Origin of the sequence: Curtobacterium sp. MCBA15_016, assembly GCF_001865105.1 — a bacterium.
Taxonomy (GTDB): domain Bacteria; phylum Actinomycetota; class Actinomycetes; order Actinomycetales; family Microbacteriaceae; genus Curtobacterium.
On sequence record NZ_MJGR01000025.1, the window covers coordinates 1 to 57,671 of the forward strand.

A 57,671-nucleotide genomic window follows, 5' to 3' on the forward strand; every position below is an offset into this window, starting at 1 on the left:
GAGACGGGAGGCGCCCCACCGGCTGGTGGGGCGCCTCCCGTCTCGCATCGTGGTCCGTCGGACCGTGAGCGCACTACTTCACCGTGATCGTCCGGCACAGCGTGGTGTTCGCTCCCGCGCCGGTGTTCATCGCGTAGACGCAGACCTGCGTGCTGCCCGCCCTGTAGCCGGACACGGTCGTCGAGAACGAGTGGTTCGCGCCGTACCCGCCGTAGGTGGTGGCGAGCGACGCCTTCGCCTCGTTCGCGGTGAGCGACTTCGCGCCGGCGCCGTTCACGTACACGTGCACCTGGATCGGGGACGCGGTGTCCGGGTCGATCGTCCAGCCGCGCACCTTGACCTGGCCGGCCGCGGGCGAGGAGACCTCGTCGAGCAGCAGGACCGGGTTGCCGGAGGTCATCGCGACCGTGCTGCAGGCGCTGGCGTCCTTCCCGCCCCCGACGTTCGTCCCGACGACGCACACGGTGTGCTTGCCCGGGCCGATGCCGGTGAGCGTGGCCTGGAAGCCGTGCTTCGAGTAGTACCCGGGGTACGCCTTCGCCGCCGTGGCGCTGGCCTGGTCGGCCGTGCCGGTGGTGATCTTCTTGCCGTCGACCGTGTACGTCACACCGATCGGCTGCACCGTGTCGGGGTCGACCGCGTAGCCGCTGACCTGCAGCGAGCCGAGCGTCGGCGACGAACCGGACTCGATCTTCACCTTCGGCGGGCCGGTCGGCGTCTGGAACGTCGTGCAGACGTTGCTGTTGCCGCCGGGGCCCACGTTGATCGCGATGATGCAGAGCTGGTGCTTCCCGGCCGGGACGCTGCTGCGGGTGAACAGGATCGCGTGGTCGTCACCGTAGCCGGGCAGTGCCTTGTCGAGGCCCGCCTTGGTCTGGTCGGCCGTGAACGAGGTCAGGGCCTTGCCGTCCAGGTACAGGTGGACGCGCAGCGGCGCGATCGTGTCCGGGTCGGCCGTCCAGCCGCGGATCTTGAGCTTGCCCGGAGCGGTCGACGATGCCTCGTCGATGACGATCCACGGCGAACCGCTCGCCTTCGTCACGGTCTTCGCCCCGAGCTGCGTCCACTTGCCCGTGGAGGTGTCCTTCGCCCACGTGCTGATCGTGTGCTTCCCGGCACCGATGCCGCTGATCGTCGCCGAGTAGCCGTGCGCGTCGCCCCAGCCCGAGTAGATCTTCCCGACGTCGGTGCGCGAGGCGCTGGCGGTCCAGGCCTTCTTCGCCACGCCGTCCACGCGGAGCTGCACGGGGATCGAGGACTTCGTGTCCGGGTCGATCGCCCAGCCGCGGACGCTGAGCTTGTCCGCCGCGAGGGTGGCCTGGTCGAGCTTGCCGAACGGCGCCCCGGTCCGGACGGTCACCTGCTGGCAGCCGAGCAGTGCGTTGGCACCGGCGCCCTGGTTGATGCCGAACACGCAGACGTTGTGGCTGCCGCCGGAGATCCCGGTCAGGGTCGTCGAGAACCCGTGGCTGGTGTTGCCGGCGCCGAGCTGGCTGCCCAGGTCGGAACGCGCCCCGTCGGCCGTGATGGTCTTCTTGCCGACGCCGTCCACGTAGAACGCCACCCGGATCGGGCTCGTCGCGACGTCGGGGTCGTACGCCCAGCCGCCCACCGTGACCTGGCGGAACCCGGCGGTCGCGGAGTCGACGTGCCCGGCGGGCGAGCTGCCACCGGTGGGCGAGCCGAACCAGTCGGTGTACATGCGCCAGAAGTTCCGGTTGCCGTACGCCGAGCAGCCGTCACCCGTGCCGTAGAGGTTCGACATCGCGGCGGCGTTCGGGGTGTACGGCGTGTAGATGTACAGCCCGGCGGTCGCCTGGTTCTTGATGTAGACCGTCTTCCGACCGCACGCGGCGTTCGGGTTGTAGAGGATCGAGTTGTTGCGGCCGGCCTGGTACGCCCAGGACGTCGGCGAGGCCTGGTAGCGCTTGAACTGCAGCGCGGCGGCGTACACCTGCTGGCCGAAGCCGTAGTACTTCGGGTCGCACGGCGCGGTGTCCGGGCACGCGAAGCCGGTGGCGTGCAGGTACATGTAGCTCGTCGGGCTGTTCGTCGTGACGATGCCCTGCTCCTTCTGCAGCAGGACGAGCAGGACCTTCTGGCTGATGCCGCACGCGGCGCCGACCTGCGCGATGACCGTGGCCGCCGACTTCACGCCGCCGTTGATCGCGGAGCACCGACCGGACACGGCGGCGATGCCGCTCATGTTCTGCGAGAAGTTCTTGAGGCACGCCGGGCCGCCCGATGCCTGCTTGCAGTTCGGCGCGACGCTGTTGAGGAACGACTGCACGGACGACGAGCTCATCGCCGACCCGTTGTAGAAGTTCACGTCGCTGATGATGTTGCCCGGGTCGAACGACGCGGCGGTCGCGGCCGAGGCGGACTCCGTCGTCGTCTGCTCGGACAGCACCGTGCCGAAGGTCAGGCCGCTCACGGCGACCGCGAGGGCGGCCACGAGGGCGAGGGACGACCGCAGCGGGCGTCGTCGCCCGTCGGTTCGGATGGATCGCATCACGGCACCTCCGCCGTCATCGGGTCGGACGTGGTCGACTGCGCGCCGACCCGGTAGTCGAGGGTGATGGACCAGGTGCCGCTGGACACCTGGGCCGCCGGGAAGGACACCTGCGCGCAGTTCACGGAGGACGCGCTCGCCTCCGCCGTGCTGGTCAGGGTCCGGGTGACACCGCTCTTCGTCGCGGTGAACGTGCAGGTGCCCGACGTGTTCGTCGTGCCGGAGACGAGTCCACCGGCCTGGAGCGTCCGGCTGCCCGTGTCCCACCCGGCGTAGGTGACGACGGCGGTGGCCGGGAAGTCCGACGGGTCGTCGTCGGGCTCGGTCGTCTGGCCGGAGCCCGGGAACGCCGAGGGGCTGTCGTCCGCGTCGTCGGAGCTGCTCGGCGACGGGGTCGACGAGGGGCCGGACGTCGCGGTCGCCGATGCGGTCGGAGTCGGTGAGGCGGACCGCGTGGGCGACGCGGTGGGGTCGTCGTCACTCGTGGCGGAACAACCCGCCGCGAGGAGACTGAGAACACCGACCACCGCGAACGCAGCGATCGGCCGTGACGCGAAGTGCATGCTGACGGGCCGTCCTGTGGATGTTGACAAGGGTCCGGGTTGCGTCAACGGTAACCCCAAAGTGAAGGTTGAGGGTTCAATCCGCGCACATTCACCCCCGCACGGGGGCGGACGACAGGTGTCGCCCGGTCCGCAGCGCGCACCGGCGTCCTGGGTGATGCGATGAGTATGCTGTTCCGGTCCTGCCCCCACGAACGAAGAGACACATGGTCGATCAAGCCCGCATGGCCGCGCTCGCGAAGGAGCCCCTGGTCGTGGTCGGCGCTCCGACGAGTGCCATCCGAGGAACCTGGCGAGAACTGCGCGACGTCTTCCGGCAGCGCGAGATGCTCGGCATGCTCGTGCGCCGCGACCTCAAGGCGCGGTACAAGGACTCGGCGCTCGGGTTCGTGTGGACGCTGGTGCGCCCGCTGACCCAGCTCCTCATCTACTACTTCGTCATCGGCAAGGTGCTCGGCGCCGCGCACGGCATCGACAACTTCGCGATCTACGTCTTCACCGGACTCGGCGCGTACACGCTCTTCAGCGAGATCGTCGCGGGGTCGACCGGCTCGATCGTCGGCAACAGCGGCCTCATCAAGAAGGTCTACGTCCCGCGCGAGGTCTTCCCGCTCGCGAGCGTCGGGGCCGCCCTGGTCAACTACGCCATCCAGTTCGTCATCCTGATCGTGGCGACGCTGGTGCTCGGTGCGTTCCCGTTGCACGAGGGCCTGGTGTACCTGGTGCCGTCCCTCGCCGTGATCGTCGTCTACGGCGCGGCCATCGGGCTCGTCCTCTCCGCGCTCAACGTGTACCTGCGGGACGTGCAGTTCGTCATCGACGTCGGCCTGATGGTGCTGCTGTGGGGATCGCCGATCGTGTACTCGTACTCGATGGTCCTCAAGGAGCTGCACGTCCAGTGGATCCTGACCGTCTACACGAACAACCCCCTCACGCTGTCCGTCCTCGGCATGCAGAACGCCATCTGGCTGCACGACCCGGCGAAGGTCGTCTACCCCGACCACCTCATGCTCCGACTCGGCATCGCGTTCGTCATCGGCCTGTTCTGCCTCATCGGCGCGCAGCGCGTGTTCTCGCGCCTGCAGGGCAACTTCGCGCAGGAGCTCTAGACCCATGGCCATCAGCACCCCCGTCGCACCCACCGCCCAGCAGCGCGGCGACGAGCGCCCCGACGTCATCGTCATCGACCACGTCCGCAAGCGCTTCACCGTCCGCAAGGACAACACCATCCGCGAGCGGATCGTCACGCTCGGCCGCGCCGGTCGCAAGCACCGCCAGGACTTCTGGGCGCTCGACGACGTCACCGTGTCGATCCAGGCCGGGACCACCGTCGGCCTCATCGGCCAGAACGGCTCCGGCAAGTCGACGCTGCTCAAGGCCATCGGCGGCATCATCCAGCCGACGTCCGGCACCGTCTCGCGCCGGGGGCGGCTGGCCGCGCTGCTCGAGCTCGGCGCCGGCTTCCACCCGGACCTGTCCGGCCGCGAGAACGTCTACCTCAACGCGGCGCTGCTCGGTCTGAGCCGCAAGGAGACCGAGGCGCGGTTCGATGACATCCTCGCGTTCTCCGGCATCGGCGACTTCATCGACACCCAGGTGAAGTTCTACAGCTCCGGCATGTACGTGCGACTCGCGTTCGCCGTGGCCGTGCACACCGACCCCGACGTGCTGCTCGTCGACGAGGTCCTCGCCGTCGGCGACGAGGCGTTCCAGCGCAAGTGCCTCGACCGCATCCGCTCGTTCCAGGAGCAGGGCAAGACGATCATCATCGTCACGCACTCGCTCAGCCAGGTGCAGGAGATGTGCGACCGGGTCGTGCTGCTCAACAAGGGCAAGGTCCTGCACGACGGGGACGCCGTCCAGGCGGTCAGCAAGTTCCGTGACGTGCTCGAGGAGCGCCGGTCCGGCGAGCTCAGCGCCGACGTCGCCGTGGGCCGCGGCACGGTCCTCGGGGCGACCGTGCACGCCGACGGCAAGGAGCACCGCGCACCCGTCACGCCCGGTGACGACCTCGTCGTGGACATGGAGTTCGAGCACCTCGACGGCGTCGCCGACTGGGAGGCCGCCGTCCAGATCAACAACACCGCCGGTCAGGTCGTCTACGGCACCACCACCGGCATCATGGGCGTCACGCTCCAGCCGCTGCACGGGCGCCGGAAGCTCCGCCTCCGGATCACGGACACGAACTTCGGCACCGGCAAGTACTTCATCAACGTGTCGATGATGGACTCCGCCGGGCGGCACCTGCACGACCTGCCGGAGTGTGACTCGTTCGAGGTCCCGTCGTTCGGCGACGCCGTCGGCAGCGTCTACGCGAAGCCCTCCATCGAGGAGCTCGGCTGACGCCCACCGACGGCGCCTCCCGCACCGCGGTCGTCGTCGTCAACTGGAACCGTGCGGACCTCACGACCCGGGCCGCCCGCGCCGTGCTCGACGACGGCGCGGCCGACCAGGTCATCGTGGTCGACAACGGGTCGTCGGACGACTCCGTCGCCGTGCTCCGCCGCGAGCTGCCCGAGGCGACGGTGCTGGTCCGCGACACCAACGGCGGGTTCGCCGCGGGCGCGAACACGGGCATCCGGCACGCGGACGCCGACGTCGTCGTCCTCCTCAACAACGACGCCGAGCCGGCTCCGGGCTTCGTCGCGGCCCTCCGCGACCACCTCGACGCCGCCCCTGCGGCCGTGGCGGCCGTGACGGGCCGCATCGTGCTCGCCGGGCGCTGGTCGCGCCTCCAGGCCGGTGCCCCGGCCCCCGCCGGACGGGCGTTGCGCGACCACACCGGCCACCTGTGGGTGCCCGACGCCGACGGCGAGGTCCGGCTCAACTCGACCGGCGTGCGGGTCGACCGCGACGGCAACGGCATGGACCGCGACTGGTTCGGCGCGGCCGACCAGGCGGCGGACCGCGACGTGTTCGGGTTCTCGGGCGGCGCCTCCGCGCTCCGGAAGGCCGCGCTCGACGACGTCGGACTCCTCGACGAGTCGCTGTTCATGTACTACGAGGACACCGAGCTCGCCTGGCGGCTCCGCCGCCGCGGATGGCGCGTCGAGTACGCGGCCGAGGCGGTCGTCGAGCACGACCACTCGGCGTCGTCCGGCGTGCAGAGCGACCTGTTCGTCTTCCGCAACGCCCGCAACCGGCTGGTCGTCGCCCTGTGGCACGCGCCGTGGCCGACGGTCGTGCGGGCTGCGGTCCGGACGACCGCGCGCGGCCTGGTCGGGCTGCGTTCCGGTCGCACCCGACGGGAGGCGCGGCTCGTCCTGGCAGCACTGGCCGACGTGACGGGGCACCTCCCCGCGCACCTCGCGCGGCGGCTCCGTGAGACGCGGGTCGCGTCCGTCCCGCGGAGCGCCGTGGACCCGGACGCATGAGCGGAGCGGGCTATCCTGGGGACTCCCCCGTCGACGGTCCCGGCCGCGGCGTCCCCGGCCGGAAGGAACCTCGCGTGCCGCAGCTCACCGTCCTCATCGACGGGACCGCGGTACCGCGCAACCTCGGCGGTGTCGGACGCTACATCGAGGGGGTCGCGTCGCACCTCACCGACCCGTCGCTCGACGTGCACCTCGTCGTCCGGCCCGTGCACGCCGCGCACTTCCGCGACGTGGCACCGCACGTGACGCTGCACACGGCACCGGCGTGGACCGACTCCGTGCCGCTGCGCTTCCTCTGGGAGCAGACCGGGCTGCCGGCACTCGGTCGGCGGATCGGCGCGGCGGTGCTGCACTCCCCGCACTACACGTTCCCGTTCTCGTGGCGCCGCGGCTCCGTGGTGACGCTGCACGACGCCACGTTCTTCTCGAACCCCGAGTGGCACTCCCGCCTGAAGCGCACGTTCTTCACCTGGTGGAGCCGCCGATCGCTCCGGACCCGTCCGGTCGTCATCGTGCCGAGCGCCGCCACCGCGACCGAGGCTGCCCGCGTGGTGTCCGGCATCCGTGCGGACGTCCGGGTCGCGCCGCTCGGGGTCGACCGGAGCGTCTTCCACGAGCCGTCCACCGCCGAGGTCGAGGACGCCCGCATCGCCGCGACGCTCCCCGACGACGCGTCCTGGATCGCGTTCCTCGGCACGATCGAACCGCGCAAGAACGTCACCGCACTGCTCGACGCCTATGCCGCGGTCCGCGACGCCCATGCGGTCACGGGGTCGGACACGCCCTGGCTGGTGCTCTCCGGTGCCCGCGGCTGGGACGAGGCCGCGATCGCACGGCTCGACGCGCTGCAGGACGCCGACCACGTCATCGAGGCCGGGTACCTCCCGCTCGAGGACCTCTCCGGCTTCCTCGGCGGCGCGGAGTTCGTCGTGTACCCGTCCCTCGGCGAGGGCTTCGGCCTGCCGGTGGTCGAGGCGATGGCGACCGGCGCGTGCGTGCTCACCACCAGGCGCCTGTCGCTGCCCGAGGTGGGGGGCGACGCCGCCGTCTACACCGAGCCCGACACGTCGGCGCTGGGGGCGGCGATGGCCTCGCTGCTCGACGACCCCGCGCTCGTCGCGTCACACCGGGCGGCCGCACTCCGCCGGGCCTCCTCGTTCACGTGGGAGGCCACGGCCGCCGTGCACGTCGATGCGTACGCGGCCGTCGCTCGTGGCGCCTCCGGGGGTGTCCGATGACCCGGGTCGCGGTGCTCACCGTCACGTACAACACCGGTGAGACGATCCGACCGTTCCTCGCGAGCATCGAGGCGGCGTCCAGTGACCCCGTGGCCGTGGTGATCGCGGACAACGGCTCGGCCGACCTCGACGCACTGCGGGCGATCGGCGAGTCGTACGGCGCCGTCGTGGTGTCCTCCGGGGGCAACCGTGGCTACGGCGGCGGGATCGACGCGGCCCTCAGCGCGCTCGACGACGTGCTCCCCGACGTCCGGCCGGAGTTCCTGCTCGTCACGAACCCCGACGTGGTCCTCGCGCCGGGCTCGATCGACGAGCTCGTCGCGGCTGCGGACCGTCTGCCGTCCGGCGGGTCGTTCGGTCCGCGGATCCTCGACGAGCAGGGCGACACCTACCCCTCGGCGCGCCAACTCCCGTCGCTCCGGACCGGCCTCGGCCACGCGGCGTTCTCGCGCTTCTGGCCGGCGAACCCGTGGAGCCAGCGGTACTGGTCCACCACCCAGGTCGTCGAGCGCGAGGCCGGCTGGCTGTCCGGGGCGTGCTTCCTCATCCGGACGTCGCTGTTCCGCGAGCTCGGGGGCTTCGACGAGTCGTACTTCATGTACTTCGAGGACGTCGACCTCGGGCAGCGCGTGGGGCTCGCCGGGCGGGCGAACGTGTACGTGCCGACCGCCGTGGTCACGCACACCGGGGCGCACTCGACCTCGTCGAACCGGCGCCGCATGGAGATCGAGCACCACCGGAGCGCCTACCGGTTCCTGTCGCGGAAGTACCGGGCGTGGTGGCTGTGGCCGCTGCGGGCGATGCTGCGTGTGGGGCTCGCCGTCCGGGCGCGCTGGGTGACGCGCAAGTAGCGCGCGGCGCCGCTGCGCAGCGCAAAACCAAAACCACTGCGCGCCGCGCCTTCCCGCGGTTCGGAGCGGCTTTGGTTGTGCGGCGGCGCAGCCGCGCCCGCGTCGAACCACGAATCCGACGTCGAACCAGGAGCGCGGCCTGGTTCGACGTCGCGAACGTGGTTCGACGCCGCGGCGGCGGCAGCCGCGGCGCGGCGCCGCAGGCGGCCGCGGCCCGCGGCGCGCTCAGCGCCGCAGGCGCGCGCGCTCGGCGCGCGCGGCGTCGAGCAGCACGCGGGCACGGGCATCGAAGGAGTGCTCGGCGGCGATGCGCGCGGCCACCTCGGCCCGCGAGGCCTCGGCGGGCCACGGGTACGCCGGGTCGAGCAGCGCCGCGAGGTCCTCCCGCGACCCCGCCACCGCCAGCGTCGGCACGTCGAGCACCTCGCCGAGCCCGACGACGGGGTCGGTCACGACGACTCCCCCGGCGGCCAGGACGTCGAGCACCCGGTTCGACACGAACCCCCCGGCGGCCATGTCCGGCCAGTGGTCGTTCAGCACGACACGGGCCGACGCGTAGGCACGGGCCACCTCGGCGCGGGACAACGACGGCGCCCCGAGGGACGACTCCGGCACGACGTCCTCCCACCCGGGCCCGTGCACGCGCAGGTCGGCACCGAGTGCGACCGCGTCCGCGACGACGGGGCGAGCGGCGCCGCGGGTGGAGCCGACGAAGACGACGCGGCCGGCGTCCGGCCCCGACGACACGCCCGGGTGGAACACCGCCGGGTCGGTCGCCTGCAGCAGCATCCCGACCGGCACGCCCGACCGCGCACTCGCCGCTGCGGCCCACGCCGGACCCGCGGCGAACGCCCGGTCGAACGACCGCAGTTCGGTGTCCGCGACGTCGTCCGGGTGGCTGATCACCCAGAGCAGGTTCACGGACGCCGGGTTCGGCGGCACCCGGTCGAGCCCCCGCACGACGAGCGTCACGTCGTCCGCGCCGTCGTCGTCCCGCACGTGGGCGTCCCGGCGGTCGACGCGGACCCGCTGTCCGAGCCGCTCGAGCGCGGCGGCCAGCTCGGCGGCGAAGTGCACGTCGCCCCACCCGTCACCCTCGGGTCCGGCGGGCGCGGCGATCTTCAGCGACCACGCGAGCTGCTCGGTGGCCGGCACCGTCGAGGCCACGGGCGTCACGGGCCGAGCACCCCACGGCGGCACCGGTGGCCCGGCCACGACCGAGCCGTTCCCGTCGACGGCGCGGTCACGCCACCCCGAGACGGCGTCGACGGTCGCCGCGTCGACGGTGCGCCCCGCCTCGTCCGAGCGCTCGAGCGCCCAGACGAGCGCGACGTCACGATCGGTGCGGTCCGCGACCGCGCGGCTCCAGGCCGACAGCGTGGTGCGTTCGTCCGGGAGGCACGGTGCCGGTACCAGCGCACGTCCGGGCATCGCCAGTGCGGGTTGGTCCGCGGCGAAGACGGTCGCAGCGGCTGCGGTGTCGCGTGCGGTGAGGATCGTCGACCGGAGTCCGTCGGCGCCGGGCACGACCGACGCGGTGTCGTCGCTCCAGGGCAGCGCCCCGGGCCGGAGGAGCCTGGCCCCGTGGCGTGCGGAACCGTCGGCGAGCCAGACCCGGGCCTGCGCCACACCGCGCGCACCGGCCTCGGCGAGCACCTGGAGGTCCTGGTCGGTGACGCCCACCGTCGAGTCCACCACGACGAGCACGCCGCGCACCCCACCGGCGACCCCGGCGTTCACGGCCGATCCGATGCCGTCGACGGGGTCCGGCCGCACCCACGGCACACCCCGGGGTGACGGCAGGACCGGGGAGGCGTCCGCGACGTAGGCCACGGCGCGGACGTCCACCTCGGGACCGAAGGCGGTCCGGGCAGCGGTGACCATCGCGGGCAACCGCTCGTGCCGGTCGGACCGGCTGACGAGGAGCACGGTGACGCCGGTCTGCCGGACCTGCGCCGGGCCGTCGAACCCGGCCACCCGCTCGGGCGGCGCCGCCGTCGCGGACGGGTGTCGCGCCTCCTGGACCGCATCGGGGCCGGAGGGCGTCGCGTCACGACGGCGGCGTCGACCGAACCAACCAGAGCCGGGCGCCACGGGGATGACTAGGCGGAGAGGAGGCGCTGGAGGTAGACGCCGTAGCCGCCCTTGACGAGCGGGGCGGCGAGGTCGGCGAGCTGTGCGTCGTCGATCCAGCCGTTGCGCCAGGCGATCTCCTCGATGCAGCCGATCTTGAAGCCCTGACGGTCCTCGATCACCTTGACGTACTCGGACGCCTGCATCATCGACTCGAACGTGCCGGTGTCGAGCCAGGCCGTGCCGCGGTCGAGGACCTGCACGCCGAGCTCGCCGGCGTCGAGGTAGCGCTCGTTCACGGTCGAGATCTCGAGCTCCCCGCGGGCGCTCGGCTCGATCGTCTTCGCGATCTCGATGACCTTGTTGTCGTAGAAGTACAGGCCGGGGACGGCGTAGTTCGACTTCGGCTCGGTCGGCTTCTCCTCGATGGAGACCGCGGTGAAGCTGTCGTCGAACTCGACGACGCCGTACGCCTTCGGGTCGGCCACGTGGTACGCGAAGATCGTCGCGCCCTCGACCTCGGTGTTCTTGCGGAGGTTCGTGCCGAGGCCCGTGCCGTGGAAGATGTTGTCGCCGAGGACCAGCGCGACGCTGTCGTCGCCGATGAAGTCCTCGCCGATGACGAAGGCCTGCGCGAGGCCGTCCGGGCTCGGCTGCACGGCGTACTGGATGTCCATGCCGAGGGCCGAGCCGTCGCCGAGGAGCGCGCGGAACTGGTCGTTGTACTCCGGCGTCGTGATGACCAGCACCTCGCGGATGCCGGCCATCATCAGCGTCGACAGCGGGTAGTAGACCATCGGCTTGTCGTAGATCGGCATGAGCTGCTTGCTGATGCCCTTGGTGATCGGCCAGAGACGGGTGCCGGAACCCCCGGCGAGGATGATGCCCTTCACGGGTGCGTCCTTTGCTTCGTTACTTCGTCGTACGGAGGGACTCGGTGTAGGCCAAGCACTCCTCGTAGGTGGGGAGCAGCCCTGCGGCGGCAGCCTGCTCGAGGGTCGGTGCGCTGGTGTCCTTCTCGGAGAGGACCGGCTCGCCGAGCCCGTCCGGCAGGGTGAGCCCCACGGTCGGGTCGAGGATCGTGATCCCCTTCTCGCGCTCCGGGTTGTAGTGCGCGCTGACCAGGTAGTTCACCGTCGACTGGTCCTCGAGCGCGACGATCGCGTGGCCGAGCCCCTCGGACAGGTACACCGCCTTGCGGTCGACGTCGTCGATGCGGACCGAGTCCCACTGCCCGAACGTCGGGGAGCCGACGCGGATGTCGACGATGTAGTCGATGAACGCCCCGCGGACGGCGGTGACGTACTTCGCCTGGCTCGGTGCGACGAGGGCGTAGTGGATGCCCCGTGCGACGCCGGCCGCCGAGATCGACATGTTCACCTGCCGCAGGTCGAGCGGGTGGCCGACCGTCTCCTCGAGGACGTCGGCCCGGTACGCCTCGAGGAATGCTCCTCGTGCGTCGCCGTGCTGGACGGGCGTGAACTCCCACGCGCCGGGGATCTTCAGTTCGCGGATCTGCACCGGGGAAGCCTAGCAAGGCGCGAGTTCGCATAGGCTGTCATGGTTCTGCGCACTGCCGACTCCCGAAACGAGACCAAGCGAGCCCGTGAAGCTATTCGTCCAGATCCCCTGCCTCAACGAGGAGAACACCCTCGCCAGCGTCATCGACTCGATCCCGAAGCAGATCGACGGCATCGACGAGATCGAGATCCTGGTCATCAACGACGGCAGCACCGACCGCACGGTCGAGGTCGCCAAGGAGCACGGTGTCCGGCACTTCGTGCACCACACCACGAACATGGGCCTCGCCCGGTCGTTCCGGGACGGCGTCGACTACGCGCTGCTCCACGGTGCCGACATCGTCGTGAACACCGACGGTGACAACCAGTACCCGCAGGCGCACATCGCCGAGCTGGTCCAGCCGATCCTCCGCAAGGAAGCCGAGATCGTGATCGGCGACCGCCAGACCCGGACGATCGAGCACTTCTCCGGGTTCAAGAAGCTCATGCAGCGCTTCGGCTCGTGGGTCGCCTCGCGCGCGGCGGGTCTCGACCTGCCGGACGCCGCGAGCGGGTTCCGCGCGTACTCGAAGTACTCGCTCATCCGCCTGAACATCGTGACGCGCTTCAGCTACTGCATGGAGACGATCGTGCAGGCCGGGTACAAGCGCCTGGCGATCGCGTCGATCCCGATCACGACGAACCCGAAGACGCGCGAGTCCCGCCTGTTCAAGAACATCTGGCAGCACATGTTCCAGTCCGGGTCGGCGATCGCCCGCGTGTACCTGATGTACCGCCCGATGGCGCTCTTCCTCTGGGTCGCGGCGATCCTCGGCGCGCTCGGGGCGTGGCCGCTCGTCCGGTACCTGGTGCTCCTCGCGATGCACACCGGCGGCAACCACCTGCAGTCGATCATCCTCGGGGTGGTCCTGCTCATCACCGCGGTGCTCAGCATCGTGATCGGCGTCGTCGCCGACCTCACCCGGCTCAACCGCACGCTGGCCGAGGAACAGCTCGACCTGCAGAAACTCCAGCGCTATGGCGACTGAGGTCACCGCCGCACTGCCGGTGACCCGGGGGGAACGACGCGCCGTCATCGCACTGACGGCTGCGTTCGCGCTGCTGCTCACGCTGTGGGCCTTCCTGACGCCGATGTTCGCGGCCCCGGACGAGGCAGCGCACTTCGACGCCGCCGAACAGCTCGCGCTCGACAAGGGGTGGCCGGCGCCGGGCGACATGGACCTCCTCAAGACGACGTACGTCGAGCAGGGGCAGTCCACGAACGTCGCCGCGGCGGACCGTGCGACCGTCGCGCAGCTCACGGCGGAGAACCCGGGCAACCACGACTTCGTCAACCAGATGTCGCAGCACCCGCCGACCTACTACGGCGTGGGTGCGGTCGTGCTCAAGGCGATCGGGTTCTTCCACCTGCGCTGGGACCTCGGCGTCATGGCCCTGCGCCTGATGGACGTCGTGATGCTGCTCCCGCTGCCGTTCCTGACGTGGGCGACCGTCCGGCGGGTCACCCGCTCCCCGCGCACCGCGATCGTGGGCGTCCTCGCCCTGTTCGCCGTGCCGCAGCTGGCGCAGATCGGCTCGTCCGTCACGAACGACGCGCCCGTCATCGTGCTCGGTGCCGTGATCTCGTGGCTCGCCGCCCGGGCCCTCACCGGCGACCACCGGTGGCGCATCGCCGTGTGGCTCGGGGTGGCCGTCGCCGCGGTCTGCTCGGTGAAGGGCACCGGGCTGCCGACGGTGCCGTTCGTCGCGATCGCCCTGCTCGTCGCCGGCCACGGGACCCTGTCGTGGGGCGCCCGCATCGGCCGGACCGCCGTCGCCGGCGCGATCGTCGCCGCGGCCGGCTCGTGGTGGTGGATCCGCAACCTGGTCCTCTTCGGCACGCTCCAGCCCGACGGCGTGAGCGCCGTCCGCCAGGACAAGCCGTGGGGCCGCGAGACGAGCGCCAACTTCGGCGAGTTCATGAACGTCGAGTGGGACCGCCTCACCTCGTCGTTCTGGGGGCAGTTCGGTGCGCTCCGCTACCCGATGACGCAGATCCTCACGGACTCCCTGACCGTCATCGCCCTTGCCGTGATCGTCGGGTGGGCGTTCCGTCGCACGGCGCAGCGCAGCACGGCGATCGTGCTGCTCGTCCTGCCGGCGCTGACGCTCGTGATCCAGCTGCAGAACAACTTCTCCTCGTACGACGACACGCAGCTCATCGCCGGCGCACAGGGCCGATACCTGTTCATCGGGCTCGTCCCGCTCATCGCCGTCAGCGCGATCGCGTGGCGGAACCTCGTGACGAGCGCACCGGAGCGCGGCCGTGTCGGTTCCTTCGCGCTCTGGGGTTTCCCCGTGATCGGGCTCTACGGCCTGACGGTCGCCTACCGCGGCTTCTACGAGAACACCCACCTGCAGGTCACGGTCGCCGGTCTCGGTCGACTCGTGAACCTGACGCCCGCCGGCCGGTACGGCTTCGTCGTGGTGCTGCTCCTCGCCGCCGTCGCGGTGGTCTGGGCGCTCGTCGAGGCCCGCCGGAACCTGCTGCTCCGGGACGCCCCGCTACACTCGTCCATCGATCCAACGTCACCGACTCCGAAAAGGAACCTGACCTCGTGAAGATCCTCGTCACCGGCGGAGCCGGCTTCATCGGCTCGAACTTCGTCCGTCGCACCCTGCAGGACGCGTACCCCGGACTCGAGGGCGCCGAGGTCGTCGTCTACGACGCCCTGACCTACTCGGGCAACCTCGAGAACCTCGCCCCCGTCGCGGACTCGCCGCGCTACACCTTCGTGCAGGGCGACATCCGCGACGCGGCGAAGCTCGACGAGGTCATCCCCGGCATCGACGCCATCGTGCACTTCGCCGCCGAGTCCCACGTCGACCGCTCGGTCCGCGACTCCGGCATCTTCGTCGAGACGAACGTCGTCGGCACCCAGCGGCTGCTCGACGCCGCGCTCCGGCACGGCACCGAGCGCTTCGTGCACGTCTCCACCGACGAGGTCTACGGCTCCATCAGCGAGGGCTCGTGGGACGAGGAGCGTCCGCTCGAGCCGAACTCGCCGTACTCGGCGTCGAAGGCCGGCAGCGACCTGCTCGCCCGCAGCTACCACCGCACGCACGGGCTGAACCTCTCGATCACGCGCTGCTCGAACAACTACGGGCCGTACCACTTCCCCGAGAAGGTCATCCCGCTGTTCGTCACGAACCTCATCGACGACAAGCACGTCCCGCTCTACGGCGAGGGCAACAACATCCGCGACTGGCTGCACGTCGACGACCACACCCGTGGCATCGCGCTGGTGCTCACCAAGGGCCGCGCGGGCGAGATCTACAACATCGGCGGCGGCACCGAGCTCACCAACAAGGAGCTCACCCAGCTGCTGCTCGACGCGACCGGCAAGGACTGGTCGTACGTCGACCGCGTCGCCGACCGCCTCGGCCACGACCTCCGCTACTCGGTCGACATCTCGAAGATCCAGGCGGAGCTCGGCTACGAGCCGCAGGTGCCGTTCGAGCAGGGTCTCGCCGACGTCGTCCAGTGGTACCGCGACAACCGCGCGTGGTGGGAGCCCCTCAAGGAGCGCGCGGCGCTCGCCTGAGCCCGGACGCCACGATGACCCGCACCCTGATCACCGGCGCCGCCGGCATGCTCGGTCGCGACCTGCAGCTCGCGCTGCACGGTCGTGACGTCACCGCGCTCGGTCGCGCCGACCTCGACATCACGGACCCCGACGCGGTCGACGCCGCCGTCGCCGGCCACGACGTCGTGATCAACTCGGCCGCGTACACCAAGGTCGACGACGCCGAGAGGCACGAGTCCGACGCCGCAGCGGTCAACGCGACGGGCCCGAGGCTCCTCGCCGAGGCGGCCGTCCGGCACGGCGCGAAGCTCGTGACGATCTCGACGGACTACGTGTTCGACGGCAACGGCACCGCGCCCTACGCCGAGGACGCCCCGACGGACCCGCTGAACGCCTACGGCCGGACCAAGGCCGAGGGCGAGGCACACGTCCGCCGGATCGCTCCGGACTCGTCGTACATCGTGCGGACCGCGTGGATCTACGGCGCGCACGGGCCGAACTTCGCGGCGACGATGCTCCGGCTCGCGCAGACGCACGACACGGTGTCCGTCGTGACCGACCAGGTCGGGCAGCCGACGTGGACGGGTGACCTCGCGGCGCGCATCGTCGAGCTCGTCGACGCGGACGCCCCGGCTGGCATCTACCACGGCACGAACTCCGGCCAGGGGTCCTGGTACGACTTCACCAAGGCGATCTTCGCCGAGAACGGGCTCGACCCGGACCGCGTCCTCCCGACCGACAGCGCCGCCTTCGTGCGTCCCGCTCCGCGTCCGGCGTACAGCGTGCTCGGGCACGACGGCTGGTCCCGCGCGGGCCTGGCGCCGATGCGCGACTGGCGCGAGGCGCTGCACGCGGCGACGGCCGCCGGGGTCTTCGCAGCGTGACGGCCTCGTCGACCTCGGCGACGCTCGTCGTCGGCTCCGGAGGCTTCCTCGGGCGCGCGGTCCGTCGTGCGGCGGCCGAGGCGGCACCGGGGACCGACGTCCGCGCGGCCTCGGTGCCCTGGGACGACCAGGACGCCGCGGTCGAGGCGCTCGTGACGGCGATCCGGGGCGTCCGCACGCCGGACTCCCCCTGGCGGGTCGTCTGGTGCGCCGGGACGGGGGTCGTCGCGACCGGTGCGGAGGTGTTCGAGGCCGAGCAGCAGCTCATCGGGCGGGTGCTCGAGACCCTCGCGGGCGACGAGGCCGCTCCGGGCACGCTCTTCTTCGCCTCCTCGGCGGGTGCCGTCTACGCGGGTTCCTCGCCGGCCCCCTTCGACGAGGACTCCGAGCCGGCTCCGCTCGCGCCGTACGGCCGGTCGAAGCTCGCGTCCGAAGCGCGGTTCCGCACCTGGGCCGAGTCGACCGGTGCGCGCCTGCTCGTCGGACGGTTCTCGAACCTGTACGGGCCCGGGGCGAACCTCGGCAAGGCGCAGGGGCTCGTGTCGCAGCTGGCGCTCGCGCACCTCGAGGGTCGTCCGTCGTCGATCTACGTCCCGACGGAGACCACGCGGGACTACCTCTACATCGACGACGCGGCGGCGATGGTGCTGGACGCGGTGGACACGACCGAACGGTCGACCGACGCCGGCACGGCCGTCACCAAGATCTTCGCCTCCGGCCGCAGCGCCACCATCACCGAGGTCGTCGCCGCGGTCGAGGACGCCTTCGGGGAACCCCTCGACGTCCGCCACGGTGCCGACCCCTCGGCGACCTACCAGGGCCTCGACCTCCGGTTCGGCTCCCGGGTGCTGCCGACCGTGGACGCCCGCGACTTCACCGACTTCGGCCAGGGCGTCCGCAACACCGTCGACGCCCTGCGTGCCGCCCGGATCTGAACGTCCCCGAAGCCGCGTCCGTTTCCGAGGATCGCACGACAACTCGTAGGATTCCGTCAGTGAGCACTGCAACCGAGGACCCCCGCGGACCCGCACACCGCGCCCGGGACACCACCCGCTGGGACATCCAGGGGCTCCGGGCGTTCGCAGTCCTCGCCGTCGTCGTCTACCACCTGTGGCCGAACCGGCTGCACGGCGGGTTCGTCGGCGTCGACGTCTTCTTCGTCATCTCGGGCTACCTCATCACCGGCCACCTGCTGCGCGAGCAGCTCTCCACCGGGCGGATCCGACTCGGGCAGTTCTGGTCCCGGCGGGCGAAGCGGCTGCTGCCCGGCGCGTTCCTGACGATCCTCGCGACGGGCGCCGCGGTGCTCCTCGTCGTCCCGAGCGCCCTCTGGTCGCAGTACGGCCGCGAGCTGATCGCCTCGACGGTCTACGCGCAGAACTGGGAGCTGGCGGCCAGTTCGGTCGACTACCTCGACGCCGACAACCAGGCCTCGCCGTTCCAGCACTTCTGGTCGCTCTCCGTCGAGGAGCAGTTCTACATCGCGCTGCCCCTCCTGCTGCTCCTGCTCACGCTCGTCGTGCGGAAGCGGGTCTCCCCCGTCACCACGGCTCGGATCCTGCTCGGCACGGTCGTCGTGGTCTCGCTCGTCTGGTGCATCGTGCAGACGAACACGAACCCCGGCGTCGCCTACTTCTCGACGGCCACCCGCGCGTGGGAGTTCGCGCTCGGCGGGCTCGCCGCGACCGTCGCGCTCCCCGCACCGCGCACGGTCGTGGCCCGGTCCGTCCGCTCGGGTGCCGCGATCGTCGGCGCGCTCGCGCTCCTCGCCTCGCTCGTCGTGATCACCCCGGCGACGCCGTTCCCCGGCATCGCCGCCGCGCTCCCGGTCGTCGGCGCGACCCTGATGGTGACGTTCGGTGCCGGCACGCTGTTCGAGCTCCTCGGCGCGGTCCGCCCCATCGCGTTCGTCGGGCGCATCTCGTACTCGCTGTACCTGTGGCACTGGCCGCTCGTCGTCATCGTGCCGATCTGGCTCGACCACCCGCTCGGCTGGAAGAGCAAGCTCGCGGTCCTGGTGGTCTCGCTCGTCCTCGCGGCGGTCACGACGGTGTGGTTCGAGGAGCCGCTCCGGTTCTCGGGTTGGGTGCGCACCCTGCGCCCGCGTCGCGTCGCCGTCCTCGGCGTCGTCTGCACCGTGGTCGTCGCGGCACTCGGCGTCTCGACGCTGACCGCCGTGCACGTCCAGGAGGTCCAGGCCGCGACCTTCACGAAGCGCCTGCAGGACGGCGAGGTCTCGTGCTTCGGGGCTGCGGCGCAGATCAGCGCAGCGAAGCCGTGCGTGGACCCGAAACTCGCCGACGTCCGTGTCCCGGCGCCGTCCGCCGCCAAGGAGGACGACCCGAACCCGTCACCCGACGAGCCGGACCCGAACATCAAGAAGTGCTGGAGCGGCCGCTTCGAGACCTGCGTGCTCGGCAAGACCACCGGCTACTCGAAGCACCTGCTCGTCATCGGCGACTCGCACAGCAACACCCTGCTCGGCGTCTACCGCGACCTGGCCGCGAAGAACGGCTGGCGGATCGACCTCGCCGGCATCGGTGGGTGCTACCTGACGACCGCGCACCAGCAGTCCCTGAGCCCGGCCTCGGGTCGCGGCTGCGACCGCTGGAAGCAGCAGGCGATCGCGTTCGTCGAGCAGCACCGGGACGCCGACGCCCTGATCGTCGCGCACTCGACGACCCAGATGCCGGTGGACGCCCCCGAGGGCCAGCAGCGCGACGACGCCACCCGCGCGGGTCTCCTCGACGCCTGGCAGCAGGCTGCGGGCGACGACCTCCCCGTGATCGCGGTCCGCGACAACCCGGTCCCCCGACGCGACGTCGTCGCGTGCGTGAGCCGGATGACCGGCCCGACCGACTCCTCCTGCGACAACCCGCGGTCCGTGGCCCTCGCCCAGACCGACTCGTCGGCCGAGGCGATGGCGGCGTTCACCGCCGCCGGAGGCACGGGCAGCGTGCTCGACCTGACGAAGTACTACTGCACGGACACCACCTGCCCGGCCGTGATCGGTGGCGTGCTCGTCTACCGCGACACGAGCCACATCACGGGTACCTGGGCGAAGTCGCTGGAGCCGTACATCGACCAGCAGCTCAAGCAGAAGCTCGCGTCGTTCTCACGGTGACCTGATGCGGTCCAGGAGGCGCGGTGCGGGCCCGGACCGTCCCTCCAGACACGGCCGTCACCCCGCTGGCGCGGTGCGCCGGTACCGGCTGGTGGGGCCCCCTCCTGACCCGCAGGGACGCGCGTCAGCGGCGCGCGGCCGCCAGCAGTCCGCGGTACCGGTCGCCGACGGCGTCCACGGTGTGCGCGGCCGCGGTCTCGGCCGCGGCACGGCCGAGCCGCTCGGCGAGCTCGGGGTCGGCGAGCAGGCGGTCCACGGCAGCAGCGAGCGCCACGGCGTCGCCGGGCTCGACGAGCAGGCCGTTCACGCCGCCCTCGATGACGTCGACGATGCCGGGCACGGCCGACGCGACGATCGCGCACCCGGCGGACATCGCCTCGAGCAGGGCGACGGGCAGGCCGTCGCGGTCGCCGTTCGCGGCGGGGACGGACGGGTAGAGCGCGATGCGGGCCTTGGCGTACTCCGACGCGAGGTCCTCCTTGCCGCGGGCGCCGAGGAACGTGACGGCGGACCCGGCCCGGGCCTCGAGCTGCGCGCGGAGCGGACCGTCGCCCACGACGGCGACCTCGGCCGGCTGCTCGGCCATCCGGTCGAGGGCGTCGAGCAGGACGATCGCGCCCTTCTTCTCGACGAGGCGGCCGACGAAGAGCACCCGGCCCGGGACGCGGGTCTCGCGCGCGACCGCGCGGGTGATCGGCTCGAGGTCGACGCCCATCGGCACGACGTGCACCTGGTCGTCGCGGGCGCCGAGCTTGCCGAGTTCGCGCGCCATGTCCGTGCTCATGCAGGTGACCGACGCGGCGCTGCGGATCACGGAGCGCTTGACCCGCTGGAGGACCGGGTTGCGCAGGGCGTACAGGTCGCCGCCCAGCGTGGTCACCACGCGCGGCAGGTCACCGAGCACGAGCTGGCCGACGGCACCCTGCGGGATGATCCAGTGCAGCAGGGCGACGTCGGGCTGCGAGCGCCGGCGTTCCCGGCGGAGCGCGGCGGCCATCGAGCCGAAGAAGAACGGGACCTGGAGCCAGCGGGACTTCTTCGCCTTGAGGTTGTCGACGATCGCGCCGTCCGCCAGGTCGCGCCACCGGGCCGGGAAGTACCCGTACCGACGGACCTCGACGTCACCGATCCGCTGGTGCGCGCGGGCGCCCTTCGTCATCGGGGCCACGACGACGACGCGGTACTCGTCCGAGAGGGCGGTCGCGAGGTCGAGGACGAAGCCGGGCGTGCCGTCGCCGGCCTCGGCCGGGAAGGTCGACGCGGCGACGAGGAGGGTCGGACGGGGATCCGGATCGGGTCGCATCCAGCGCGCTCCCTTAGAGTTGTCGGTCGATGGACGCACAACAGCCTACGGGGTCGGCCGCAGGGTCACCGGACCCGCTCGACACCTCCTCCGACGTCGCCACGGGCGCGGTGCCGACGACCGGTCGGCGCGCTCGCGTGCTGACCGTCGTGAAGTGGGCTGCAGCGGTCGTGGCCGTCGTGTTCCTGGTGTGGAGCATCGCGAAGCAGTGGGACGACATCGCCCGTGACTTCGTGCGGCTCGACGCCCTCACGGTGGTCGTCGGCATCGTCTTCACCATCGTCGCCCTCGTCGCGAACATGCTGTCCTGGCGCGCGATGATGGCCGCCAGCGGGTACCGGGTGCGCCTGGCCGCGGCGTCCTCGATCTTCTTCGTCGGGCAGCTCGGCAAGTACATCCCCGGCGGTGTGTGGTCGATCGCCGCCCAGGCCGAGCTCGGGCGTGCGCACGGCCTGCAGCGCACCGGCAGCGCGGTCGCGGCCCTCGCCTCGATGCTCGTCAGCATGGTCACGGCCGCGGTCGTCGGGATCGTCGCCGTCCTGCTCGCCTCGTCGACCGGGTTCGCGACCTTCTGGTGGCTCATCCCGGTGATCGTCGTCGGCCTGGTGTGCCTCACCCCGCCCGTGCTCGGTCGGCTCATCGCGATCGCCTTCCGGGTGCTCCGCCGCCCGCCGCAGGACACCACCCTGACCTGGTCCGGCACGGTCATGTCGCTCGTCTGGTCGCTCGTCATGTGGATCGCGTACGGCGTGCAGGCCACGGTCGTGCTCCGGGTCTTCGGCGCCGACTCCCCGACCCTGTTCCCGGTGGCCGTGGGCGCGTACGCCGTCGCCTGGCTCGTCGGCTTCATCGTGGTCATCGCCCCCGCCGGCATCGGCCCCCGCGAGGGCATCCTCGTGCTCCTGCTCGGCAGCGTCGCCGGGGGTTCCGCCCCGCTCGCGCTGGCCGTCATCAGCCGGGTGTTCATGACGATCGGCGACGTCGTGCTCGCCGGTGTCGGGGCCGCCCTCGCCGCCCGGCACCGCCGCGTGACCGCCGCCGCCACGCCCCGATCCGGCGCCCCGGTCCCTCCCCGCGCGGACTGATATGGTCGGCTTCCGGCCGCGCAGTGCGCACCACAGCACCACGAGGAGGCGCACCGCATGACAACACTCCACGTCGTCGTGGACCAGATCGTCGCCCCCGTCCCCGGCGGCATCGGTCGGTACGCCGAAGAACTGACACGGCACCTCATCGCGGGTGCCCCGGAGGGTACCGACGTCGCCGGGATCGTCTCGGCGGTCGGCAAGGACGAACTCGCGCACATCCGCACGCTGCTCCCCGGTCTCGGCGACCTCGACCGCCTGGCGCTCCCCCGCCGTGAGCTCTCGCTCGCGTGGCAGGGCGGCTTCGTCGGCGGCGTCGGACGCGGCATGGTGCACTCGCCGAGCGTGCTCGCGCCCCTCGTCAAGCACGACCGGTTCAGCGACCCGGGCCGGCAGACGGTGGTCACCGTGCACGACACCGTGCCGTGGACCCACCCCGAGACCCTCACGCCCCGCGGCGTCCACTTCCACCGGGCGATGGTGAAGCGTGCGTGGAAGCACGCCGACGCCGTCGTCGTGCCGACCCACGCGGTCGCGGCGACGCTGAACGGCATCCACCGCTTCGACGAACGGCTCCGGGTCATCGGCGGCGCGCCGAGCGGGCGGCTGCGGACCCCCGTCGACGCCGACCTCCGTGCCGAGCGCCTCGGCCTGCCGGGGCGCTACGTGCTCGCGGTCGGCACGCTCGAGCCCCGGAAGGGCCTGCAGTACCTGATCGAGGCGATGGCACACCCGGACGCCCCCGCCGACGTCCCGCTCGTGATCGCCGGCCCGGACGGCTGGGGCGACGTCGACGTGTACGGCACCGCGGAGCGCGCTGGACTGTCCCGCGACCGCGTGAAGGTGCTCGGCCGGATCGACGACCAGGACCTCGCCGTGGCGTACGACCGAGCGACGGTGTTCGTGTTCCCGAGCCTCGCCGAGGGGTTCGGGCTCCCCGTGATCGAGGCGATGAGCTTCGGCACGCCCGTCGTGCACTCGGACGACGACGCCGTGCGCGAGGTCGCCTCGGACGCCGGTGTGACGGTCGCCCGCGATCCCCGCGACTCCTACCCCGAACGACTGGCGCAGGCGGTCTACCAGGTCGTCAACGACCCGCTGCTCGCCGGGCAGCTGGCCGTCGCGGGTCCGGACCGGGCGCGCATGTACGACTGGAAGGACTCGGCCGCCGAGACCTGGCAGCTGCACGCCGACCTCTAGCGGTCGGTCCCCGCGCCCGGGGTACCGCCGGCTAGAGCGAGTCGCGCAGGCGCTGCGCCTTCTCCTCGACGAGCTGCTCGAGCCCCTCGGCGTACTCGCCGAGGCGCGCCGCGATCGCGGGGTCGGCCGAGCCGATGATGCGCGCGGCGAGGAGCCCGGCGTTCGCCGCTCCGTTGATCGCCATCGTCGCCACCGGGATGCCGGCGGGCATCTGCACGATCGACAGCAGCGAGTCGAGTCCGTCGAGGCGCGCGAGCTGCACGGGCACGCCGATCACCGGGAGCGTCGTCATCGAGGCCACCATGCCCGGCAGGTGCGCCGCCCCACCGGCGCCGGCGATGACCACGCGGATCCCCCGGGCAGCGGCGCCGCGGGCGAACCGCGTCATCTTGTCGGGGGTGCGGTGGGCGGACACGACGTCGGCCTCGAACGGGATGCCGAGCTCGGTCAGCATGTCCGCCGCGGCGCGCATCGTCGGCCAGTCGGAGTCCGACCCCATGATGATCGAGACGAGCGGCTGGACGGGGGCTGCGGTGTCGGTCACGCGACGAGCCTAGTCGAGCAGGGCGGACCGCCAGGCGTCCCCGTCGTCGCCGATCGTCCGTTCGTCGCGGACCCAGCGGGCGGCCACGGCGTCGGCGGACCCGGAGGCGACGGCGCTCCGGACCGCGTCGCGCCAGGCACCGACGTCGTCCGGCACGGCCACGACGCCGTGCCCGCGCGCGTCCCGGTAGGACGGCCGGTCGGAGACGACCGCGGGGAGCCCGAGCGCGGTGTACTCGAGCGCCTTGAGGTCGCTCTTCGCCCGGTTGAACTCCTCGTCCCGCAGCGGAGCGACGCCCGCGCGCCAGCGCTGCCGGTGGTCGACGAGCCAGCGGGCGAACGCCGGGTAGTGGCCGTCCGGCACCTCGACGCGGCGGTACCAGCCGGGATCGTCGGCGTCCTCGGTCACGCCGATCACCTCGAGGCGGATCGGCCCGCCGTCCGGTGCGGTCAGGTCGGTGAAGACGTCCCGGAGCAGCTCGAGGTCGGCGCCGTGGGTGAGCGTCCCCATGTAGAGCACTCGGTGCTCGTCGGCGGGGCGATCGTCGTCGGCCGCCGGCTCGCCCGGGGTCCAGATCGTCGGGTCCAAGGCGTTCCGGACCACCACGACCCGGTGCGCGAGCGGCCGCACGAGCGCTGCGAGCTCCTCGGTGCTGACGACCACGAGGTCGGCGCCGCGCACGAGGGCGTCGATCGAGGCCAGCCGGTCCGGGTCGTACTCGGCCCGGGCCAGACGGTCGCGGCCGGAGTCCGTGAAGAAGTCGTCGTCGACCTCGGCGGCGGTCCGGGTCCCCCGCTCGGCGGCTGCGGCCAGGAAGGGTGCCACGAGGTCCCGCGGCAGGGCGTCCCGCTGCACGAGGACGGCCCGGTAGTCGGTCGTGTCGGTCCCGTCGACGAACGCGGCGGGGTCGACCTGCCGGACCTCGGCCGCACCGGTGCGCGCGAGGTGCTCGGTGCGGCGGACGACCCGCACGTGCGCCGAGGCGGGATGCGCCCCACCGCCTCCGGCCACGACGTAGCCGAGGACCGGCAGGCGCACGGGTTCCGCGGCCGGGGCCGACCGCGCCCCGGTCAGGGAGCGACGGAGTCGACGGGCGGCACGGCGGACGAGATCACGCGGCATGCGCCCATCCTCCCGCGATCCGGTGGCGTCAGCGGACCGTGACGGTCGTGCACCCCATCGAGGTGTCCCCGCCCCGGCCGATCCCGACCGCCGTCAGGCACACGCTCCGCTTCCCGCTCGACACCGCCACGGTCGCCCGGAACCCGTGGTTCCGCCCGACCCGGTGTACCCGGTCGACGTCCGGCCGCGAGGCGTCCGCCGTGGCGGTCCCCACCACCTTCCCGCCGACCGTGACGCGCACGGTGACCGGCTTCGTGAGGTCGTCGCGGTCGAACGTCCACCCCGACACCGTCACGCGCCGCTTCGCGGCCGACGCGACCGAGTCCCGGTGCGCGGTCGGCGCGACGGACGGAGCGGTCCGAGCCGGAGCAGCCGTGGCGACCGGCGTCCCGAGCCGCGCGTTCGCCACGAGGGACTTCGCGAACGCGGACCACCACTTCCCCGCCGCCGGCCCGCCGTTGCACGTGCCGTCGCTCGCACCGGGGGTCTTCACCCACAGCAGCGCGTCGAGGGCCGAACCGTCCGACACGACCCGCGGCGAGGTGCCGAGCCCGGAGCCGGGACCGTTGCACCAGGTGCCGCGCCAGCCCTGGCCGTTCCGGGACGTGTCGATCACGTAGTGGGACCCGCCCGTGGCCGCGGAGACCTTCTCGGCGTAGGCCTGCTCCTGCGCGGTCGGGTAGTAGTTCGCGACGTTCGTGAAGAAGCCCCGCGCGCGCTGGACCCCGGCGCTGTTCAGCCGGGACGCCATCACCGCCGGCGGGACCCAGTTCGAGTTCCCCGCGTCGAGGTAGGCCGGCACGCCCGCCGCCGTGAAGGCAGCGACCTCGCGGGCGAGGATGCGGTACCGCTGGGCGTCGAGGGTCTCGCTGCACGCGCTGTTGCTGAGCATCGCGAGGGAGTCCGGCTCGACGATCACGGCCGCCCGGTGCCCGGCGACCCGGGCGACGATCTGGTCGACCCACGCGTCGTACGTCGCCTCGTCGAAGCCGCCGGCGGAGTACCCGCCGCAGTCACGCTGCGGGATGGCGTAGGTCACGAAGACCGCGGTCGTGCCGGCGCGCTCGGCACCCGCGATCGCGGCGTCGATCGTCCGCGTCAGGGTCGCCCCCTGCGTCCAGTCCCCGAGCCAGATCGCGACCGGGTACTGCGCGATGGTCTTCGCCGCGGCCGCGCCGATCGGGTCGGTCGTCGCGAGGGCGGTCGCCTGCTTCGCCGCCTCGCTCGTGTCGGAACGGTAGGGACCGGAGGCGTAGAGGGACGACGCAGCGGCCGCACGGATCGTGGCGGCGCTCGTCGCCGCGACGGCGGTGGTCGGCGTGAGCGCTCCCGCGGCGAGCGCCACGAAGGCGCTCACCGCTCCCGTGGTGGCGAACACACTGGCGCGGCGCATGACGTACTCCCTGTGGACGGTGGACCCTGTCCCGTCCATGGGAGCACGCCGACGCGCGGGGGTACACACGCCAGATCGGGTGCCACCCGAGCGGGTGTCCGCCCTTCTGCGGACCGTCCGAGCGCACCGTCCGCGCGGACCGCAGCCTCAGTCGTCGAAGTGGGCCGCTGCGGACCGGGCGCGGTACGTGACGTCGTCGAGGTCGTCGCCGATGACGGTCACGTGCCCGATCTTGCGACCCGGCCGGGGAGCCTTGCCGTAGAAGTGGTACTTGGCCTCGGGGAACGCCTCGAGCGCGCCCGGGTACCGCGCCGCGAGGTCGCCGTCCGCCGGACCGCCGAGCACGTTGATCATGACCGCGGCCGGGGCGAACGACCCGGTGGCACCGAGCGGCAGGTCGAGCACGGCACGCAGGTGCTGCTCGAACTGGCTCGTCGTGGCGCCGTCGATCGTCCAGTGGCCGGTGTTGTGCGGGCGCATGGCGAGTTCGTTGATCAGGATGCGCTCGTCGTCGGTCTGGAACAGCTCCACCGCGAGGACACCCGTGACGCCGAGCTCCGTCGCGATCCGCACGGCGATGTCCTCGGCCATGTCGGCGATGCGTCCGGCGCTGTCGGGGGCGGGGGCGAAGACCTCGGCGCAGACGCCGCCGCGCTGCACGGTCTCGACGAGCGGCCAGGCGACGACCTCGCCGGAGGGGCGTCGGGCGACGGACTGGGCGAGCTCGCGGGTGAACGGCACGAGTTGCTCGACGAGGAGCGCCTGCTGGCCGCCGGCCTCGGCGACGGCGATGAACCAGTCGGCGACGTCGGCCGGGTCGGTGACCACTCGGACGCCCTTGCCGTCGTACCCGCCACGGGCGGTCTTCACGACGGCACGTCCACCGTGGTCGTCGAGGAACGCCTGCAGCTCGTCGGGGTCGTGCACGGCGGCCCAGTCCGGCACCGGCAGCCCGAGCTCGGACAGGCGCGTGCGCATGGTGATCTTGTCCTGCGCGACGGCGAGCGGCTCCGGGCCGGGGTGCACGGCGACGCCGGCGTCGACGAGCGCACGGAGGACGTCCTGCGGCACGTGCTCGTGGTCGAAGGTGACGACGTCGACGTCCCGTGCGAAGGCGAGCACGGTCGCGGCGTCGTGGTAGTCCCCCTCGGCGGTGGACGCGATCGCGGCCGACATGCCCGGGCCCTCGGCCAGCACCCGGATGTCGAGACCGAGCTCGACCGCGGCCGGCACCATCATCCGTGCCAGCTGTCCCCCACCGATGACCCCGACGCGCAACGCCATGCTGTGTGTTCCTTCCGTCGTTCACACCGTCCGGCGAGAACGCGCTGTCTAGAATCGCTGTTCGGGTCGCCGTCCTGTGCGACCTGCGGGTCGGCCCTCGTGAGCACGACCAGCGACAACTCTACGGACCCGGGAGAGACCGTGCGGCGACTGGTGGCCCAACTGGCACGCTTCGGCGTCGTCGGCGCGGTGGGGTTCGTCGTCGACACGGGCATCTTCAACGTGCTGCGGGCGACGGTGCTCAGCCCGGACGAGGTCCACTCCGGGCCGTTCTGGGCGAAGGTCGTCTCGACGATCGTGGCCATCTTCGTCAACTGGATGGGCAACCGCTACTGGACCTTCCGCGAGCAGCGGCGGGCGGTGGCCACGCGTGAGGGCATCGAGTTCGTCGTCGTGTCGCTCGGCGGCATGGTCATCTCGCTCGGCTGCCTGGGCATCTCGCACTACGTGCTCGGGCTGACCTCGGCCTTGGCGGACAACATCTCGGGCAACGTGATCGGACTCGTGCTCGGCACGGTGTTCCGCTTCTGGCTCTACAAGGTGTGGGTGTACCACCCCGAGCGCGGGCACGACCGGGCCGTACCCGCCGCCGAGACGACTGGTTCCACCGCCGGTTCCGAGGTCGTGGGCCAGTAGGCTCGACGCGCCACCGACACAGGTGGCGTCGCCGACCCCGGGAGTCCGCTCGATGCAGTCCGAACCGCACCCCGTCGTCTCGCGGAGCGAGGGGCTGTGGGTCGCCGTCCTGACGGCGGTGTTCGGGCTCTGGCTGGTGCTCTGGGCGATCGTCGTGCCGGCGTTCCAGGCACCGGACGAGCCCGCACACCTCGACGCCGCCGTGCACGTCGCCACCGGGTCCGGTTGGCCGGCACCGGGGACGTTGCACGTGTCGAACGCCGTGCAGGCCGCACAGCGGGAACAGGTCGCCGGGGACTCCTCGACGTGGTCGACCGTGAGCGAGCTGCTCGCGGCGCACCCCGGCGACTCCACGACGGTCGACCAGATGACGCAGCACCCGCCGACGGCCTACGTGGTGGACGCCGTCGTGCTCCGCGTGCTGCACTACGGCTCGCTCCGCTGGGACCACGCCCTCGTCGCGCTCCGGCTCGTGGACGCGCTGCTCGTGACGCCGCTCGCGCTCCTCGCGTGGGCATCGGTCCGGCGGGTCACCCGGTCGCCGCGGGCGGGCCTGATGGGCGCACTCGCGCTGTTCGCGACGCCGCAGCTGGCGTCGATCGGGGCCTCCGTGACGAACGACGCCCTGACGTTCCTGCTCGGCGGCGTCGTGGTGTGGCTCGCGACGCGGCTCCTCACCGGGGACCTGCGGCGCCGGACGCTCGTCGGGCTCGGGGTCGCGCTCGGGCTGCTCGTCTGGACGAAGGGCACGGGGCTCCCGGCGGTGCCGTTCGTCGCGGTCGTGGCCCTCGTCGCCGGTGCGGGTGTCGTCCCGTTCCGCCGTCGCGTCCTCCGCGCCGCCGTCGCCCTCGGCGTGGCCGCGGTGATCGGCGCCTGGTGGTGGCTGCGCAACCTCTGGCTGTTCCGCACCCTGCAGCCGGACGGCTACGCCGCGATCCGACCGGACCGCCCGTTCCCCGACGACCAGGGGCCATCGGTGTGGCACTTCCTCGACGTCAGCTGGGGCACCCTCGCCCGGACCTTCTGGGGCTCCCCGGGGCAGCGCGCGCAGGTGAGCATCGGCGACCTCCTCACGGCGGTCCTGACGCTCGTCGCGCTCGTCGTGCTCGTCGGCTGGGCGTTCCGCCGTGGCCGGACCCGGCGCACCGCCTGGACACTCGCGGTGTTCCCCGCGCTCCTGCTGCTCCTGCAGACCGCGAGCAGCGCGAAGGCCTACCTCGACACGACCGAGGTCGCGGGCACGCAGGGCCGCTACCTGTTCCCGGCGTTGCTCTGCCTCGTCGTGCTGAGCGCCGTGGCGTGGCGGCGGCTGCCCCTGCCCGGGCGCGGGACGGCCGTGCTGCCCCGGGTGCTGGCCGTGGCGCTCCCGGCCGTCGGGCTCTGGGGCCTCGCGGTCGCCGCCGGGTGGTTCTGGAACGCCGCGACCGGACCGCTCTCGGCCGCGAGCATCGCCCGCTACGAGTCGTGGGGCCCGGTGCCGTTCGCCGTGGTCGCCGTCGTCGCGGTGCTCGTCGCGGTCGGGCTGACCGGCGGCGTGCTGCGGGTGTGGGTCGCCCCGACCCGCAGCACGCCGACCGAGGTCAGTTCCCCGACACCTTGACGACGTCGACCCGGCAGGCCTGGACCGGCGCGGACCGGATGTCCTGGCACGTCTGCTCGACGGTGAAGCTGTCCTCGAGCGTGCCGATCGCCGAGTAGTCCCGGTCCTTCGGGATGAGGGCGTTCGTGTAGTTCAGGAAGTACTGCACGCCCGACTTCTTGAGCAGTGCGACGAACGACGGGTCCTGGTAGTCGTACTCCTGGCCCGGTTCGCCGTACATCTGCGTGCCCGTGCGGAACGCGACGAGCGTGGCGTCCCGGGTGTTCGTCCCGAGGATCGTGCTGCCGGCGGGCAGCGTGTGGTTGGCCAGCAGCAGGTCCGAGAGCGGTTCGTCCGGGGTGATGACGCCGCCGAACACCTGCCCGACGGGGATGCCCGACGGGCGCGTGCCCATCGTCGAGAAGGGCGCCTTCACACCGTTGACGTTCTGGCTGTACGCGGCGACGACCAGGACGGCGCACGCGGCCACGGCGACGACCTGCCGCACACGACGTCCCCGACGAGCCGCCCGCCAGAACGCGGGCAGGAGTGCCCCGGCGATCAGGACCGACCCGATGAAGAGCGGGAGGTAGTAGCGCGCGTTGCCGCCCTGCGTGTCCACCGTCGCGATCCCCGCGTAGCCGAGCAGGTACACCCCGGAGAAGATGCCGACGATGCTCGCGAAGACGAACCGGCGGTAGTGCACGACGCCCGCCACGACCGCGCCGACGAAGACGACGCCGATCGCGAGCGCGAACGGTGCGAACGACCCGATGCGGTTGAAGTAGTAGGGCAACGCCTCGAGTCGCTGCTCGACGTAGTACCGAACCTTGCCGACGAGGGTCGTGGTGTGGCTCTCGGCCGGAGCGGCCTCGGCGCCCGGCTGCGGCACCGCGGGAAGCGTGCGCTCGGCCTCGAGGATCCCGGCGTCGTAGATCGACGGCGTCCGGTCCTCGTTCGGCGACACCGCGCGGGCGTTCGGCGGCGTCGCGATGCGGTACTCGTCGCCGTCGGTGCTCGACGTGTCGCTGAACTTGCCCGAGACGTTCACGGTCAGCGACGAGCCGACCTCGATGCCGCCGAACTTCACCGACAGGGCGATGACCCACGGCGCGGAGACGAGGACCACGGCGACGAGGGCGACGACGGGCAGCAGGACGGACCGACGCTCACGGGCCTCGGGGCGGTCCTGGAACCAGCGGACGACGGCCCACACCGGCACCACCACGAGGAACACCGGGACGAGGAACGCCTTCGTGAAGTACCCGAACGCGCACACGGCGCCGAGCAGCACCGCGGTGAGCACGATCCGTCGCACCGAGCCGTGCCAGGCGCGGTCGGCAGCGAGCAGGGCCCAGAGGAACCCGAGGCACCACACGAGCACGAGGGTGTCCGGGGTCTGCAGGCTGACGTTCGCCATCAGGAGCGGAGCCGTCGCGGCGATCGACCACGCGGCGGTCCAGCCGTTGCCGGTCGTCCGGAGCAGCAGCCACGCCCCCATCGCCATCACGGCGACGCAGGACAGCGTGTTCACGATCGCGAAGGCCGTGGTCTGCCCGACGCCGACGGCGATGAACGGCGCCATCAGCCAGGACACCATCGGCGACCAGTAGCCGTTCACGGCGTCCGCCCAGTGCCACTCGGCGTACTGCTTCGCGATCGACATGTACGAGATGCCGTCGATGTTCGTCATCTCGAGCCGCGTGCGGAACGCGATCACGGCGACGAGCAGTGAGGCGACGAGGAGCAGTGCACCGTTCGCGAGCAGGGACACCCGCGACGGGCGCCGTCCCTCGTGGAAGGCCCCGAAGCGGCGTCGGTGCTCCACGGGAGCGTCGACGACCGGGTCCTCGGTCGTCACGGCGTCGTCGATCGTCATGCTGCTCCCCCGCGCGGTGTTCAGCGGCCCATGCCGCGGTAGGTGAAGCCGGCAGCCGTCCAGGCGTCGCGGTCGAGGCAGTTGCGCCCGTCGATCACGACGGGCGTCGCCACGAGCGAGGCGGCCACGGCCGGGTCGAGCTCGCGGAACTCGGTCCACTCGGTGAGGACGAGCACGAGGTCGGCGTCACGCAGGGCATCGGTCGCGCTCTCGGTGTAGTCGAGCTCGGGGTGCACGCGGCGCGCCGTGACGACGGCTTCCGGGTCGTACGCGGCGACCGAGGCACCGAGGCCCAGCAGCCGGGCGGCGATGTCGAGTGCCGGCGAGTCACGGACGTCGTCGGAGTTCGGCTTGAAGGCCAGGCCGAGCACGGCGACGCGCTTGCCCGCGACGACCCCGCCGAGGAGCTCCTGCGCGAGCTCGACGACGTGCGCGCGGCGACGGAGGTTCGTGGCGTCGACGTCGGCCAGGAAGGCCAGGGACTCCCCGACGCCGAGCTCGTCCGCCCGCGCCTGGAACGCCCGGATGTCCTTCGGCAGGCAGCCGCCGCCGAAGCCGAGGCCGGCGTTGAGGAACTTGCGGCCGATGCGGGCGTCGTGGCCGATCGCGTCGGCGAGCGCCGTGACGTCGGCACCGGCGACCTCGGCGATCTCCGCCATCGAGTTGATGAACGAGATCTTCGTCGCGAGGAACGCGTTCGCGCTGATCTTCACGAGCTCGGCCGTGGGCAGGTTGACCACGAGCCGGGGCGTGCCGCTCGCCAGGGCCTCGGCGTAGACCTCGTCGAGGGCCTCGACCGCGGCCTGTCCGGCGTCGCCGTCGGGCACGCCGTAGACGAAGCGGTCCGGGCTGATCGTGTCCTGCACCGCGAAGCCCTCGCGGAGGAACTCGGGGTTCCAGACGAGCGTCGCACCCGGGACCGCCTCGGACACCTCGGCTGCGAGGCGCGCGGCCGTGCCGACGGGGACCGTCGACTTGCCGACGACGAACTCGCCGGCGGCGAGGTGCGGGGTGAGCGCGGCGACGGCGGCGTCGACGTACGTGAGGTCTGCGGCACCGGTCGGCCCCTGCGGCGTGCCGACGGCGAGGAAGTGCACGCGCGCACCGGCGACCTCGGCCATGTCGGTGGTGAAGCGGATGCGGCCGGAGGCCAGCGCCGACCGCAGGATCTCGGGGAGACCGGGCTCGAAGAAGGGAGCCTCACCCGCGGCGAGCCGCTCGATCTTGACCGGGTCGACGTCGACTGCGACGACTTCGTGCCCGAGCTTGGCCATGGAGGCGGCGTGCACGGCACCGAGGTAACCGCAGCCGATGACAGAGATACGCACGGGAAGACGGTACCGGAACCTCGGCGCGGTTCTCGTCCGCACCGCCCGCTGTCGAGACATCGTCAGGGTCTGACGTCGCCCCATCGGGGTCGATCCGCCCCGCCGACGATCTCGTCCCAGTCGGGTTCGCGGTGCCGTCGCCGGGCCTCGTGCGCCTCGACGAGGTCGTGCAGGACCGCCACGACGAGGTCCGCGTGCGGCACGTCGCCGAGCACCAGGGCCGGCTCGTCGCCGGGGAACACGAGGACGTCGCCGGACCGGAAGACCCCCTGCAGGCCGCGGCGACGCACCGTCACGTCGTAGCCCCGCGAGTGCAGGAGCTCCCGCCGGGTGCGCGTGCCGAGTCCGTGCACCACGACGAGGCGCCTGGTGGTCACCACGTAGCGCTGCGACATCCAGCGGAACAGCGGCATCGCGCCACCGAGGAACACGAGGAGCACCACGAGACCGGCGACGACGGCGTTCAGCCAGGCGAGCTGTGCCCGGAACACCCCGAAGCCGAACCCGCCGGCGAGCATGACGAGCACCACGAACACCGCGGGGCGCACGAGCCGGCGAGCGTGCGGGCGCAGCCGCGCGACCACGCGTTCGGGCGGCGGCTCGTCGGTCATGCCGTCATGCATACCGCAGGTGGGTGACGTCCCCCACGGCGACGCCCCTGGAGACGCCCGCTCGATCCCGGATCGTGATCCGGCCGTCGTCGTCGATGCCGGTCGCGTCCCCCTCCGAGGTGGTGCCGTCCGGCAGCTCGAGGCGCACCCGCTGCCCGATCGTGCCGCAGGCCGACCGGACGTGGGACCGGACCCCGTCCGCGGCCGCACCGCCGGCGACCAGGGCGACCACGGCCTCCTGGACCGCGCGGAGGAACGCGGACAGCACACGGTCGGCGAGGTCCGGTGCCGAGCCCGTCGCGCCGGCGACCGCGAGCGAGGTCGCCGTCGGCGTCGGCAGCCGGTCGGCGGGGATGGTCAGGTTCACGCCGGCGCCGACGACGACGCTGCCGTCGGCGGCGACCTGGCAGAGGATGCCGCAGACCTTGCGGCCGTCGATCTGGACGTCGTTGGGCCACTTCACCGCGACACGCTCCGGACCGTGCAGCACGGCGACGATCGCGTCGCGCATCGCGGCGCCGGCGACGAGCGGCAGCCATCCGCGGTCGCGGTCGTCGAGGTCCGCGCGGACGAGCACGCTCGCCGCGAGCGTCTGGCCGGCGGGCGCCGACCAGGTCCGGTCGAGGCGGCCGCGACCCGCGGTCTGGTCGAGCGTCGCCACGACGCTGCCGTGCGGCTGCGTCGTCGCGAGGGCGAGCAGGTCGGCGTTCGTCGACCCGGTCGTCACCGGCTCGGTGAGCACCGCGCCCGCGGCCTCGACGACGGTTCGGCTCAGCGGGAACGTCGACGACGCAGGTGTGGACATGCAGCAAATCTACGGGCAGGAACCGTGGGGGTCCTCCAACCGACCCCGCCGTCGCCGCCGGTAGGGTGAGCGGGTGACCCCAGGAGACACCCCCGATCTCTCGACGACGGCCGGCCGGCTCGCCGACCTCCGCGAGCGGTACCACGAAGCAGTGACCGCCGCGGGCGAGGCCGCCATCGCGAAGCAGCACGCCAAGGGCAAGACCACGGCGCGCGAACGCATCGAGCAGCTGCTCGACGAGAACTCCTTCGTGGAGCTCGACGAGTTCGTCCGCCACCGCACCCACGCCTTCGGCATGGAGTCGAAGCGGCCCTACGGCGACGCGGTCGTCACCGGCTTCGGCACCATCCACGGCCGCAACGTCGCCGTGTACGCGCAGGACTTCACCGTCTTCGGCGGCTCCCTCGGCGAGGTCGCCGGCGAGAAGATCATCAAGGTGATGGAGCACGCGCTGAAGACCGGCGTGCCGATCATCGGCATCCTCGACTCCGGCGGCGCCCGCATCCAGGAAGGCGTCGTCGCCCTCGGCAAGTACGGCGAGATCTTCCGCCTCAACACCCAGGCCTCCGGCGTCATCCCGCAGATCTCGATCGTGATGGGCCCGGCAGCGGGCGGTGCGGTGTACTCCCCCGCCCTCACCGACTTCGTGATCATGGTCGACAAGACCAGCCACATGTTCGTCACCGGGCCCGACGTCATCAAGACCGTCACCGGCGAGGACGTCGGCTTCGAGGAGCTCGGCGGCGCGCAGACGCACAACGCGATCTCCGGTGTCGCGCACTACCTCGCCGAGGACGAGTCCGACGCGCTCGACTACGCCCGCTCGCTCATCGGCTTCCTGCCGGACAACAACCTGTCCGACGCGCCGGCCTACGACGTCGCGCCCGAGCTCGAGACGACCGACGCAGACCGCGAGCTCGACGTGGTCATCCCGGACTCCACGAACCAGCCGTACGACGTGACGACGATCATCGAGCACATCGTCGACGACGGCGAGTTCCTCGAGGTCCAGCCGCTCTTCGCGCCGAACATCCTCATCGGCTTCGGTCGGGTCGAGGGCCGCACGGTCGGCATCATCGCGAACCAGCCGCAGGCGATGGCCGGCACGCTGAACATCGACGCCGGCGAGAAGGCCGCGCGCTTCGTCCGGTTCTGCGACGCGTTCGGCATCCCGATCCTCACCCTCGTCGACGTGCCCGGCTACCTGCCCGGCACCGACCAGGAGTGGACCGGTGTCATCCGCCGCGGCGCCAAGCTCCTCTACGCCTACGCCGAGGCCACCGTGCCGCTCGTCACCGTCATCACCCGCAAGGCGTACGGCGGCGCGTACATCGTCATGGGCTCGAAGCAGCTCGGTGCGGACATCAACCTCGCGTGGCCGACCGCCGAGATCGCCGTGATGGGTGGCCAGGGCGCCGTCAACATCCTGTACCGCGCCGAGATCAAGCGCGCCGAGGAGTCCGGCGAGGACGTCGCGGCCGTCCGCGCGAAGCTCGCGAACGAGTACACGTACAACGTCGCGTCCCCGTACCTCGCCGCCGAGCGCGGCGAGCTCGACGGGATCATCCAGCCGCACGCGACGCGCGTCTCGGTCGTCAAGGCGCTGCGGGCCCTCCGGGGCAAGCGCGCGACGCTGCCGCCCAAGAAGCACGGGAACATCCCGCTGTGACGGGCGCACGCTGATGGGCCGCCACGCAGCCGTGGTCCCCGCGGTCCCCGTCGACCAGGCGGTCGCGGCGGCCGCCGACGTCCGTGTCGTCTCCGGCGAGCCCACGCCGGAGGAGCTCGCCGCCGTCATCGCCGTCCTGCAGCGTCAGGCGGACGAGGCGGCGTCGCTCGGCCGTCCCGAGGTCACCGTGTCGCCGCGCTCGGGGTGGGACGTGTCCGCCCGGGGCCTCCGCCGACCGCTCGAGCACGGTGCCGGCGCCTGGAGCCGATCGCTCCGCTGAGCCGCTCCGGGGGCTTGCGCGTGCCGCACGGTGCGGGCGACCATGTACCCCTGGGTACCGGGCGGTCTCGGTGCCCCGACCGCAGGATTCCCGGTCGGTCTCCCCGCAGACGGGGGACAGCAGGGGCCGAGGGCGGCGGAAATGGCCGATTTTGTCCCCCATAATGACGACTGACAGAGCGTTCGGCTGCGGGCATAGTAGTTCGTGTTCGGTGTCCTTCAACGAAGAACATCGCAGGTCGGTGGCCGACTAGGGTACGAAGCCACCTACCAGCTACGAGTCAGGGCGATATTCGGGTTGTCGCTCAGACTCGGGTCGTGAACGGGCCGGTCGGTATCCGACCGGCCCGTTCCCCGTTTCCGGGCGCTGTGGTCCGCGCGGGCGCCGACGACGTTCGGTGTCGGTCCGCCTCAGACGGTCTCGTGCCGCGGGATCTCGAGCCACACGACGACGGACTCGTCCTCGTCGCCGTCCTCGTCGTCCATCCCGGCCCCGAGCGCCGCCGACTCGCTCGCCGCGAGGTCGAGCCGCAGCCCCACGACGGTCACGGCGGACTCGGACCCCTCGGGGACGGTCCGGATGATCACGTTGTCGGCCTCCCGCGCCTGGCGCAGGGCCTCGGCGATGCGGGCGTGCACCCGGCGCAGGTCGTCGATCTCGAGGTCGTCGAGACCACCGTCGTCGTGCAGCTGCACCGTGGCGCCACGACGACGGAGGCGCATGACCTCGTCGCGGACGTCCTCCGACAGGAGCGACCGGCCCCGGATCTCGTCGCGGATGGCCTGTTCGAGGTGCAGGCACTCGGCACGCTCGGCGTCGTCCAGGTCACCGCCGGTCTCGATGATCCGCTGCAGCATCGGCAGCGCCATCCGCGTCGTCTGGCTGAGCCGGAACTGCCGCTCGAAGACGTGGGCGTCCTGCGCCGCCTGCCAGTCGGCGGTCTCCTGCTCGGCGCGGACGAAGTCGCGGGTGACACGGGTGGCCCGACTCATCGCGGCCGTGAGGCCGGTGGCGATCACCACCCACACCACACTGCCGAGCACGCCGAGCGACCCGAGCGCCCCGAGTCCGGCCCACGCGACGGCGTGCACGGTGAGGAACCCGACACCGACCCAGGCGAACGCGACCCGCGCGCGCACGACGAGGACGACCATCAGCGTGCCGACCGCGGCGATCCACCACGTGCCGTTCCCCGGGCCGGCGGTCAGGTCGACCGTGGGCGAGGCGACGACGGGCAGCACCACGGCCGTCGCGAGCGCGAAGCACGTCGCCCAGACCGGCAGCGGCCGACCGGGCACGAACACCGCCACACCGGTCGCCGCAGCGTAGAGGACCATGCACGCGACGACCGGCCCGATCTGGGCGGCTCCGGGGAGCGTCGTCGCCGCGAGGACGAGGTGGTACACGGAGAAGAGCGTCGCGAGCCCGATCGCGACCCCGGCCGGGAGTGAGGCCTTCACCGGTGCTCCCCCGCTGCCGGTGCCCAGTCGAGCAGCACACGGGTGCCCGCCCCCGGCGCGGTGACGATCTCGGCGGTGCCCCCGGCGGCGACCACCCGCTCCACGATCGAACGGCGGACGCCGAGTCGTTCGGCGGGGATCCCCGCGATGTCGAAGCCGGCACCGTCGTCCCCGACCTCGACGTGGACGCCGACGCCGCGCTGCTCGACGACGATCCACCGGTCGACCTCGGCCGGACCGGCGTGCTGCACGCTGTTCACCGCTGCCTGCACGGCCGCCGAGGCGACGGCGTCCGCGACGATCGCGGGCACCCGGATCGACCCGACGTGCCCGCGGTCGACGCGCACCGGCGCTGCGAGCGCACCGACGGCGTCGGAGATGCGGGTCCGCAGGTCGACGAGGGAGACCGGGGGTGCGTCCCCTGGGCCGTCCGCCGCCGCGGCCTCGAGGTGGTCGATGGCGTTCCGGGCCATGCGCGCGGCGAGCATCTCGGCGTCGCGGGTGTCGGCCCGGGCAGCGGAGAGGAGCGTCGTGAGCACGCTGTCGTGGACGATCGCGTCGACCTGGACCCGCTCGACCTCGGTGGCGTGCTCGCGGATCGCGTGCGAGTACCGCCGGACCGCCGTGGCCTGTGCGGTGTCGACGGCTGCTGCCGCACGGCGGAGCACGATCACGATGATGAGGGCAGCTCCGCTGAGGATCGCCGTGTAGAAGCCGTTGAGCAACGCCCCGACACCCGCGTCGCCGCCCAGCGGGGTGAACCGGATGGCCACGTACACGGCCGGCACGAGGGCGGTGTAGACGGACGCCCGCCACGGGGCGAAGCCCATCGCGGCCGCGGTCGACCCCACGGTGCAGAGCCACCAGGGCCACGGTGCCTGGTCGGACGGGATCGGCTCCTGCACGGTCAACGGCCAGGTGACGAGGGCGACGAGGAACACCAGGGCGCACACGATCTGCGCGATCTGCGCCAGGCGCCTCGCGAAGACGGACGCCGCGACGAAGAGGAACGACGCGGCGAGCGCCAACGCGACGACGGGACCCCACACCGGGTCGAGGTACGGCAGCTGCGACAGCACCGCGGGCACGGTCGTCGCGCCGAAGCCGAGTGCGGCCACGGCGAGGAGGATCGCGAACGCGCGCTCGACGGACGCCTGGGTGATGGACGCGCGGACGCTCCGCGCGGGATCGGCCCCGAACGGCGCGGGTTCGATCCGCCCGGCCGCGGTCCGGGCGGCCGCAGCTCCGGCCCCGGCTCCGGCCCCGGCCCCGGCCCCGGCCCCGGCCCCGGCCCCGGGTGCAGCGTCAGCCGCCGTCATGCTGCTCAGCGGCCGTCGCCGTCGGGGTCGATGCCCGAGTCGAGCCCCGGCAGGATGCCGTCCTCGACCGCACGGCGGAGGAGGTCGACCTTCGTCGGTGCCGGTCGACCGACCTCGACGTACTTCACACGGATGCGGTCGAGGTACTCGCGGGCGGTGGAGTACCCGATGCCGAGCTGCTGCGCGGCGAGCTTGAGCGGCAGGCCCGAGGCGTAGAGGTGCAGGATCTCGCGTTCGCGGCGGCCGAGCTGCGCCTTCGCGAAGTCCCGGTCGGCGTCGATCGCGCTGGCCCACTCGAGGTTGTTGAGCACGTCCCCGCGGGCGACGGTGGCGACGGCGGCCATCACGGTCTTCGTCGCCGAGGACTTCGGGATGACGCCGGCCGCCCCTGCGGCCAGTGCCTCGCGGACGTTCGCGACGCGGTCGGCGATCGAGTGCACGAGCACGGCGGAACCGGTGCCCTGCACACCCTTCACGTTCGCGGTCACGGTCGAGCCGTCGCCGAGGGACAGGTCGAGGACGACGACGTCGACCTCACGCCCACCGAGGTTCTCGATGTACTCGGGCACGCTCGCGGCGGTCAGCACCACCTCGAACCCCTCGTTCTGGCAGGCTGCCTGGATCCCGAGCCGCACGGACTCGTGGTCGTCGACGATCGCGACACGGACGGGCTTGGTCGCCAGTCCGGTCGTTCCGGTTGTGGTCGTGTCTGTTGCCACGGTGGCCTCTCTGGTCGATGCGCTCCCCGGCCCCTGAAACCGGTTCGCCATCAACGACCAAGGATACCCAGGTCGGACTCAGGCAGCGGCGCGACGCGGTCGTGACACGGCCGGTCGTCGTGCGCTCGGACACGCGTCGCGCAAATCGGCCAGGTCGGCGCGGCGCCCGCGCGACCGCCGTCGAGCGCGCGCCCGCCGCCCTGGAGGCGACCCGCGATCGACGTCAGGCGACGGGCACCAGGCGCGCCACGGCCTCGAGGTGGTGGGTGTGCGGGAAGAGGTCGAAGGCGCGCAGTGCCTCCAGGCGGTACCCGAGGTCCGCGAACGTCGCGACGTCGCGCGCCAACGCGACCGGGTCACAGGCGACGTAGACGACCTGCGCCGGCTGGAGGGCCGCGATCTGCACGACGACCTCGCGCCCGGCACCCGAACGCGGCGGGTCGAGCACGATCGTCCCGGCGCGGTGCCGCTGCCGCTCGCCGGCGGACAGGGTCGAGACGGTGCGCTGCAGCCAGCGGTCGACGCGGCCGGTCTCGGCGCGGGCGCCGATCCACTCGGAGAGGTTCTCCTGCGCGTGCTCGGTCGCACGCTCCGAGCTCTCGACGCTGGTGAGCTTGGCGCGCGGCCCGACGAGGTCGCCGAGCGCGGCGCCGAGCAGGCCGACACCGCCGTAGAGGTCGAGGTGCTGCCCCTCGGGGTCGAGCCGGTCGCGGTCGACGAGGTCCTGCACGGCCGCGGTCAGCACGGCCGGAGCCGCACGGTGGACCTGCCAGAAGCCGTTGTCGTCGACCGAGAACGAACGCTCCCCCACGACCTCGGTCACGACGGTCGGCTTCTGCTCGTCGATCACGAGGCGCGCGCCCTCGGAGCCGCTCGGCGCGAGGACGTCGACCACGGACGCGCCGGGCATCGCGCCGCGGCCGAGCGGTGCGCTCTCCTGCACGACCCGGCTCGCGAGCGGGAGGGACGCGACGGGCACGACGGTGTGCGACCGGGCCGCGAAGGGGCCGGCGGTGCCGTCCTCGTCGACGTGCAGGCGGACGCGGGTGCGCCAGCCGGTGCCGTTCGACTCGTCGTCGCCGGGGGCTGCCTCGACCACGACGTCGTGGCCGAGCACGGCAGCGAGGTCCGTGCGGGCGAAGCGCGCGAAGGAGTCGACGAGGACGTCGTGCTTCAGCGTGCGCTGGTGGCCGAGGGCGATGTGCCCGAACTCGGCACCGCCGGCGCGGACGGCCGGGTCGCGGTCGAGGGCGGCCTCGGGCCAGACGTGGTCGACGCGGTGGTCGCTCGGCGTCTCGACCGACACGGTGTCGGCACGCCAGAACGACTTCTTCCGGTCCTCGGTCACGCGGGCGGTCACCCGTTCGCCGGGGATCGCGTCCGACACGAACACCACCCGCCCCTCGTGCCGTGCCACCGAGATGCCGCCGTGGGCGATCCCGGTGACGTCGAGGTCGAGCAGCGTTCCGACGGATTCACCCATGGTTCGATGTTCCCATGCGTCTGTACCTCGCGAGTACCTCCCCCGCCCGCCGCGCCCTCCTCGCCCAGACCGGGATCGAGCCGGTGCTCGTCGCGCCGGGGGTCGACGAGGACGCCGCGGTCGCCGCGGCCGCCACGTCGCTCGGCCGCGACCTGACCGGACCGGAGCTGGTGGCGATGCTCGCGGCCGCCAAGGCCTCGGCCGTCGCGGACGCCCCCGTCGACGGCTCCCCGGTCGACGGCTTCGTGTTCGGCGGGGACTCCGCGTTCGAGGTGGACGGCGTGCTGTACGGCAAGCCCCACGACCCGGAGGTCGCGCGGGAACGGTGGCGGCAGATGCTCGCCGCCGGCGGCGGCACGCTCTGGAGCGGGCACTGCGTCGTGGACCGGCGCCGCGCCGCGGACGGACCCGACGTCCTGGACGCACCCGACGTCCTGGACGCACCCGATCCGGGGCCTGGAGGCGCGGGTCGGGCCGGCACCGTGCCTCCCGTCCGTACCGTGGACGCGTCGGGCGGCGGGCCGCTCGGCGCTGCTGCCTTCGTCGCGGGCGTCGCGCCCGGCGGGTCGGCGATGGTCGCCGACGGCGACCAGGTGGTGGCGGTCGACAGCGCCGTGCTCACCTTCGCCGACGACATGTCGCCCGCGGAGATCGACGCGTACGTCGCCACCGGCGAACCGCTCGAGGTCGCCGGGGCGTTCACCATCGACGGTCGGGCCGCCGCGTACATCACCCGGATCGACGGCGCACCGTCCGCGGTGGTCGGGCTCTCGCTCCCGGTGCTGCGCTCGATGCTGCTGCGGGGGTTCGGCATCGCGTGGCACGACCTCTGGGCACTGTAGACATCCACACTTCTTCGCGCCGGTTCTTTGTGGGTGCCAGTCAATTCGCGCCCCTGCCGCACGAATACGCTGACTTACCATGCCCCGTATCAGCAAGGTCCTCATCGCGAACCGCGGCGAGATCGCCGTCCGCATCATCCGCGCGGCCCGCGACGCAGGCAAGGCATCGGTCGCGGTCTACGCCGACCAGGACCGTGACGCCCTCCACGCACGCCTCGCCGACGAGGCCTACGCGCTGAACGGCACCACGAGCGCCGACACCTACCTCGTCATCGACAAGATCATCTCGGTCGCCCGACGCTCCGGCGCCGACGCCGTGCACCCGGGTTACGGGTTCCTCGCCGAGAACGCCGACTTCGCCCGCGCCGTCATCGACGCCGGGCTGACCTGGATCGGCCCCTCGCCGGAGTCGATCGAGCGCCTGGGCGACAAGGTCTCCGCTCGGCACGTGGCCGAGAAGGTCGGCGCGCCGCTCGCGCCCGGCACGATCGAGCCCGTGCAGGACGTCTCCGAGGTCTTCGACTTCGTCGACCAGGTCGGACTGCCCGTCGCGATCAAGGCGGCGTTCGGTGGTGGCGGCCGTGGTCTCAAGGTCGTCCGTTCGCGCGAGCAGGTGGAAGAGCTCTTCGAGTCGGCGACGCGCGAGGCCATCGCGGCGTTCGGCCGCGGCGAGTGCTTCGTCGAGAAGTACCTCGACAAGCCGCGCCACGTCGAGACCCAGTGCCTCGCCGACGAGCACGGCAACGTGGTCATCGTCTCGACGCGCGACTGCTCGCTGCAGCGTCGGCACCAGAAGCTCGTCGAGGAAGCGCCCGCGCCGTACCTGACGGCGTCGCAGGAGGAACGGCTGTACGAGTCGTCGAAGGCGATCCTGCGCGAGGTCGGCTACGTCGGTGCCGGCACGTGCGAGTTCCTCATCGGCGCCGACGGCACCGTCTCGTTCCTCGAGGTGAACACCCGCCTGCAGGTCGAACACTGCGTCTCCGAAGAGGTCACCGGCATCGACCTCGTCCGCGAGCAGTTCCGCATCGCCGAGGGCGGCGTGCTCGACTACTCCGACCCGGTCGCGCGGGGGCACTCGTTCGAGTTCCGCATCAACGGCGAGGACCCGGGTCGCAACTTCTTCCCGGCGCCGGGCCCCGTGCACGCGTTCCACGCGCCGTCCGGCCCCGGTGTCCGCGTCGACTCCGGCGTCGTCTCGGGCGACGTCGTCTCCGGCTCGTTCGACTCCATGCTCGCGAAGCTCATCGTCACCGGAGCCACGCGCGCCGAGGCGCTCGAGCGGTCGCGTCGTGCCCTCGCCGAGTTCGAGGTCACCGGCCTGCCGACCGTGCTGCCGTTCCACCGTGCGGTCGTGTCGGACCCGGCGTTCGCGACGCCCGACGAGACCCCGTTCAGCATCTACACGCAGTGGATCGAGACCGACTTCGTCAACGAGATCCCGGCGTGGAGCGGCTCCCCCGAGGAGCTCCCCGCACCGGCAGCCCGCGAGAGCGTGGTCGTCGAGGTGCAGGGCAAGCGCATCGAGGTCACCATGCCGTCGATCGTCGCCGGTGGCGCCGCCGGTGCTGCCGGTCGTCGTCCGGCCGGGCCGTCCGCTCCGCCGAAGCGCCGGTCGTCCGGGGTCCGTGGCGGCCTGGCGTCGTCCGGCTCCGTGACCTCCCCGATGCAGGCCACCGTGGTGAAGCTCGCGGTCGCCGAGGGTGACACCGTGGTGAAGGGCGACCTGCTCGTCGTGCTCGAGGCCATGAAGATGGAGCAGCCCGTCGCTGCCCCGCGTGACGGTGTCGTCACGGGGCTGAACGCCCCCGTCGGCCAGACGATCTCGTCCGGCCACGTGCTGCTCGAGCTCGCGTAGGCGGCGGCGCCGCGCGCGGCGCCGCGCCGCGCCGCGCCGCGCCGCGCCGCGCCGCGCTGCTTCGAACCACGAATCCGACATCGAACCACCGCGCCTGGTCGGTTCGATGTCGGATTCGTGGTTCCACACCGGGGGCCGCTCACCATGCGGGCGTCGTTCGGACGCCCCGCCGGACCGGGAGACCTCCCGCCGCCAGCATCGCCGGGAACGCGCCGCCGGGCACGACGTCACGCCAGATCGGCCGGATGACGCGGCGTACGTCGTCCAGCGCGCGCAGCCGATCTTCCCGCACCTTCTCCGCGATGACGACTTCTTCGACGGAGCGGCCGTTGCGCATACCGGCGTCCCGGTACTTCACGAGACCGTCGAACTCGACGATCACGCCCTGGTCCGGGAACCAGAAGTCGACCCTGCCGATGACACCGCGGTCGTCGCGGAACTCGTGCTGTTGGACCGGCGCCGGACACCCGACGTCGCGCATCACGAGCAGAGCGACGCTCTCCCCCGCCGACTCCGATGCGCCCGCCGCCAACTCCAGCACCGAACGTGCTCGTCGCCCTGCGCGAACCGGGCCGCGTGCCGCCAACTCGTCCTCGATCGCGTCGTGCTGCACGCCACGTCGGAGCGCCGCGTCCGCCACCGCGAGTGCTCGGCCACGGTCGTACCGCAGCGCGATGTCCACGACCGTGTCCACCAAGGTCGTGACGGGCAGCCCTCCGACGACGACCGGCACCACGTGTCGTCCGGCCGCAGCGGCCTTGTCCGCGAACCTCGTGCGCTGCGCGGTCCGACGCATTGAATCGAGCACGGTCACGCGTTCCGGCAACGGCTGGATCCACGGTAGTCCGTGCGCGATCGCGGCGGAGGCATGCGACACGACGGCACGAGGTGTGACGGCGTGCACCGCCGCCGCGCGCGCGAGGTGCTGCTCCCAAGCGGTCGCGCGCTTCCAGTCCTCGCGGTGGACGAAGGCGCCGTGGCCGACGCGGATCAAATGCCCGTCGCGCAACGCTCGCTGCTGCGCGCGGGCCGCGGCCGGGTCGGGGTGCACGGGGACGACGACGGGGACCACCATGGTCCGAGCCTGTCCGAGCTCGGGTCGCGCCCCGTGCCCGACGCTCGATCTGTGGAGAAGTCACGTGCGCACAACTCGCACGCGCGCAAACGTCGAACCACGTTTCCGACGTCGAACCAGCGGCACGAGCTGGTTCGACGTCGGAAACGTGGTTCGACGCGCGGTGAGCCGCCAGCGCCGCCGGCGCGGGCGGCGCGCCGGCGCGGCCGCGCCTACGACACCAGGGGGCGGATGTCGGCGGCGAGGGCGTCGACGAGCGACTGCGCCTCGGCGGGGCTCTCCGCGACGGTGTCGATGTAGACCTTCACCTTCGGCTCGGTCCCGCTCGGGCGGACGATCACGCGGGCGTCACCTGTCAGGTCGTAGCGGAGGATGTCCGACGGCGGGAAGCCCTCGACACCCCCGGCGTAGTCCGTCACCGACAGCACCGACAGCCCGCCGAGCGTCGTCGGCGGCGTCGACCGCAGGGACGCCATGATCGACCCGATGCGGGACAGGTCGTCCACCCGGGTCGCCACCTGCCCGGACGCGAACGCCCCGAACTCGGCCGCGAAGGCGTCGAGCTGCCCGGCGATCGACGACCCCGAGGCGGCCAGGTCCGCGGCGAGGGACAGCAGGGACAGCGCCGCCGAGATGCCGTCCTTGTCGCGGACGACCTCCGGGTCGACCAGGTAGCCGAGCGCTTCCTCGTACCCGAACAGCAGCCCGGGGACGCGGGAGACCCACTTGAAGCCGGTGAGGGTGTCGCGGTACTCCAGCCCGTGCCGCGCCGCGACCCGTGCGAGCGCCGGCGAGGACACGATCGACGCCGCGAGCGTTCCCTGCACACCGTCGTCGGACGCCCGGGCTGCAGCGCGCCACCCGAGGAGCCAGCCGACCTCGTTGCCCGAGAGCCTGCGGAAGGAACCGTCGCCGTCCGGGATCGCCAGCGCCAGCCGATCGGCGTCCGGGTCGTTCGCGATGACGAGGTCCGCACCGACAGCGACCCCGCGGGCGATCGACAGGTCCATCGCCCCCGGTTCCTCGGGGTTCGGGAACGACACCGTCGGGAACGCCCCGTCCGGCTCGATCTGCTCGGGCACGGTCACCGGCACGGCGAACCCGGCCGCCTCGAACACCGCGCGGGCGGTCTCCCACCCGACGCCGTGCATGGCCGTGTAGACGACCTTCGGCTGCGCGTCCGGAGCGAGCCCGGGCGCTGCCACCGTCGCCGCGGTGGCGGACACGTAGGCGCCGAGCAGCTCGGACGTGGCGACGGTGTAGTCGGTGGCACGGGGCAGGTCCGCGATCGAGCCCGCGGCGACGGCGTCGATCGCGGCGGCGATGTCGGCGTCGACGGGCGGGACGATCTGCGACCCCTCGTCGTCCTCGCCGAGGTAGACCTTGTAGCCGTTGTCCCGCGGCGGGTTGTGGCTCGCGGTCACCATCACCCCGGCACCGACGTCGAGGTGCCGCACGGCGAACGCCAGCACGGGCGTGGGGAGCGCCGACGGCAGCAGGGTGACCTCGAGCCCGAGGCCGCGCATGACCTCGGCGGAGTCGCGGGCGAAGACGTCCGAGTTCACCCGACCGTCGTACCCGATGACGACGCTGCGTCGACGACCGGTGTCGATGAGGAAGCGCGCGAGTCCCGCGGCGGCCTGGGTCACGACGACCCGGTTCATCCGGAGCGGTCCGTACCCGAGCTCGGCGCGGAGGCCTGCGGTGCCGAACGCCAGGCGCCCGGCGAACCGCGCGGCGAGGTCCTGCACCGCGGGATCGTCGCCGGTCGCCGCCGCGTCGATCGCCGCATCGAGCGAGGAACGGGTCTCGGGGTCCGGGTCCTGCGCGCTCCAGGCACGAGCAGCAGCGAGCACGCCGTCGACGTCGAGCTTCACGACGCGGAGCCCAGCGCGGTCACCACGCGGGCGAGCAGGTCGGCGATCACCGGCTCGGCCTCGCGCCCGGCCTCGAGCACCTCGGCGTGCGACAGCGGCGTCTTCTGGATGCCGGCGGCGAGGTTCGTGATGAGCGAGAAGCCGAGGACCTCCATGCCGGCCTGCCGCGCCGCGATGGCCTCGAGCGCGGTGGACATGCCGACGATGTGCCCGCCGATGGTCTTCGCCATCTGGACCTCGGCCGGCGTCTCGTAGTGCGGACCGCGGAACTGGGTGTAGACGCCCTCGTCGAGCGAGGGGTCCACGCCGCGAGCAACCGAGCGGAGCCGCGCCGAGTACAGGTCGGTGAGGTCGACGAACGTCGCACCCTCGAGCGGGCTGTCCGCGGTGAGGTTGATGTGGTCGCTGATGAGGACGGGCGTGCCGGGCGTCCAGTGCTCCTTGATGCCCCCGGCACCGTTCGTCAGGACCATGATCGAGGCGCCGGTCGCCGCCGCGGTCCGGACGCTGTGCACGACCCGACGGACCCCGTGGCCCTCGTAGTAGTGCGTGCGCGCCCCGATGACCAGCGCGTGCCGGCCGTCGGCGAGACGGATCGAGCGGACCGTACCGGAGTGCCCGGGGACGGCCGAAGCGCTGAAGCCGGGGACCTCGGACGCGGGGATCTCGGACACGGTCTCGCCGATGAGGTCCGCGGCCTTCCCCCACCCGGACCCGAGGGTCAGGGCGATGTCGTGGCGCTCGATGCCGGACTTCGAGGCGATGACCTCGGCGGCGTCACGCGCGACCTCGAACGGGTCGGCGGCGGGGTCGTTCAGCGGGTTCTCCGTGCTCATGCCCCAACTCTAGAGGCCACGGAACCGGCGTCAGTGTTCGCCGAGCGCCCGGTCCACCGCGGCCGTGATCTCGGCCTGGTCGAAGTGGTTCCGGATCACGATGACCTCGGCGTAGGTGGACCCGATCGCCTCGACGAACTCCTGGCTGGTGAGGATCACGTTCGCGTCGTCGGACACCTTCTGCACGGACGCGACGTCGGCCGCCACGACGGACGCGGTCAGCCCGAGCGCCGCGAGGGCCTTCTCGGCGTTCACCTTGAGGATCGCGCTGGAACCGATGCCCGCGCCGCAGATGGTGACGATCTTCATGCGGTGACCCCCATGATCGCGCGGACCTCGTCCGCGGTGGCGGCATCGGCGATCCGACCGGTCACCGAGGCGTCGTTGAACAGGTTCGCGATCTCCCCGATCGACTCGAGGTGGGTGCCGACCCCGGCGACCGCGAGCCCGAGGACCACGCGGACCGGATCGTTGTGCGGGTGCCCGAACGACACCGGCGCGTCGAGCGTCACGACGGACAGCCCGTCACGCGGCACCGCGGGCCCCGGCCGGGCGTGCGCGAACGCCAGCCCGGGCGAGATGACGATGTACGGCCCGTGTTCCTCGACCAGGCCGATCATGGCGTCGGTGTACGGCTCGGTGGCCGCTCCCGACGACACGAGGGCACCGCCGGCCAGCCGGAGCGCGTCGCGCCACGAGGACGCGGTCGCCCCGAGCACGACGGCGGAGTCCGGCAGCGGCGGCAGTGGCATGCGTCAGGCCTCCTGGTGGCCGGCCGTGATGGTGGCGATGATCTCTTCGCGGTCCTCGAGCGGCAGGAACGAGCCGAGCGCCGCGTTGATCTGGAACGCCGCGAGGTCGTCGAGGTCGTAGCCGAACGTGCCCGCGAGCAGTGCGAGCTCCTTCGAGAGCGAGGTGTCGCTCATCAGGCGGTTGTCGGTGTTCACCGTGACCCGGAAGCCGAGCTGGTAGAGCACGTCGAAGGGGTGGTCGGCGAGGTCGTCGCCCCACGCCGCGACGGCCCCGGTCTGCAGGTTCGACGACGGCGAGACCTCGAGCGGGATCTCACGGTCGCGCACCCACGAGGCGACCTCGCCGAGGGAGGCGAGCGTCGAGCCGTCACCGGCGTCGGACAGGACGACGTCCTCGAAGATGCGGACGCCGTGGCCGAGGCGCAGTGCCCGCCCGTCGACGAGCGCGGAGCGGATCGAGGCGAGCCCGTCGGCCTCGCCCGCGTGCACCGTCACGGGGAAGAGCTCGGAGGCGAGGTAGTCGAACGCAGCACGGTGGTTCGAGGGCGGGAACCCGGCCTCGGCCCCGGCGATGTCGAAGCCGACGACGCCGGCGTCGCGGTGCCGGACGGCGAGCTCGGCGATCTCGAGGGCGCGGTCGGCGTGGCGCATCGCCGTGACGAGCTGGCCGACGCGGATGCTGCCGCCGGCGGCGGCGTCGACCGCTTCCTCGATGCCGGCCTGCACGGCCTCGACCGCCTGGTCGAGCGTGAGCCCGCCCTGCAGGTGCTGCTCGGGCGCCCAGCGGACCTCGCCGTAGACGACGCCGTCGGCGACCAGGTCCTCGACGAACTCCTTCGCGATGCGGTGCAGCTGCGGCGCCGTCTGCATCACCGAGATCGTGACGTCGAAGGTCTTCAGGTACTCGACGAGCGAGCCGGAGTTCGACTGGTCGGCGAACCACTGCCCGAGCTCGGCCGGGTCGGTGGTCGGCAGGGTGACGCCCGCGGCACCGGCGAGCTCGACGATCGTCGCCGGGCGCAGGCCACCGTCGAGGTGGTCGTGCAGCGAGACCTTCGGCAGGTCGTTGATGACCGCTCCGGCGTCGGGCAGGCGGTAGGTCGTGGCGTCGGAGCTCATGCACCCAGGCTATCGGTGGTCACCGACCCCGCGCAGGCACCTGTGCACAACAGACGACGGGACCCACTGGAGGCTCTCCACAGCCGGGCAGGCAGCCGCAGCCCGGCCGGTGGCCGGTCCCACGGCCGGGGTTCAGCCCGCGATGCGCTCGCGCACGATCGGCCCACGCAGAGGCGCCTCGGTGCCGATCGACCACGCACCCTCGAGCGACTCGAGCGCCCGCGGGATCCTCGACGCGTCGTCGGTGTGCAGCGTCCAGAGCGGCTGCCCCGCGGCGACGGTGTCACCGGGCTTGACGTGCAGCTCGATGCCCGCCCCGGCCTGCACCGGGTCCTGCGCGCGCGCACGGCCGGCACCCAGGCGCCAGGCCGAGACGCCGAACGGCAGGGCGTCCTGCTGCGCGAGCACGCCCGACGACGGCGCGGTGACGACGTGCTGCTCGCGGGCGACCGGCAACGCGGCTGCGGGGTCCCCGCCCTGCGCCTGGATCATCCGCCGCCAGGTGTCCATCGCTCGGCCGTCGGCCAGTGCGGCGGCAGGGTCGGCGTCCGGCAGCCCGGCCAGCGTGAGCATCTCGGTCGCCAGCGCCACGGTCAGCGCGACGACGTCGGCTGGACCCCCGCCCGCCAACACGTCGACCGACTCCCGCACCTCGAGCGCGTTGCCGATCGTCAGCCCGAGCGGGACCTCCATGTCGGTCAGCAGCGCCGAGGTCTTCACCCCGGCGTCGTTCCCGAGGTCGACCATGGTCTGCGCGAGCTCGCGCGACGCCTCGTACGAGGGCATGAACGCCCCTGACCCGAACTTCACGTCGAGCACGAGCGCACCCGTGCCCTCGGCGATCTTCTTCGACATGATGCTCGACGCGATGAGCGGGATGCTCTCGACGGTGCCGGTGATGTCCCGCAGGGCGTAGAGCTTCTTGTCGGCCGGCGCCAGGCCGGTACCGGCGGCGCAGATGACCGCGCCCACGTCGGTCAGCACCTCGAGGAGACGGTCGTTCGACAGCGCCGCCTGCCACCCGGGGATCGACTCGAGCTTGTCGAGCGTCCCGCCGGTGTGCCCGAGCCCGCGGCCCGACAGCTGGGGTACCGCGACCCCGAACGACGCCACGAGGGGCGCCAACGGCAGCGTGATCTTGTCGCCGACGCCACCGGTCGAGTGCTTGTCGACCGTCGTCTTGCCGAGCGACGAGAACGACATCCGCTCCCCCGACGCGATCATCGCGAGCGTGAGGTCCTTGATCTCGCGCCGCTCCATCCCGTTCAGGAAGATCGCCATCGCCATCGCCGCCATCTGCGGGTCCTCGACGTAGCCGCGCGTGTAGGCATCGACGAGCCAGTCGACCTCGGCGGTGCTCAGGGCGCCCCCGGAGCGCTTCGTGCGGATGAGGTCGACGGTGTCGAACGGCTCGACGGCCATGTGGATCAGTGCTCCTGCTGGTAGGTGGCGAGGGTCCGCGGCCCGAAGGCGTCCGGCAGGACCTCGTCGATGGTGCGGATGCCGGAGACGGTCTCGAGCAGCATGCCCTCGGTGGAGTGCTCGAAGAGCAGCTGGCGGCACCGGCCGCACGGCATCAGGGTCGCCCCGTCGCCGTCGACGCACGTGAACGCCACGAGCTTGCCGCCGCCGGTCATGTGCAGCTGCGAGACGAGCGAGCACTCCGCGCAGAGCGTCACCCCGTAGGACGCGTTCTCGACGTTGCAGCCGGACACGATCCGGCCGTCGTCGGTGAGCGCCGCGGCTCCCACGGGGAACGACGAGTACGGCGCGTAGGCGTGCCCCATCGCAGCCGTCGCGGCGGTCCGCAGGGCGGTCCAGTCCACGTCGGACGGGAGGCGCGGCTCGGCCCCCGTCCCGTCGGCGGCGGTCCGGCCGCCGCGCCCGTCCAGGGCCGTGGCCGGGTCCGCCCAGGCGGTCGCGTCGGTGGACGCGACCCGGTCGTCGCCCGAAGCGTGCGTGTCGGTCATGTGCCGTGCCTCCTGGCCGTCAGCTCTTGATGTACGGCTTGCCGGCCGCCGCGGGACCGCGCACCTGCCCGACCAGGCCGGCGACCGCGAGGATCGTCACCACGTACGGGAGCATGAGCAGGAACTCGCTCGGGACGGGCGAACCCTGGACGACGCTGAGCGCGTTCTGCAGGTTGGACGCGAACCCGAACAGCAGGGCCGCGAGCATCGCACGGATCGGGTCCCAGCGACCGAAGATCACGGCGGCGAGCGCGATGTAGCCAGCGCCGGCGGTCATGTCCTTCGTGAAACCGCCGACCGCGTCGAGCGTGAAGTACGCACCGCCGAGACCGGCGATGGCGCCCGCGAGCGAGACGTTCCAGAACCTGGTGCGGTTCACGTTGATACCGACCGTGTCCGCGGCCTGCGGATGCTCGCCGACGGAGCGGAGGCGCAGGCCCCACCGGGTCTTGAAGAGCCCGAACGTGACCACCGCCACCGCCACGTACGCCAGGTACACCACGACGGTCTGCTCGAAGAAGATCGGGCCGATGATCGGGATCTGGTGCAGCAGCGGGATCTCGAGCTTCGGGAAGCGCAGGCCCACGTTGAGCGTCGACGCGTTCGGCGAGAGCACCTGCGAGTACAGGAAGCCGGTCAGCCCGGAGACGAAGGCGTTGATGACGACACCGACGATCACCTGGTCGACGAGGTACTTGATGCTGAACGCCGCGAGGATGAACGACACCAGGACACCGGCGACGACGGCACCGACGAGGCCCGCCCACGGTGTACCCGTCACCGACGCGACGAGCGCCGAGGTGAACGCACCGGCGAGGAACTGGCCCTCGATGGCGATGTTCACGACCCCGACACGCTCCGAGATCACGCCGCCGAGGGCGCCGAACACGAGCGGGACGCTCAGACCGAGCGCGCCCACGAGCATGCCCGGAATCGTGATCGAGTCACCCGCGACGGCCCAGGCGAGGAAGCCCACGACGAACACGATCGCGAACAGCGCGGTCACCCAGAGGCGGACCCGACGGAACGCGCGCGTCTCGACGACCGCGTAGACGGTGGCGAGTGCGAGGAGCACGATGACGACGACGCCCGTAGCCGTGGACGGCAGCGGAAGGTTCGGCAGAGCGAAGAAGTCACCCTTGGAGGACAGGCGGAACGTGGCCGTGCCCGGTCGGTGTGCGACGCCGAAGAGCAGCAGCGCGATCACGGTGAAGACGCCGTACCCGATCGCGGCCTTCCAGCTGCGGGTCGTCTCGAGGCCGCGGCCTTGCGCGGGGAGCGCGGGGACCGCGGTGGGGGTCATGGTGCTCACGCGGCGACCGCCTTCTTGCTCTGCTTGTTGCGGGTTCGGCGACGAGCACCCGGCTGCGGGATCCGGAAGATCGCGCGGACGAGCGGCGGCGCCGCGATGAAGAGGACGATGAGGGCCTGGATGACGCCCACGATGTCGATCGGGATGCCGTTCGCGGCCTGCATGGCGTAGCCGCCGTTCTTCAGCACGCCGAACAGGATCGCGGCCCAGAACACGCCCCACGGCTTCGACCGGCCGAGCAGCGCCACGGTGATGGCGTCGAACCCGATGCCGGCGTCGATGCCGGAGGTGAACCCGGTCGTGACCGCGCCCTGCACCTGGTACGCGCCGGCGATGCCGACGAGGGCACCGGAGATGACGAGGACCCAGATGGTCAGGGACGGCACGCTCATGCCCGCCACGCGCGCGGCACGCGGGTTCTCACCGATGGTGCGGAAGCGGAAGCCGAGCGAGGACTTGTTCACGAGCCACCACACGACGACGACCGCGATGATCGCCACGACGAAGCCGAGGTCCACGCCGTAGCGCACCCCGAACAGCGGCGGGAGCACCGCGCTGTCCTTCGTCGCGGGCGAGATCGGGTTCGGGCTGCCCGGCGCCTGCAGCAGGCCCGGCGTGCGGAGCAGGTAGCTCACGAGGTACAGCGCGACGTAGTTGAGCATGATCGTGAGGACGACCTCGTTGGCACCCGTCCGCGCCTTGAGGACGCCGACGATCCCGGCCCACACCGCACCGCCGACGATGCCGGCGATGATCGTGAGCGGGATGTGGATCGCCGCGGGGCCGTCGAACGAGAAGCCGACCCAGCCGGCCGCCGCGGCGCCCATCAGGATCTGGCCCTGGCCGCCGATGTTGAACAGGCCGGCGCGGAACGACAGCGCGATGCCGAGACCGGCCGCGATGAGCGGCACGGCGTAGTCGATCGAGCGGGTCAGCGGCACGATGGCCTGCTGGAAGCTCGACGCGCCGAAGTTGACGACGGACCCCTCGAACAGCGACGCGTACGCCCCGCCGACCGCGGTACCGATCGCCCGGAAGGTGTCGGCCGGACGGGCGAAGAAGTACCCGGCGGCCGAGCGGACGTTCTCGTCGGTGATGGCGATGAGGATGCCGCACGCGACGAGGGCGAGCACGACGGCGAGGACCGTGACGAGCGCGGAGCCGTTGACGATGCCCTGCAGTGCGGCCTGCCAGCGGTCGCCGCCCTGGCGTCGCTCGGTGTCCTCGGCGGAGTCCGTCATGAGGTGCGGGGTGGACTCGACGTCCTGCAGGCGGTCGTCGGTCAGCGGTGCGTCCGGCTGCGTGTTGTCTGGCGTGTTGCTCACGCTGCCAGCTCCGTTCCTTCTGGGAGTTCCCCGGCCATCATCAGGCCGAGGACGTCGCGCGGGGTGTCCGCGGGGACGATGCCGACGATCCCGCCGCGGTACATCACGGCGATCCGGTCGGCGAGCGCCACGACCTCGTCGAGCTCCGTGGAGACGACGATGACCGGGACACCGGTGTCGCGGGTGGCGACGATGCGCTTGTGCACGAACTCGATCGACCCGACGTCGATGCCGCGGGTCGGCTGCGCCGCGACGAAGAGGCGCAGGTCGCGGCTCAGCTCGCGGGCGAGGACGATCTTCTGCTGGTTGCCGCCGGACAGCCGGCCGGCCGCGGTGGTGCGGCTCGGCGTGCGGATGTCGAACTCGGCGATCTTCTCGTCGGCGAACGCGTCGCGCTCCGCCGATCGGATCGTGCCGGCGCGGACGAACTCGGCGTGGTCGGCACGGTCGAGCATGAGGTTCTCGGCGATGGTGAACTCGCCGACGAGCCCGTCTTCCTTCCGGTCCTCCGGGACGAAGCCGACGCCGGCGTCGAGGATCTGCTTGACGGTGCGGCCGGTGAGCTCGCGCCCGTCGAGCGTGACGCGGCCGGCGTGCACCGGCTCGAGGCCGAGGATCGCCTCGGTCAGCTCGGTCTGCCCGTTGCCCTGCACCCCGGCGATGGCGAGGACCTCGCCGCGCCGGACCGTGAACGAGACGTCGTCGACGAGGACGATGCCGGACGGGTCGGTGACGGTCAGCCCGTCGACGACGAGCGCGTCCTCACCACCGGTGGCCGGTGCCTTGTCGACGACGAGGGAGACGGCACGGCCGACCATGAGCGCCGCGAGCTCGTTGTTCGTCGCGGTGGGCGATGCCTCGCCGACGACCTTGCCGAGGCGGATCACGGTGATGCGGTCGGCGACCTCGCGGACCTCGCGCAGCTTGTGGGTGATGAACACGATCGCGGTGCCGGCCGCACGGAGCTGCCGCATGATGCCCATCAGCTCGTCGGTCTCCTGCGGGGTGAGGACGGCCGTCGGCTCGTCGAACACCAGGACCGAGGCGTCGCGGGACAGCGCCTTGATGATCTCGACCCGCTGCTGGACACCGACGGGGAGGTCCTCGACCTTGGCGTCCGGGTCGACGTCGAACCCGAAGCGCTCGGAGATCTCCCGCACGCGCTTGCGGGCGCCGGCGAGGTCGAGCCGGCCGCCGAACGCGGTCTGCTCCTGGCCGAGCATGACGTTCTCGGCGACGGTGAAGACGGGGACGAGCATGAAGTGCTGGTGCACCATGCCGATGCCGGAACGCATGGCGTCACCGGGTCCGTCGAAGTCCTGGACGACGTCGTCGAGGAGGATCTCGCCCTCGTCCGCCTGGTACAGGCCGTACAGGACGTTCATCAGGGTCGACTTGCCGGCGCCGTTCTCCCCGAGGAGACAGTGGACCTCACCGGGCTCGACGGTGAGCGAGATGTGGTCGTTGGCGACGAGGGGGCCGAACCGCTTCGTGATGCCGCGGAGTTCGAGCTTCATGTTCTCTGGGTCTGTTTCTGTGATCGACGCACGGAAACGCGGGCGAGGGAGGTTCCCCCGCCCGCGTTCACCGGACTACTTGACGGTCGCCTTGGTCTCGACCTTGATCGAGCCGTCGATGATGCCCGACTTGATGGTGTCGAGCTCCTTCTCGAGGCCGCTGTCGACCTTGTCGGCGTAGTCGTGGAACGGCGCGATGCCGACGCCGTCGTTCTTCAGCGTGCCGACGTACGGCTCGTTGGAGTACTTCTTGTCGGCGGCCTGCTCGACGACGTCCTTGACGGCGGGGCGCATGCCCTTCTCGACGGACGTGAACGCGATGTCCTTGTAGCGCGGGTCGGCCTCGTAGAGGTCGCTGTCCGCACCGATCAGCACGGAACCGTTGTTCGCGTCCTTGATGGCCTCGGCAGCCGACTGGTAGATCGGGCCACCGACGGGCAGGATCACGTCGGCGTCCTGGTCGATCAGGGTCTGCGCGACGGCCTTGGCCTGCGTGCCGGCCTCGAAGCCGCCCGTGAAGGAGCCCTTCTGGCTGTCGACGTCCCAGCCGACGACCTTGACGTCCTTCGACTTCTGCTCGTTGTAGTACTTCACGCCGTCCGCGAAGCCGTCCATGAAGATCGTGACGGTCGGGATCTGCATGCCACCGAAGGTGCCGACGACGCCGCTCTTCGAGTACGAGGCGGCCGCGTAGCCGGCGAGGAACGCCGCCTGCGAGGTGTCGAAGGTGATCGGCTTGACGTTCTTCGCGTCGATCGAGTTGTCGTCGATGATCGCGAAGTCGGTGTCGGGGTTCGCCGCGGCCTGCTTCTTCGTGGCGTCGGCGAGGTTGAAGCCGACGGTGACGATGAGGTTGCAGTTCTGGCCGATGAGCTGCTCGATGTTCGAGTCGTAGACGGTGGCGTCCTTGGACTCGGCCGACTTGTAGGTGGCACCGAGGTCGGACGCGGCGTCCTTCATGCCCTCGAACCCGAGCTGGTTGAACGACTTGTCGTCGAAGCCACCGGCGTCGGAGACCATGCAGGGGCGGAAGCTGGTCTTGTTGTCGCCGGACGCGGTGTCGGACGGGGCGGCCGAGCAACCGGCGAGGACGGCGACGGTACCGGCGAGCGCGAGGGAGCTCAGCAGGACCTGACGGGTACGAGATGTCACGGGTGGGTTCCTCCGGGGAGCGTGCCCGGACCACGTGCGTTCCGGGCGATCGTGGCGACAGTACACGACCGCCCGGCCGGTACAGAACGCCCCTGAGGGACTCCTGGGATCAGTTACGGGATCGCGACCGCGCCGAAACGCGCCCGTAACGCGAAGTCACGGTTCTGCCCCCAGTTCGGGGGACGTCAAGCGCTTTTCGTGATGGAGCGCTACAGGACGTCGCCGCGGCCGCTGATCTTCAGTGCATCCACCACACCCTTGACGCGCTGCGCGTTCGCACTGGTGGTCACGAGCAGGGCGTCGGGGGTGTCCACGACGACGATGTCCTCGACGCCGATGAGCGAGATGAGCCGCTGGCTGTGCGAGACGACGATGCCGCTCGACGAGTCCGCGAGGATGCGAGCGCCGTCCCCGAGCACCGCGAGGTTGTTCGCGCGGCCGCCGGACTGCAGCTTCGCGAGCGAGGCGAAGTCGCCGACGTCGTCCCAGTCGAAGTCGCCGGGGATGACCGCCATGCGCCCTGCGGCGGCGGCGGGCTCGGCGACCGTGTAGTCGATGGCGATCTTCTCGAGGTTCGGCCACACCGCGTCCACGACGGCACCACGGGCCGAGGTGTCCCACGCGTCGGCGAG

General features: G+C 72.0%; 50 protein-coding genes (1 of these 50 running past the window's edge). 19 read left to right on the forward strand and 31 right to left on the reverse strand.

The window, feature by feature from the left end:
* Positions 1 to 73: 73 nt before the first annotated feature.
* Both BIV03_RS11155 and BIV03_RS11160 read right to left on the reverse strand, forming a co-directional pair.
* Entirely contained in the window at positions 74 to 2,512 is a 2,439-nt protein-coding gene (locus BIV03_RS11155; RefSeq protein WP_071295757.1) for a hypothetical protein, read from the reverse strand.
* Entirely contained in the window at positions 2,512 to 3,075 is a 564-nt protein-coding gene (locus BIV03_RS11160; protein ID WP_071295758.1) for a hypothetical protein, read from the reverse strand. Before BIV03_RS11160 ends, BIV03_RS11155 begins: the two co-directional genes overlap by 1 nt.
* Before the next feature lie 206 nt (positions 3,076 to 3,281).
* On the opposite strand from BIV03_RS11160, the gene BIV03_RS11165 reads away from it, so the two are divergent.
* The 5 genes from BIV03_RS11165 to BIV03_RS11185 all read left to right on the forward strand — a co-directional run bounded on the left by BIV03_RS11165 (position 3,282) and on the right by BIV03_RS11185 (position 8,538).
* Entirely contained in the window at positions 3,282 to 4,184 is a 903-nt protein-coding gene (locus tag BIV03_RS11165; protein WP_071295759.1) for an ABC transporter permease, read from the forward strand.
* 4 nt (positions 4,185 to 4,188) lie between these two features.
* Positions 4,189 to 5,418, forward strand: coding sequence for an ABC transporter ATP-binding protein (locus BIV03_RS11170; protein WP_071295760.1), 1,230 nt, complete (start codon positions 4,189 to 4,191; stop codon positions 5,416 to 5,418).
* Positions 5,415 to 6,449: a glycosyltransferase family 2 protein gene (locus BIV03_RS11175; RefSeq protein ID WP_083403374.1), complete on the forward strand. Its 1,035-nt coding sequence runs from the start codon at positions 5,415 to 5,417 to the stop codon at positions 6,447 to 6,449. The genes BIV03_RS11170 and BIV03_RS11175 overlap by 4 nt, the downstream gene beginning before the upstream one ends.
* A gap of 74 nt (positions 6,450 to 6,523) precedes the next feature.
* On the forward strand, positions 6,524 to 7,687 hold the full coding sequence (locus BIV03_RS11180) for a glycosyltransferase family 1 protein (RefSeq protein WP_071295762.1): 1,164 nt from the start codon (positions 6,524 to 6,526) through the stop codon (positions 7,685 to 7,687).
* Positions 7,684 to 8,538, forward strand: coding sequence for a glycosyltransferase family 2 protein (locus BIV03_RS11185; protein ID WP_071295763.1), 855 nt, complete (start codon positions 7,684 to 7,686; stop codon positions 8,536 to 8,538). Before BIV03_RS11180 ends, BIV03_RS11185 begins: the two co-directional genes overlap by 4 nt.
* A gap of 225 nt (positions 8,539 to 8,763) precedes the next feature.
* On the opposite strand, the gene BIV03_RS11190 is transcribed toward BIV03_RS11185, so the two are convergent.
* From BIV03_RS11190 to BIV03_RS11200, 3 genes are all read right to left on the reverse strand, one after another.
* Positions 8,764 to 10,515, reverse strand: coding sequence for a glycosyltransferase (locus BIV03_RS11190; RefSeq protein ID WP_071295764.1), 1,752 nt, complete (start codon positions 10,513 to 10,515; stop codon positions 8,764 to 8,766).
* Between the two features lie 125 nt (positions 10,516 to 10,640).
* Complete coding sequence (rfbA, locus tag BIV03_RS11195) at positions 10,641 to 11,504, reverse strand: glucose-1-phosphate thymidylyltransferase RfbA (RefSeq protein ID WP_071295765.1); 864 nt, start codon at positions 11,502 to 11,504, stop codon at positions 10,641 to 10,643.
* 19 nt (positions 11,505 to 11,523) lie between these two features.
* Entirely contained in the window at positions 11,524 to 12,132 is a 609-nt protein-coding gene (locus tag BIV03_RS11200; protein WP_070418475.1) for a dTDP-4-dehydrorhamnose 3,5-epimerase family protein, read from the reverse strand.
* 85 nt (positions 12,133 to 12,217) lie between these two features.
* Between BIV03_RS11200 and BIV03_RS11205 the strand changes: the two genes are divergently transcribed.
* The 6 genes from BIV03_RS11205 to BIV03_RS19160 are packed head-to-tail and all read left to right on the forward strand — an operon-like array spanning position 12,218 to position 19,705.
* Entirely contained in the window at positions 12,218 to 13,159 is a 942-nt protein-coding gene (locus BIV03_RS11205) for a glycosyltransferase family 2 protein (protein WP_070418474.1), read from the forward strand.
* Positions 13,149 to 14,732 (forward strand): DUF2142 domain-containing protein, encoded by a 1,584-nt coding sequence (locus tag BIV03_RS11210; protein WP_071295766.1) that lies wholly within the window; start codon positions 13,149 to 13,151, stop codon positions 14,730 to 14,732. Before BIV03_RS11205 ends, BIV03_RS11210 begins: the two co-directional genes overlap by 11 nt.
* The gene (rfbB, locus tag BIV03_RS11215) at positions 14,729 to 15,715 is read left to right on the forward strand and encodes a dTDP-glucose 4,6-dehydratase (RefSeq protein ID WP_070418472.1); all 987 of its coding nucleotides are present in this window, start codon (positions 14,729 to 14,731) and stop codon (positions 15,713 to 15,715) included. The genes BIV03_RS11210 and rfbB overlap by 4 nt, the downstream gene beginning before the upstream one ends.
* Before the next feature lie 14 nt (positions 15,716 to 15,729).
* On the forward strand, positions 15,730 to 16,581 hold the full coding sequence (gene rfbD / locus BIV03_RS11220; protein ID WP_071295767.1) for a dTDP-4-dehydrorhamnose reductase: 852 nt from the start codon (positions 15,730 to 15,732) through the stop codon (positions 16,579 to 16,581).
* On the forward strand, positions 16,578 to 17,516 hold the full coding sequence (locus tag BIV03_RS11225; RefSeq protein ID WP_071295768.1) for an NAD-dependent epimerase/dehydratase family protein: 939 nt from the start codon (positions 16,578 to 16,580) through the stop codon (positions 17,514 to 17,516). The genes rfbD and BIV03_RS11225 overlap by 4 nt, the downstream gene beginning before the upstream one ends.
* Before the next feature lie 59 nt (positions 17,517 to 17,575).
* Entirely contained in the window at positions 17,576 to 19,705 is a 2,130-nt protein-coding gene (locus BIV03_RS19160) for an acyltransferase family protein (protein WP_071295769.1), read from the forward strand.
* 124 nt (positions 19,706 to 19,829) lie between these two features.
* Here BIV03_RS19160 and BIV03_RS11235 read toward each other — a convergent pair whose 3' ends face one another.
* Positions 19,830 to 21,008 carry a glycosyltransferase family 4 protein gene (locus BIV03_RS11235; protein WP_071295770.1) on the reverse strand — a complete coding sequence of 393 codons (1,179 nt, stop codon included), beginning with the start codon at positions 21,006 to 21,008 and terminating at the stop codon, positions 19,830 to 19,832.
* 29 nt (positions 21,009 to 21,037) lie between these two features.
* Between BIV03_RS11235 and BIV03_RS11240 the strand changes: the two genes are divergently transcribed.
* Together BIV03_RS11240 and BIV03_RS11245 are read left to right on the forward strand one after the other, a co-directional pair.
* Positions 21,038 to 22,093: a YbhN family protein gene (locus BIV03_RS11240; RefSeq protein WP_083295289.1), complete on the forward strand. Its 1,056-nt coding sequence runs from the start codon at positions 21,038 to 21,040 to the stop codon at positions 22,091 to 22,093.
* Positions 22,094 to 22,150: 57 nt separating this feature from the next.
* A complete protein-coding gene (locus tag BIV03_RS11245) occupies positions 22,151 to 23,293 on the forward strand; it encodes a glycosyltransferase family 1 protein (RefSeq protein WP_071295771.1) in 1,143 nt (380 codons plus the stop codon).
* A gap of 31 nt (positions 23,294 to 23,324) precedes the next feature.
* On the opposite strand, the gene purE is transcribed toward BIV03_RS11245, so the two are convergent.
* From purE to BIV03_RS11265, 4 genes are all read right to left on the reverse strand, one after another.
* A complete protein-coding gene (purE, locus tag BIV03_RS11250; protein WP_071295772.1) occupies positions 23,325 to 23,837 on the reverse strand; it encodes a 5-(carboxyamino)imidazole ribonucleotide mutase in 513 nt (170 codons plus the stop codon).
* A 9-nt stretch (positions 23,838 to 23,846) separates the two neighbouring features.
* Complete coding sequence (locus BIV03_RS11255) at positions 23,847 to 24,959, reverse strand: hypothetical protein (RefSeq protein ID WP_071295773.1); 1,113 nt, start codon at positions 24,957 to 24,959, stop codon at positions 23,847 to 23,849.
* Between the two features lie 28 nt (positions 24,960 to 24,987).
* On the reverse strand, positions 24,988 to 26,352 hold the full coding sequence (locus BIV03_RS11260; protein ID WP_071295774.1) for a glycoside hydrolase family 6 protein: 1,365 nt from the start codon (positions 26,350 to 26,352) through the stop codon (positions 24,988 to 24,990).
* A 147-nt stretch (positions 26,353 to 26,499) separates the two neighbouring features.
* Positions 26,500 to 27,636 (reverse strand): 5-(carboxyamino)imidazole ribonucleotide synthase, encoded by a 1,137-nt coding sequence (locus BIV03_RS11265; RefSeq protein ID WP_071295775.1) that lies wholly within the window; start codon positions 27,634 to 27,636, stop codon positions 26,500 to 26,502.
* 153 nt (positions 27,637 to 27,789) lie between these two features.
* On the opposite strand from BIV03_RS11265, the gene BIV03_RS11270 reads away from it, so the two are divergent.
* Positions 27,790 to 28,272 carry a GtrA family protein gene (locus BIV03_RS11270; protein WP_254789528.1) on the forward strand — a complete coding sequence of 161 codons (483 nt, stop codon included), beginning with the start codon at positions 27,790 to 27,792 and terminating at the stop codon, positions 28,270 to 28,272.
* 52 nt (positions 28,273 to 28,324) lie between these two features.
* On the forward strand, positions 28,325 to 29,872 hold the full coding sequence (locus BIV03_RS11275) for a DUF2142 domain-containing protein (protein WP_139201950.1): 1,548 nt from the start codon (positions 28,325 to 28,327) through the stop codon (positions 29,870 to 29,872).
* On the opposite strand, the gene BIV03_RS11280 is transcribed toward BIV03_RS11275, so the two are convergent.
* From BIV03_RS11280 to BIV03_RS11295, 4 genes are all read right to left on the reverse strand, one after another.
* Positions 29,853 to 31,730 (reverse strand): hypothetical protein, encoded by a 1,878-nt coding sequence (locus BIV03_RS11280; protein WP_071295777.1) that lies wholly within the window; start codon positions 31,728 to 31,730, stop codon positions 29,853 to 29,855. The two genes, BIV03_RS11275 and BIV03_RS11280, sit on opposite strands and share 20 nt — an antisense overlap.
* A 20-nt stretch (positions 31,731 to 31,750) precedes the next feature.
* Positions 31,751 to 33,058, reverse strand: a complete 1,308-nt coding sequence (locus BIV03_RS11285) for a UDP-glucose/GDP-mannose dehydrogenase family protein (RefSeq protein ID WP_071295778.1) — start codon at positions 33,056 to 33,058, stop codon at positions 31,751 to 31,753.
* Between the two features lie 62 nt (positions 33,059 to 33,120).
* The gene (locus BIV03_RS11290; RefSeq protein WP_071295779.1) at positions 33,121 to 33,669 is read right to left on the reverse strand and encodes a PH domain-containing protein; all 549 of its coding nucleotides are present in this window, start codon (positions 33,667 to 33,669) and stop codon (positions 33,121 to 33,123) included.
* 4 nt (positions 33,670 to 33,673) lie between these two features.
* The gene (locus BIV03_RS11295) at positions 33,674 to 34,474 is read right to left on the reverse strand and encodes a biotin--[acetyl-CoA-carboxylase] ligase (RefSeq protein ID WP_083403378.1); all 801 of its coding nucleotides are present in this window, start codon (positions 34,472 to 34,474) and stop codon (positions 33,674 to 33,676) included.
* Between the two features lie 73 nt (positions 34,475 to 34,547).
* On the opposite strand from BIV03_RS11295, the gene BIV03_RS11300 reads away from it, so the two are divergent.
* Both BIV03_RS11300 and BIV03_RS11305 read left to right on the forward strand, forming a co-directional pair.
* Complete coding sequence (locus tag BIV03_RS11300; RefSeq protein ID WP_070418456.1) at positions 34,548 to 36,143, forward strand: acyl-CoA carboxylase subunit beta; 1,596 nt, start codon at positions 34,548 to 34,550, stop codon at positions 36,141 to 36,143.
* A gap of 13 nt (positions 36,144 to 36,156) precedes the next feature.
* Positions 36,157 to 36,423, forward strand: a complete 267-nt coding sequence (locus BIV03_RS11305; RefSeq protein ID WP_083403379.1) for an acyl-CoA carboxylase subunit epsilon — start codon at positions 36,157 to 36,159, stop codon at positions 36,421 to 36,423.
* A 410-nt stretch (positions 36,424 to 36,833) separates the two neighbouring features.
* Here BIV03_RS11305 and BIV03_RS11310 read toward each other — a convergent pair whose 3' ends face one another.
* The 4 genes from BIV03_RS11310 to BIV03_RS11325 form a co-directional block, all read right to left on the reverse strand.
* Positions 36,834 to 37,883, reverse strand: a complete 1,050-nt coding sequence (locus BIV03_RS11310; RefSeq protein WP_070418455.1) for a hypothetical protein — start codon at positions 37,881 to 37,883, stop codon at positions 36,834 to 36,836.
* Positions 37,880 to 39,202, reverse strand: coding sequence for a sensor histidine kinase (locus tag BIV03_RS19165; RefSeq protein ID WP_071295780.1), 1,323 nt, complete (start codon positions 39,200 to 39,202; stop codon positions 37,880 to 37,882). The genes BIV03_RS11310 and BIV03_RS19165 overlap by 4 nt, the downstream gene beginning before the upstream one ends.
* Positions 39,203 to 39,207: 5 nt before the next feature.
* Positions 39,208 to 39,921: a response regulator transcription factor gene (locus BIV03_RS11320; RefSeq protein ID WP_022908146.1), complete on the reverse strand. Its 714-nt coding sequence runs from the start codon at positions 39,919 to 39,921 to the stop codon at positions 39,208 to 39,210.
* A gap of 223 nt (positions 39,922 to 40,144) precedes the next feature.
* Positions 40,145 to 41,404, reverse strand: coding sequence for a class I SAM-dependent RNA methyltransferase (locus BIV03_RS11325; protein WP_071295781.1), 1,260 nt, complete (start codon positions 41,402 to 41,404; stop codon positions 40,145 to 40,147).
* A 14-nt stretch (positions 41,405 to 41,418) separates the two neighbouring features.
* Here BIV03_RS11325 and BIV03_RS19170 point away from each other — a divergent pair, with 14 nt between their 5' ends.
* The gene (locus tag BIV03_RS19170; protein ID WP_071295782.1) at positions 41,419 to 42,246 is read left to right on the forward strand and encodes a nucleoside triphosphate pyrophosphatase; all 828 of its coding nucleotides are present in this window, start codon (positions 41,419 to 41,421) and stop codon (positions 42,244 to 42,246) included.
* A gap of 79 nt (positions 42,247 to 42,325) precedes the next feature.
* Positions 42,326 to 44,104, forward strand: a complete 1,779-nt coding sequence (locus tag BIV03_RS11335) for a biotin carboxylase N-terminal domain-containing protein (RefSeq protein ID WP_071295783.1) — start codon at positions 42,326 to 42,328, stop codon at positions 44,102 to 44,104.
* A gap of 139 nt (positions 44,105 to 44,243) precedes the next feature.
* On the opposite strand, the gene BIV03_RS11340 is transcribed toward BIV03_RS11335, so the two are convergent.
* From BIV03_RS11340 to BIV03_RS11400, 13 genes are all read right to left on the reverse strand, one after another.
* Positions 44,244 to 45,179 carry a hypothetical protein gene (locus BIV03_RS11340; RefSeq protein ID WP_071295784.1) on the reverse strand — a complete coding sequence of 312 codons (936 nt, stop codon included), beginning with the start codon at positions 45,177 to 45,179 and terminating at the stop codon, positions 44,244 to 44,246.
* 212 nt (positions 45,180 to 45,391) lie between these two features.
* Positions 45,392 to 47,056 (reverse strand): phospho-sugar mutase, encoded by a 1,665-nt coding sequence (locus tag BIV03_RS11345; protein ID WP_071295785.1) that lies wholly within the window; start codon positions 47,054 to 47,056, stop codon positions 45,392 to 45,394.
* Positions 47,053 to 47,892, reverse strand: a complete 840-nt coding sequence (locus BIV03_RS11350) for a purine-nucleoside phosphorylase (protein ID WP_070418448.1) — start codon at positions 47,890 to 47,892, stop codon at positions 47,053 to 47,055. The genes BIV03_RS11345 and BIV03_RS11350 overlap by 4 nt, the downstream gene beginning before the upstream one ends.
* Before the next feature lie 30 nt (positions 47,893 to 47,922).
* Positions 47,923 to 48,201, reverse strand: coding sequence for a PTS sugar transporter subunit IIB (locus BIV03_RS11355; protein ID WP_070418447.1), 279 nt, complete (start codon positions 48,199 to 48,201; stop codon positions 47,923 to 47,925).
* On the reverse strand, positions 48,198 to 48,644 hold the full coding sequence (locus tag BIV03_RS11360) for a PTS sugar transporter subunit IIA (protein WP_071295786.1): 447 nt from the start codon (positions 48,642 to 48,644) through the stop codon (positions 48,198 to 48,200). The genes BIV03_RS11355 and BIV03_RS11360 overlap by 4 nt, the downstream gene beginning before the upstream one ends.
* 3 nt (positions 48,645 to 48,647) lie before the next feature.
* Entirely contained in the window at positions 48,648 to 49,763 is a 1,116-nt protein-coding gene (locus tag BIV03_RS11365) for an adenosine deaminase (protein WP_071295787.1), read from the reverse strand.
* Between the two features lie 132 nt (positions 49,764 to 49,895).
* Complete coding sequence (locus BIV03_RS11370; protein ID WP_071295788.1) at positions 49,896 to 51,185, reverse strand: thymidine phosphorylase; 1,290 nt, start codon at positions 51,183 to 51,185, stop codon at positions 49,896 to 49,898.
* 5 nt (positions 51,186 to 51,190) lie between these two features.
* Entirely contained in the window at positions 51,191 to 51,589 is a 399-nt protein-coding gene (locus tag BIV03_RS11375) for a cytidine deaminase (RefSeq protein ID WP_070419511.1), read from the reverse strand.
* A gap of 163 nt (positions 51,590 to 51,752) precedes the next feature.
* Positions 51,753 to 53,036, reverse strand: a complete 1,284-nt coding sequence (locus tag BIV03_RS11380; RefSeq protein ID WP_071295798.1) for an ABC transporter permease — start codon at positions 53,034 to 53,036, stop codon at positions 51,753 to 51,755.
* Between the two features lie 5 nt (positions 53,037 to 53,041).
* On the reverse strand, positions 53,042 to 54,286 hold the full coding sequence (locus tag BIV03_RS11385) for an ABC transporter permease (RefSeq protein WP_071295799.1): 1,245 nt from the start codon (positions 54,284 to 54,286) through the stop codon (positions 53,042 to 53,044).
* An 80-nt stretch (positions 54,287 to 54,366) separates the two neighbouring features.
* On the reverse strand, positions 54,367 to 55,887 hold the full coding sequence (locus BIV03_RS11390) for an ABC transporter ATP-binding protein (RefSeq protein WP_071295789.1): 1,521 nt from the start codon (positions 55,885 to 55,887) through the stop codon (positions 54,367 to 54,369).
* Positions 55,888 to 55,962: 75 nt separating this feature from the next.
* Positions 55,963 to 57,039 carry a BMP family protein gene (locus BIV03_RS11395; RefSeq protein WP_070418441.1) on the reverse strand — a complete coding sequence of 359 codons (1,077 nt, stop codon included), beginning with the start codon at positions 57,037 to 57,039 and terminating at the stop codon, positions 55,963 to 55,965.
* 209 nt (positions 57,040 to 57,248) lie between these two features.
* Positions 57,249 to 57,671 carry the 3' portion of a mannose-1-phosphate guanylyltransferase gene (locus BIV03_RS11400; RefSeq protein ID WP_071295790.1) on the reverse strand. Its footprint extends 693 nt past the window's final position, so the window shows 423 of its 1,116 coding nt (coding positions 694-1,116); its start codon lies off the right edge, out of view — the gene reads right to left on this strand; its stop codon occupies positions 57,249 to 57,251.

Excerpts from the sequence above, each read along its gene's own strand:
- BIV03_RS11155 (WP_071295757.1), bottom strand. The coding sequence starts at position 2,512 with ATGCGATCCATCCGAACCGACGGGCGACGACGCCCGCTGCGGTCGTCC.
- BIV03_RS11160 (WP_071295758.1), bottom strand. The coding sequence starts at position 3,075 with ATGCACTTCGCGTCACGGCCGATCGCTGCGTTCGCGGTGGTCGGTGTT.
- BIV03_RS11165 (WP_071295759.1), top strand. The coding sequence starts at position 3,282 with ATGGTCGATCAAGCCCGCATGGCCGCGCTCGCGAAGGAGCCCCTGGTC.
- BIV03_RS11170 (WP_071295760.1), top strand. The coding sequence starts at position 4,189 with ATGGCCATCAGCACCCCCGTCGCACCCACCGCCCAGCAGCGCGGCGAC.
- BIV03_RS11185 (WP_071295763.1), top strand. The coding sequence starts at position 7,684 with ATGACCCGGGTCGCGGTGCTCACCGTCACGTACAACACCGGTGAGACG.
- BIV03_RS11210 (WP_071295766.1), top strand. The coding sequence starts at position 13,149 with ATGGCGACTGAGGTCACCGCCGCACTGCCGGTGACCCGGGGGGAACGA.
- rfbD (WP_071295767.1), top strand. The coding sequence starts at position 15,730 with ATGACCCGCACCCTGATCACCGGCGCCGCCGGCATGCTCGGTCGCGAC.
- BIV03_RS11235 (WP_071295770.1), bottom strand. The coding sequence starts at position 21,008 with ATGCGACCCGATCCGGATCCCCGTCCGACCCTCCTCGTCGCCGCGTCG.
- BIV03_RS11240 (WP_083295289.1), top strand. The coding sequence starts at position 21,038 with ATGGACGCACAACAGCCTACGGGGTCGGCCGCAGGGTCACCGGACCCG.
- BIV03_RS11245 (WP_071295771.1), top strand. The coding sequence starts at position 22,151 with ATGACAACACTCCACGTCGTCGTGGACCAGATCGTCGCCCCCGTCCCC.
- BIV03_RS11255 (WP_071295773.1), bottom strand. The coding sequence starts at position 24,959 with ATGCCGCGTGATCTCGTCCGCCGTGCCGCCCGTCGACTCCGTCGCTCC.
- BIV03_RS11260 (WP_071295774.1), bottom strand. The coding sequence starts at position 26,352 with ATGCGCCGCGCCAGTGTGTTCGCCACCACGGGAGCGGTGAGCGCCTTC.
- BIV03_RS11265 (WP_071295775.1), bottom strand. The coding sequence starts at position 27,636 with ATGGCGTTGCGCGTCGGGGTCATCGGTGGGGGACAGCTGGCACGGATG.
- BIV03_RS11275 (WP_139201950.1), top strand. The coding sequence starts at position 28,325 with ATGCAGTCCGAACCGCACCCCGTCGTCTCGCGGAGCGAGGGGCTGTGG.
- BIV03_RS11280 (WP_071295777.1), bottom strand. The coding sequence starts at position 31,730 with ATGACGATCGACGACGCCGTGACGACCGAGGACCCGGTCGTCGACGCT.
- BIV03_RS11290 (WP_071295779.1), bottom strand. The coding sequence starts at position 33,669 with ATGACCGACGAGCCGCCGCCCGAACGCGTGGTCGCGCGGCTGCGCCCG.
- BIV03_RS11295 (WP_083403378.1), bottom strand. The coding sequence starts at position 34,474 with ATGTCCACACCTGCGTCGTCGACGTTCCCGCTGAGCCGAACCGTCGTC.
- BIV03_RS11305 (WP_083403379.1), top strand. The coding sequence starts at position 36,157 with ATGGGCCGCCACGCAGCCGTGGTCCCCGCGGTCCCCGTCGACCAGGCG.
- BIV03_RS19165 (WP_071295780.1), bottom strand. The coding sequence starts at position 39,202 with ATGACGGCGGCTGACGCTGCACCCGGGGCCGGGGCCGGGGCCGGGGCC.
- BIV03_RS11325 (WP_071295781.1), bottom strand. The coding sequence starts at position 41,404 with ATGGGTGAATCCGTCGGAACGCTGCTCGACCTCGACGTCACCGGGATC.
- BIV03_RS19170 (WP_071295782.1), top strand. The coding sequence starts at position 41,419 with ATGCGTCTGTACCTCGCGAGTACCTCCCCCGCCCGCCGCGCCCTCCTC.
- BIV03_RS11335 (WP_071295783.1), top strand. The coding sequence starts at position 42,326 with ATGCCCCGTATCAGCAAGGTCCTCATCGCGAACCGCGGCGAGATCGCC.
- BIV03_RS11340 (WP_071295784.1), bottom strand. The coding sequence starts at position 45,179 with ATGGTGGTCCCCGTCGTCGTCCCCGTGCACCCCGACCCGGCCGCGGCC.
- BIV03_RS11350 (WP_070418448.1), bottom strand. The coding sequence starts at position 47,892 with ATGAGCACGGAGAACCCGCTGAACGACCCCGCCGCCGACCCGTTCGAG.
- BIV03_RS11355 (WP_070418447.1), bottom strand. The coding sequence starts at position 48,201 with ATGAAGATCGTCACCATCTGCGGCGCGGGCATCGGTTCCAGCGCGATC.
- BIV03_RS11360 (WP_071295786.1), bottom strand. The coding sequence starts at position 48,644 with ATGCCACTGCCGCCGCTGCCGGACTCCGCCGTCGTGCTCGGGGCGACC.
- BIV03_RS11365 (WP_071295787.1), bottom strand. The coding sequence starts at position 49,763 with ATGAGCTCCGACGCCACGACCTACCGCCTGCCCGACGCCGGAGCGGTC.
- BIV03_RS11370 (WP_071295788.1), bottom strand. The coding sequence starts at position 51,185 with ATGGCCGTCGAGCCGTTCGACACCGTCGACCTCATCCGCACGAAGCGC.
- BIV03_RS11380 (WP_071295798.1), bottom strand. The coding sequence starts at position 53,036 with ATGACCCCCACCGCGGTCCCCGCGCTCCCCGCGCAAGGCCGCGGCCTC.
- BIV03_RS11385 (WP_071295799.1), bottom strand. The coding sequence starts at position 54,286 with ATGACGGACTCCGCCGAGGACACCGAGCGACGCCAGGGCGGCGACCGC.
- BIV03_RS11390 (WP_071295789.1), bottom strand. The coding sequence starts at position 55,887 with ATGAAGCTCGAACTCCGCGGCATCACGAAGCGGTTCGGCCCCCTCGTC.